Source organism: Sphaerisporangium sp. NPDC049003 (genome assembly GCF_043197795.1).
Taxonomy (GTDB): Bacteria; Actinomycetota; Actinomycetes; order Streptosporangiales; family Streptosporangiaceae; genus Sphaerisporangium.
On sequence record NZ_JBICTU010000027.1, the window covers coordinates 57,227 to 113,243 of the forward strand.

Here is a 56,017-nt window from a genome sequence, read left to right on the forward strand (position 1 = left end):
GGCGCCGTCCTGGAAGGCCCGGTCCTCGACGGTGGTCACCAGCGCGTCGGCCACCTCCTCGTCCGCCGCCCAGACGTCGACGATCTTCCTGTAGGCCGTCATCGGCCGGTGCGCCTCGAAGGCCGCCCCGACGAGGGCGTCACCGGAACGGACCGTGACGAGCGTGCGCACCTGGGCGCCCCCGGCGCGCCGCCATCGGCGCAGGAGCTCCTCGGGCAGGCCGAGGATCCCGTCGGCGACGCGCCCGACGTCACCGGTCACGGGCAGCACATCGACACGTGGTTCAGGCATGGGGGGAAAACCTCCTACTGCGCCGCCGGGATCGAGGCCAGCAGCTGTCGGGTGTATTCGTGTGCGGGGGCTCCCAGCACGGAGCCGACGGGGCCGCTCTCCACGACGCGACCCCGGCGCATCACGTAGACGCGGTCCGCGATCTGCCGGGCCACCGCCAGGTCGTGGGTGATGAACAGCAGGGTCAGCCCCAGCTTCCCGCGCAGGTCCGCGAGCAGGTTGAGCACCTGGGCCTGGACGGACACATCGAGCGCTGACACCGGCTCGTCGCAGACCAGCAGGTCCGCGCGAGGGGCGAGGGCACGCGCGATGGCCACCCGCTGGCGCTCGCCGCCGGACAGCGCCCTCGGTCTGCGGCCGGCGTACGCGGCGGGCAGCCCGACGAGTTCGAGCAGCTCCCCGACCTCGGACCTCGGCCGCCCGGCCGCGGCGAGGGCCTCGGCCAGGGACGTGCCGACGGTCAGTCCCGGATTCAGGGCGGAGTAGGGATCCTGGAAGACGATCTGGACCCGCCCGGCCCCGGTGCCCGCGCCGTGGAAGCCGATCCGGCCGGAGTCCGGCCGTTCCAGGCGTACGACGCACCGGGCGAGGGTGGTCTTGCCCGAACCGGACTCGCCCACCACCGCGACCGATTCGCCCGCCGCGACCTCAAGGTCGACCCGGTCCAGGGCCGGCGCGGCGGCGCCGGGGAAGCGCTTGGTCAGCCCTTGGACGGTGAGCAGCGGCGGCCCGGGGCGCGCCGTGACCGGGTCGTCCCCGGCCGGACGCCCCACGGCCGGGCCGGCCGAGACCGCCCGCGCCGCCGTCTCCGGGCGCACGCACGCGGCCCGATGCCCGGCGGCGACCTCGACTAGGTCCGGCTCCGCCGCGAGGCACGCCTCGGCGGCGAAATCGCACCGGGGCGCGAAGGCACACGAGGCGCCGACGGCCGACGGCCGGGGGACCGAGCCGGGAATCGTCGGCAGGGCCGGGAGCCGGTGCGTGATCGGGGGGTCGCAGGCCGCCAGCCGCGCGGTGTACGGATGCGCGGGGGCGTGCATCACGTCGGCGGTCGGTCCCTCCTCGACCAGCCGACCGGCGTACATGACCATGATCCGGTCGGCCCGGCTGCGCGCGAGCCGCAGGTCGTGTGTGATCAGAATCAGTGCCATGCCGCGGTCGCGCTGGAGTCCGGCGACGATCTCCAGCACCTCGTGCTGGGTGGTGACGTCCAGGGCCGTGGTCGGCTCGTCGGCGATCAGCAGGTCGGGATCGGCGGCGAGCCCGGCGGCGATGGCCACTCGCTGGCGCATGCCGCCGGAGAGCTGGAAGGGGTACTTGCCGGCGACCTCGGCGGACAGCCCCACCTCGGCCAGAAGCCGCGCCACGCGCCCGGCGCGGTTCCCCCGGCCGGGGATCGCCCAGCCGATCTGCTCGCCGCAGCGATGGACCGGGGACAGCGAGGTGAAGGGGTCCTGGAGCAGCAGCGCGATCCTCGACCCCCGGACCTCGCGCCACGGCGTCCCACGGGCGGCCAGGTCGAGCCGCCTGCCGCCCAGCTCCATCCGCCCGCCGGCGTGAACCCCTTCGGGTAGCAGCCCGACCAGCGCCTTCACGGTCATCGACTTGCCCGAGCCGGACTCGCCCACGATGGCGACCGTCTCGCCGGGGGCCACGGCGAGATCGAGACCGGAGACGATGACCCCCGAGCCGGAGGTGACCCGGAGATCGCGGACGGTGAGCATCGGCGCCGTCATCGGGCCACCACCTGTCGTTCGAGCCGCTCGGAGAGCCAGTCCCCGAGGAGGTTCACCGCCGTGGCGGTCAGGATGATCAGCAGCCCGGGGATCACGGCGGCCAGCGGGTTGTCGCCGAGCAGCTCGCGGCCGTCCGCGAGCTGGCGTCCCCAGTCGGGGGCGCCGGGCGGGACGCCGAGGCCGAGGTAGGACAACGACGACAGCGCGACGAGCGCGAACGCGACGTTCAGCAGGAGGTTCGCGATCACGATGGGCAGGATGTTGGGAGCGATGTGCCGGAACATGATCCGGGAGGGCCGGACGCCGAGGACCCGGGCCGACTCGATGTAGGGACGCGGAGCCTGCTCGATGACGGCGCCGCGCACCAGCCGTACGTCCGACGGGGAGAACAGCACGATCAGCACGGCGACGGTGACCCAGTAGCCCCTGCCGATGATGCCGGCGACGACGATGGCCAGGAGCACCGCGGGGAGCGCGAGCAGCAGGTCGGCGTAGCGGCCGGCCAGCAGGTCGACGATCCCGCCCCGGTAGCCCGCGACGGTGCCGAGGAAGAACCCGATCAGCATCGACCCCACAGCGACCACGAGCGGGCCGACCAGCGCGGAACGCGCGCCGGCCAGCGAGAGCTGGAGGATGTCCCTGCCGAGCTGGTCGGTGCCGAACAGGTGTCCCTCGACGCCGCCGGCGACGACCCCGAGGTAGATGTCCTGGTCCAGCGCGTGCGGGGCGATGAGCTCCCTGGCCGCCGCGCAGATCGCGACGAGGGCCAGCAGCGTGGCCGACAGGATCGCGACCACCGGCGGGCGCCGCCTCGGACCGCTCATCGCCGCACCGTCCTCGCCCGTACACGGGGATCTATCAGCAGGTAGGACAGGTCGACCAGGAGCGCCGTCGCCGAGACCACGAGGGCGACGACGAGGGTCAGCGCCTGCACCACGGGGATGTCCTTGAACAGCACCGCCTCCTGCATCAGCGACCCGAGGCCCGGCAGGGCGAAGGTGACCTCGATGAGCACGGTGCCACCGAACAGGTACGCCACCATCAGGCCGAGGCTGGTGACGATCGGGATGGCCGCGTTACGCAGCACGATCCGCAGCACCGCCCGCTCGGACAGGCCGCGGCCGCGGGCGAAGGTCACGTAGTCCTGGCCGAGTTCGCGGATCACGGCGGCCCTGGTCAGCTTGACGACGAAGGCGCCGAGGCCGAGCGCGAGCGCCACCGCGGGGAGGACCAGATGCCAGAGGGCGTCGGCGAACCCGGCGCCTGTTCCGTAGATGGGGAACCAGCCGAGGCCGAGCGCGAACACGTACAGCAGCAGCAGCCCGACCGCGAAACCGGGGGCGCTGACCCCGACGACGGACGCGGCGACCAGCAGCCGGTCGAGCCGGTGGCCCCGCCGGACGGCCGTCGCGATCCCCGTGGGGACGCCCACGAGAACGGACATCAGGAACGCGAGCCCGGCCGTGGCCGCGGTGACGCCCGTCTTGCCGAGCATGAGCGACCCGATGGGGCCCCCGGTACGGATGGAGGTGCCGAAGTCACCGGTGACCGCGTGGGAGAGCCACCGCCAGTACTGCCAAAGGAACGGCTCGTCCAGGTGGTAACGGGCACGGACCTGTGCCAGCGCCTCGGGCGTGACGTTCCGCGTGCCGAGCATGTTGCGGGCGACGTCGCCGGGGGCCAGGTAGAGGAGCGTGAACACGAGCAGGGACAGCGCGAGCAGCAACAACAGTGTCGCGCCGGCCCTGCGCAGCACGAAGGCGAGGACGGGCCGGTTCACTTCGCCGCGTACAGGTGTCCGGGCCATCCGGCGAGCATGGTGTAGGAGGTGTAGTCCTTCACCCCGATGGCGCTGGTGAACGCGACCGCGGCCTGCCCCCACCACAGCGGGAGGTAGGCGAGGTCGGCCGCCTGTGCCGCCTGCGCCTCGATGAGCAGCTTGGCCCGCTTGGCCTGGTCGGCCTCCCGGCCCGCCTCGGCGGTCGTCGCCGCGGCCCGCTTGCCGGCGTACTTGGCCGGGTTGCCGTCGGCGAGGAACCAGCTCGCGAGCTCCCCGGGGTCGCCGGTGGTGTTGAAGTACCACATGAAGCTCAGCGGGGGGAAGGTGTTCAGCTCGGCGAGCCACTGCTCGATCGGCAGCTCCTTGACGTCGAGCGTGATCCCGATCTTCTTCAGGTCGGCGGCGAACGCCAGCGCGGCCGTGCCCAGGTGGGGGCCGGTGTTCGGGTAGGAGAGGGCGGCGGTGAACCCGCCGGGCACCGAGGACTGGGCGAGCTCCTGCCTGGCCTTATCCAGGTCGTACTCGTACTGCGGGATGGCGGCCAGCTCTCTGGCCGCCTGCTCCGGCGTCCACAGGCCGCCGAACTGCTCCGGAGTCGAGAGCGCGGTGGCGACCTGGCCCCGGCCGCGCAGGATCTTCTCGACGACGGCGTCGCGGTTCACGGCGTGGGCGATGGCCTTGCGGACGTGGACGTCGTCGAACGGCTTGGCCGACACGTTGAACGTCAGGCCGGCGTAGGAGCGGTCCGGCGCGTAGACCACCCGCGTGCCGGCCACCGCCTCCCACTGCCGGGACTGGGCCAGGGGCACGTTCAACGACATGTCGGTCTTGTTCGCCTTCCATGCGAGCAGGCGCGTGTTGTCGTCGGCGATGAACTCGAACCGTATTCTGGCGACCTTCGGCCTGGTCCCCCACCAGGTGTCCACGCGCGTGAACTCCACGTGCGAGTCAGGGGCGAAGCTCGTGACCTTGTACGGCCCGGACCCGACGAGCGGCGTCTGGACGCCGCCGATCTGGCCCTTGGCCTTCTCCCAGACGGCCTTCGGCGCGACCCACAGGGCGTCGGCGTTGGACGGCAGCCACGCGAACGACTCGGCGGCGGTCTTGCTGGTCAGGGTGATCTCGCCTTCGCCCGACCTCACAGCCTTGTCGAGCCCCGCCCAGTATCCGGCGGTGCTGGGCGAGACCTTGGCGTCCCTGGCCATCTCGATCGAGGCAAGGACGTCCTCCACCGTGACCGGGCTGCCGTCGTGGAACCGGGCGCCGGCGCGGATCGTGTAGACGTAGGTCGTCGGTGACGTGCGCTCGAAGCTCGACGCGAGGGCCGGGACGATCTTGCCGGACGTGTCGACGCCGACCAGGCCCTCCATGCAGATCCCGGCGACGTAGTAGTTCAGGATGCCGGACTCCTGGCCGGGATAGAGGTTCGACAGCGACCCGGGCAGCGAGACCCGGAGCAGCTCGATGTCCCTGCCGGTGTCGGTCCCGGCGGAGGCGTTCCCGCCTGACCGCGCCGGCGGCGCCGGCGACGCGCCGCACGCCTCCAGAAGAGCCGGGATGGCCAGGCCCATGACGGCCGCCTTCAGCAGACCGCGGCGACTGTGGACGCCACGCTCGACGATTCCCTCCATGCCACACCTTCCCGGCACAGTGATCTGTCTACCAGAACATCCCAAATGGATAGATGCAGTAAACACCATGCAGGTACCCGCCTACTAGGGGCATACCTACTGAAAGAGGGGGAAAAGGGGGGTGAGGTGCGACACAGACCGTGGCCCGCCCCCTGAACGGCCCGGATAACCCGTTGCGGGTGAGGGGCTGTCACCGTCTACGGTGCCCGGCGTGAGCCATGAGATGTTCCTACTTTTTCTGGGCGGTTTGGCGGTATTTGTCGGGGCCGTGGTCCAGGGCGGGGTGGGGTTCGGGCTGGGGCTGGTGGCGGCGCCGATCATCACGGTGCTCGACCCCACCGTGATGCCGGGCGCCATCCAGATCGTCAACGTCACGCTGCCGCTGTTCACCCTGGCCACCGAGTGGCGCATGGTCGACTGGCGCGGTCTCGGCTTCGCGCTGCTCGGCAGGCTGCCGGGCGGCGCCGTCGGCGCGTTCGTCGTCGTCTACGTCAGCACCCAGGCCCTCGGGATCCTCGTCGGCGCGATGGTGCTGGTCGCGGTGGCGGTCACCGCGACGGCGGTCGCGATCCCGAGGAACGGGGCGACGCTGACCGCGGCGGGCTTCGTGTCCGGCGTCACCGGGACGGCGACCGGCATCGGGGGCCCGCCCATGGGGATCGTCTACCAGCACGCCGCGGGGCCGCGCATCCGGGCGACCCTGGCGATGTACTTCTTCCTCGCCGCCGCGCAGTCCCTGGCCATCCTCGCCGCGGTGGGCAAGCTGCCCGGCCGGTCGGCGGTCGCGGGCGCGGCGCTCATCCCTTTCATGGTCGTGGGCTTCGCCGTCTCCGGACCCCTGCGCCGTTTCCTGGACGGCGGGCGCGTACGGGCCGGGATCCTCCTGGTGGCCGCTGCCTCGGCCTTCGTGCTGATCACGCAGAGCCTGGCCGGTTAATCTTGCGTTTCCTGATTGTTACCGGCGGCAACAAACTTTGACCGCCGGAGGTCTGGCGCGCGGGCTCACAGAGGAATACGTTGCCGCAAACAACATTCAAAGAAACGGCCAAGCCGAGACCCGGTCGAAGCCGTTGCCTCCCCCCGGCCAGAGCTCGGCCGGGCACCCCCAACAGACCCCCACGCCACCCCACGAAGTGGCCATTCATGCAGAAAGGACCCGGTGCACCTATGCGCAAGGGGATCCTCGGCCTGACAGCCGCCGCGGCGGCGCTCTCTCTCGGTCTCACCGCCTGCGGGGGCGACAGCGGCGACACGAGCACGGCCCAGAACACCGGCGGCGCCTCGTCGGCCGCCGCCAAGCCGGGCAAGATCGGTGTCATCCTTCCCGACAGCAAGTCGTCGGCCCGCTGGGAGACCGCGGACCGCAAGTACCTCGAAGAGGCGTTCAAGGCCGCCAACGTGGCCTATGACATCCAGAACGCCCAGGGCGACAAGACCGCGTTCCAGACCATCGCCGACCAGATGATCACCAACGGCGCCACGGTCCTGGTGATCGTGAACCTGGACAGCGGCACCGGCAAGGCCGTCCTGGACAAGGCCAAGTCGCAGGGCGTGGCCACGATCGACTACGACCGCCTGACACTGGGAGGCAGCGCCTCCTACTACGTGAGCTTCGACAACACCAAGGTCGGCACCCTGCAGGGCGAGGGCCTCGTCAAGTGCCTGACCGACAAGAAGGCCGACAAGCCGCTGATCGCCGAGCTGAACGGCTCACCGACCGACAACAACGCGACGCTGTTCAAGGCCGGATACGACGGCGTGCTCAAGCCGAAGTACGACTCGGGTGACTACAAGAAGGGCCCGGACCAGTCGGTGCCGGACTGGGACAACACCCAGGCGGGCACGATCTTCGAGCAGATGCTGACCGCCGAGCCCAAGATCGCGGGCGTTCTCGCGGCCAACGACGGTCTCGGCAACGCCGCGATCGCCGTCCTGAAGAAGCAGAAGCTCAACGGGAAGGTCCCGGTCACCGGCCAGGACGCGACCGTCCAGGGCCTGCAGAACATCCTCGCCGGCGACCAGTGCATGACGGTCTACAAGGCGGTCAAGAAGGAGGCCGACGCCACGGCCGAGCTCGCGATCTCCCTGGCCAAGGGTGAGAAGCCGACCGTCAGCGGATCGGTGAAGGACACCGAGACCGGCCGCGACGTCCCCTCGGTCCTGCTGGACCCGCAGGCGATCTTCGCCGACAACGTCAAGGACGTCGTCGCCGACGGATACGTCAGCAAGGACGAGCTGTGCACCGGCGACTTCGCCGACAAGTGCACCGAGGCCGGAATCCAGTAGCGAGGTCCGGTAAGGCATCGTGCCCCCGGGGAGGCCTCCCGAAGAGGCCTCCCCGGGGGGCCGCGCGAGCCGTGCCGTCAGTCTCTGAGGAGCAACGTGTCATCCCAACCCGTCCTGGAGATCCGCGGGCTCGACAAGAGCTTCGGTCCCGTGCAGGTCCTGCACAACGTCGCCTTCTCCGCGTACGCGGGGGAGGTCACCGCACTGGTCGGCGACAACGGCGCCGGAAAGTCCACCCTCGTCAAGTGCCTCGGCGGCATCCACCCGATCGACGCGGGCGAGTACGTCTTCGACGGCAAGCCCGTCCAGGTGAGCAGCCCTCGCGAGGCCGCCGAGCTGGGCATCGAGATCGTCTACCAGGACCTGGCGCTCTGCGACAACCTCGACATCGTCCAGAACATGTTCCTGGGCAGGGAGAAGAAGAGCGGCCTGGTCCTGGACGAGGCGACGATGGAGGAGATGGCGGCGACGACCCTCGACAGCCTCTCCGTCCGCACCGTCAAGTCGATCCGCCAGCTCGTCTCCAGCCTGTCGGGCGGGCAGCGGCAGACCGTGGCCATCGCCAAGGCCGTGCTCTGGAACAGCAAGGTGGTGATCCTCGATGAGCCCACCGCGGCTCTCGGCGTCGCCCAGACCGCCCAGGTTCTGGAGCTGGTGCGCCGGCTGGCCGACAACGGCCTCGCGGTGGTGCTGATCTCTCACAACATGAACGACGTCTTCGCCGTGTCGGACCGGATCGCGACCCTTTACCTCGGGAGGATGGCCGCGCAGGTCAAGGCGGCGGACGTCACCCACTCCCAGGTCGTCGAGCTCATCACCTCCGGGCGTAGCGGAGAGCTTGGCCTTCAGAACGTCAACGGAGTCACGGCATGAGTGCGACGACGGTCCGCAAGGGGGCGGCCGCGGAGGCCCCCAGCATCGGCAGCAACGTCCGCGGCTACGCGGAGAGGGTGCGCGGGGGTGACATGGGCGCTCTCCCGGCGGTGTTCGGGCTGGTCGTGCTGTGTACCGTCTTCGCGATCCTGCGGCCCGCGTTCCTCACCGCGATCAACTTCGCCAACCTCTTCACCCAGGGCGCCGCCGTCACGGTGATCGCCATGGGGCTGGTCTTCGTCCTGCTGCTCGGTGAGATCGACCTGTCCGCCGGGTACGCCAGCGGCGTGTGCGCGGCGGTACTCGCCACCACCTTGGCCAACCATGGCCAGCCGTGGTACGTCGCCGTCATCGCGGCGATCGTCACCGGCGTGGTGATCGGGGTCGCTCTCGGCGCGCTGGTCGCCAAGCTCGGCATCCCGTCGTTCGTGGTCACGCTGGCCGCGTTCCTGGCCTTCCAGGGGCTGGTGCTGATCCTGGTGAACGACGGTACCAACATCGCGGTCCGCGACCAGACGGTCCTCTCGATCGAGAACCAGAACCTCCCCCCCGCCCTCGGCTGGGGCTTCTACATCGCCTGCGTGGCCGTTTACGCCGCCGTCCAGCTCATACGGGCGCGACGCCGTGCGGGCAGGGGGCTGACGGTGGATCCCGCGACGGTCATCGCCTTCCGCGTCGGCGCGCTCGCGCTGGTCGGCGGGCTCGCCGTCTACGCCCTGAACGTCGAGCGAAGCCGCAACGCGCTCATCGTGTCCCTCAAGGGCGTGCCGATCGTCGTCCCGATCGTCGTGGCACTGCTGGTCTTCTGGACCTTCGTGCTGCGCCGGACCGCCTTCGGCCGGCACATCTACGCGGTGGGCGGCAACGCCGAGGCCGCGCGCCGGGCCGGCATCAACGTGGACCGGATCCGTATCAGCGCCTTTGTCATCTGTTCCAGCATGGCGGCCATCGGCGGGATCATCGCCGCCTCGCGCGACAACTCGGTGGACCCCAACACCGGTGGCAGCAACGTTCTCCTGTTCGCCGTAGGAGCGGCCGTGATCGGCGGGACGAGCCTGTTCGGCGGCAAGGGCAGGGTGATCGACGCGGTCCTCGGCGGAGCCGTGGTCGCGGTCATCAACAACGGCATGGGCCTGATGGGCTACAGCTCCAGCGTGAAGTACATCGTCACCGGGTCGGTCCTGCTGCTGGCCGCCGGGGTCGACGCCCTGTCCCGCAAGCGGGCCGCCGCCTCCGGCCTGAGGTGAGGTCCGTGCCGATCCGGGCCCGCCGTCGCGGCGGGCCGCACCCCAGATCTGATCGCACGAGGAACCAGAGGACCACGGATGATGCGCGCGGGCCCCTCACAGGAGGAGATCCGGCGCCACAACCTCGGCGTCCTCCTGCGCCACGTCCATCTGAGCGGGCCCACGTCCCGATCTGAGCTCACCACCAAGATGGGGCTCAACCGCAGCACCATCATGGCGCTCACCGCCGACCTGACCGCGGCGGGCCTCGTGCGCGAGGAGCTCCCGACGGAGACCGGCCGGGCCGGGCGCCCGTCGCTGGTGGTCCGGCCCGAGCCCCGCGTGTACGTCCTGGCGTTCGACATCGGCGTCGACAGGCTGGTCGCCGCCCGGGTCGGGCTGGGCGGCGTCATCCTCGACCGGCGCGAGGCCATCCGCGAGCGCGGGCCGTTCGTCATGGACGACGTCGTCGGGCGCCTCGCGTCCTTCACCGGGCAGATGCTGAAGAAGACCCGCTCCGACTCGGTCTGCGTCGGAGCGGGGGTGGCTTTCAGCGGTGGCGTGCGCAGCTCCGACGGCGTCGTCAGGTTCAGCCCCAACATGGGGGTCCAGGACGTCCCTCTCGGCGAGGAGCTGGAGGCCAGGCTGGCGCTGGGCATCCCCGTCGCGGTGGGCAACGACGCCAACCTCGGCGCGCTGGCCGAGCAGGCGCGCGGGGTGGGCGTGGGCTGCCGCGATCTCATCTACCTGCATGGGGACGTCGGCATCGGGGGCGGCATCATCGCGGCGGGTCAGCTTCTGGGCGGCCAGGGCGGCTACGGCGGCGAGGTCGGCCACATGGTCGTCAACGCAGGCGGCCGTCCCTGCGGCTGCGGGTCGCGCGGGTGCCTGGAGGCCGAGGTGGGGGAGCGGGCGCTGCTGGAGGCGGCGGGCCGCTTCGGCGCCGACATCGGCCGTGACGCCGTACGGGCCGTCGTGGACGCCGCCGACCGCGGCGACATCGTCGCCCAGGACGCGCTCGCCCGGGTGGGCGACTGGCTGGGCCTCGGCGTCGCCAACCTGGTGAACATCCTCAACCCCGAGATCGTCGTCTTCGGGGGCATGCTCAGGGAGATCTACCTGGGTTCGGCGGCCCAGGTGCGCAGCCGGATCACCACCGACGTCCTGCACGCCTCCCGCGAGAGCCTGCGGCTGCGCACCCCCGCCCTCGGCGACGACACCACCCTGGTGGGGGCGGCCGAGCTGGCCTTCGCCCAGGTGCTCGCCGACCCCCTGGAAGCCCTGGCCCGCGTCGGCCCCTAGCCGGCGGCGACGCGCCGTCCCGGGCGGTCAGCCCTGGGGGGCGCTCGCGACCATCGTGGAGCCGGCGATCCAGGTGTTGCAGGCGGAGGGGCCGGCGGCCTTGAAGCCGCGGTTCAGCCAGTTGGCGATGGTGCGCCCCTTGCCGTGGTCGCGGACCTTGCCGATCTCGTCGCCGCTCTCGCGGGTGGCGTCGAGCAGGTACTCCCAGTCGTCGGTGGTCCGGTCCAGGGAGTCCCAGACGCTGCCGATGAACGCTCCCGCGAAGCACTCCGCCTGGAGTTCGAGCCGCCGCAGCTGCTCGTCGGACTCGGTCTTGCTCCGGTGGGGCAGGTTGCCGAACCCGTGTTCGATGCCCGAGATGTTCTGCACGTGGTGGCCGTACTCGTGGGCGATGACGTCCATCAGGAACAGGTCCTCGGCCTGCCGGGTGAGGTACTTGTCGAGGAGGACCACGATCCGTCGGTACGACGGGCAGTAGATGCCCTGGGCGTTCGAGGGCCACTTCTGGCCGCACACGCGCCGCGGCCGGGAGATGAACTGCAGGCGCGGCTTGGAGAACGGGATACGGGCCTTCTTCAGCTGGGCGGCCCACGACTCGTTGAGGCACGCGAAGAGCGGCATGACGTACCTCTTGGCCGAGGCCGCGCTGCCGGGCGTGACGGGCTTCTCCGGGCACTCGGACGTGGGGAGCCTGCCGGAGGCGTAGAGGGCGTTCCCGGTCAGCGCGGCCGTGTTCCTGATCGGGTAGCCGGCCGCCGACGCCGGGGCGGCGTGTGCCGTCCCCACGAAGAGAGGACTCGCCAGCACCCCGGCGGACAGCGCGATGGAGATCCTTCGAATGATCACAGCACGGCAGGCTAGCCGCTATATCCACTCAAGGACCGATAAATGGGCTTACCGGACCTGGTGGCGTGCGGGCGTTCTAGGCGACCATCGCCGAGGAGGCGATCCAGGTGTTGCAGGCGGAGGGGGAGACGGCCTTGTAGCCGCGGCTCAGCCAGTTGGCGATGTTGCGCCCCTTGCCGTGGTCGCGGACGTCGCCGGTCTCGTCTCCGCTCTGCAGGTCGTCGTCGAGCAGGGCCTTCCAGTCCTCGGCCGTACGGTGCAGCGAGGGCCAGACGCTGCCGATGAACACCCCGGCCAGGCACTCGGCCTGCAGTTCGTGCCGGCGCGTCTGCTCGTAGAACTCGGCCTTGCCGTTGTTGGGCAGCCGGTCGTAGGCGCGCCACAGGCCCGCCGTGTTCTGCACGTGGTGGCCGTACTCGTGGGCGATCACGTCCATGAGGAACAGGTCCTCCGGGTCCTCGACGACGGCGCTGTCGAGCATGACGACGATGTGGCGGCTCGCGTTGCAGTAGATCGCCTGGACGTTCTTGGCCCACTTCCTGCCGCAGATCTTCTGGGGCTTGGTGATGAAGCTCACACGCGGCTTGGCGAACGGCAGGCGTGCCTTGGCGAACTGGGCCGCCCACGCGGCGTCCAGGCACTTCACGAGGGGCACCAGGTAGGCCTTCACCGAGGCCACGCTCCCCGCCTGGACCGCCGGTTCCGGGCAGGGAGCGGCGGGAAGGCGGCCCGAGGCGTACAGGGGGCTCTTGGTGAGGGTGTCCGCGTTCCTGATCGGGAAGCGCGCCGTGGCCGCGTTGGCCGTACCGCCCAGCAGTGAGCTGGCGATCACGACACAAAGGAGGGCAAGTGAGGACGTTCGCATGGTCCCGTGAGGGTACGCGAGCCGCCTACTTGGCGTAAAACCGATCTAATGTGGACAAGCTATGGAGGTTTCGAGAGGTTGGCCCAAGAGAGTCCAGAGAGTGAGACTCTTAGGCGAGCCCGGAGCGCCGCTGGGACGGGGCTCCCGGGCAAATAGACTCGGGCGTGGTCGACAACAGGCGGAGGGGATGATTCCGTGAGCGAGCGGAGCCAGCGAACCAACGGTTCGGGCGCAGGGCGGGCCGGCCTGCTGGAGTCCGTGAAGGGTCCGGGAGATCTCAAGCGCTTGGAGGCCGACGAGCTGCCGGCCCTCGCCGCCGAGTTGCGTGAACTCCTGATCTCCACCACCTCCCGCGTCGGAGGCCACCTCGGCCCGAACCTCGGGGTCGTCGAGCTGACCATCGCGCTGCACCGGGTCTTCGACTCGCCGTCCGACCGCATCCTGTGGGACACCGGCCACCAGGCGTACGTCCACAAGATGCTCACCGGGCGCGCGGGCGACTTCGTCAGGCTCCGCCAGGAGGGCGGCCTGTCGGGCTACCCGAGCCAGGCCGAGTCCGGCCACGACGTCATCGAGAACTCCCACGCCTCCACCGCCCTGTCCTACGCCGACGGGCTGGCCAAGGCTTACAAGCTGCGCGGCGAGACCGGCCGCACCGTCGTCGCGGTGATCGGCGACGGCGCGCTCACCGGCGGCATGGCCTGGGAGGCGCTCAACAACATCGCAGGCCACGCCAAGGACCCCGACCTCCCGCTCGTGATCGTCGTCAACGACAACGGCAGGTCCTACTCCCCGACGATCGGCGGCCTCGCCTCCCACCTGGCGTCGCTGCGCATGACGCAGAACTACGAGCACGTGCTGGAGTTCGTCAAGCAGAACCTCGGCCGGGTGCCCGTCGTCGGCAACCCGCTGTACGAGACGCTGCACGGCGTCAAGAAGGGCATCAAGGACGTCCTCGCGCCGCAGGTGATGTTCGAGGACCTCGGGCTGAAGTACGTCGGCCCGATCGACGGCCACGACGAGCAGGCCGTCGAGGCGGCGCTGCGCAAGGCCCGCGACTTCCGCGGGCCGGTCATCGTGCACGTCCTCACCACCAAGGGGTACGGCTACTCGCCCGCAGAGAACCACGACGAAGACTGCTTCCACTCGCCGCAGCCGTTCGACCCGCTGACCGGCGAGGAGCAGCCCAAGCCCCACAGCTGGACCAACGTGTTCAGCCAGGAGCTCGTGCGGCTCGGTGCCGAGCGCGACGACATCGTGGCGATCACCGCCGCCATGCTCCACCCCACCGGCCTCGCCGCGTTCGCCGAGGCCTACCCCGACCGCACCTACGACGTCGGCATCGCCGAGCAGCACGCCCTGACCAGCGCGGCGGGGCTCGCGCTCGGCGGCCTGCACCCGGTGGTCGCCCTCTACGCCACCTTCCTCAACCGCGCCTTCGACCAGTTGCTGATGGACGTCGCGCTGCACCGCCTGCCGGTCACGGTCGTGCTCGACCGCGCGGGCGTCACGGGCGACGACGGGGCCAGCCACAACGGCATGTGGGACCTGTCGATCCTCCAGGTGATCCCGGGGCTCTCGATCGCCGTGCCCCGCGACGCCGCGCGGCTGCGCGAGCTGCTCGCCGAGGCGGTCGAGGTCGGCGACGGCCCGACCGTGGTCCGGTTCCCCAAGGGTGCGGTCGGCGCCGAGATCGAGGCGGTGGGCAGGCTCGGCGAGATGGACGTCCTGCGGCAGGGGGGTGAGGAGGCCGACGTGCTGCTGGTGGCCGCAGGCCCGATGGCCCAGGCCGGGCTGGACGCCGCCACGCTGCTGGACGCGCAGGGCATCTCGGCGACCGTGGTCGACCCCCGCTGGGTCAAGCCTCTTCCCGAGACCCTGGTGGCCGCCGCGGCGGCGCACCGGCTCGTCGCGGTGGTCGAGGACAACGGCCGCGTCGGCGCGGTGGGCGACGCGGTGGCCCGCCTGCTGAGGGACGCGGGCGTCGACGTCCCGGTGCGCACCTTCGGCATCCCGCAGCGGTTCCTCGACCACGCCAAGCGGGCCAAGATCCTCACGGACATCGGCCTCACCGGCCAGGATCTCGCGCGCGAGATCACCGAGGCGGTCGCCAGGCGCTCGCCGATGCTGGAGGGCGACCCCGCGCGCTGACACGCCGCTCCGCGGGGCCGGTCCGGCCCCGCGGAGGTCCCCCTTGATCCCCCGATTCGCCTGGTCATTCCCCTCACGTTCCGGCCGGCCGAAAGCCGGTCGGGTTCGCCTCCCCGGGCACAGAGAGGAATGTTTGTCCGGTCGGGGGGTACGCATGACCCGCGCTTTCGCGGAAGGCGTCCTGCGCGATCAAAGACGATCAGGGGGCGTGCCCATGTCTGTTTTCCGTACCAAGACGGTCGAGCGCTCGATCGAGGACACCGAGTCGCCCGAGCACCGGCTCCGCCGCAACCTGAGCGCCCTCGACCTGACCGTGTTCGGTGTGGGCGTGATCGTCGGCACGGGCATCTTCGTCCTCACGGGCCAGGTGGCCAGGGACACCTCCGGCCCGGCCGTCGCCATCTCGTTCGTCGTCGCGGGCGTCGTCTGCGCGCTCGCCGCCCTGTGCTACGCCGAGTTCGCCTCGACCGTGCCGGTGGCCGGCTCCGCGTACACGTTCTCGTACGCCACCATCGGCGAGTTCCCCGCGTGGATCGTCGGGTGGGACCTGATGCTGGAGCTGGCCCTCGGCGGCGCGGTCGTCGCGGTCGGATGGTCCGGCTACTTCGCCGAGCTCCTGGCCACTCTGGGCATCCACCTGCCCGCCACGCTCGCAGGCGAGCACGCCGCCTTCAACGTCCCCGCCGTCGTGATCGTGCTCGCGCTCACGGCCGTGCTGGTGGCCGGCATCAAGCTGTCCGCGCGGTTCAACCTGGTCGTGGTCACGATCAAGGTGGCCGTCGTGCTGCTGGTCATCGTGGCGGGGCTGTTCTTCGTGAGGAGCTCCAACTACAGCCCGTTCATCCCGCCGTCCCAGCCCATCCCGGCGGCGGACGGCCTCAAGGCGCCGCTGATCCAGGTGCTGTTCGGCGTCTCCCCGGCGGCCTACGGCGTGCTCGGCGTCTTCTCGGGCGCGGCCATCGTCTTCTTCGCCTTCATCGGCTTCGACGTGGTGGCCACCGCCGCGGAGGAGACCAAGAAGCCGCAGCGCGACCTGCCCATCGGCATCATCGCGTCCCTGGTGATCTGCACGGTCCTGTACGTCGCGGTGTCGCTGGTCGTCGTCGGCATGCAGCCGTACTACCGGCTCAGCCGGTCGGCGCCGCTGGCGGGCGCGTTCCGCGTCGTGGGCCAGGACTGGCTGGCCACGATCATCAGCGTCGGCGCCCTGGCCGGGCTCACGACCGTCGTGATGATCCTGATGCTCGGCCAGAGCCGCATCTTCTTCGCCATGAGCCGCGACAACCTGCTTCCCCGGGGGCTGGCCGCCGTCCATCCCCGTTTCGGCACCCCGTACCGCATCACGATCATCATCGGCGTGGCGACGGCGCTGCTGGCCGGGCTCATCCCGCTGTCGGCCCTGGCCGAGCTGGTCAACATCGGGACGCTGTTCGCGTTCATCCTGGTCTCCGCCGGTGTCGTCATCCTGCGCAGGACCCGGCCCGACCTGCCCCGCGCCTTCCGTACGCCGCTGGTCCCGCTGGTGCCGATCCTGTCGGTGCTGGCCTGCCTCTACCTCATGCTGAACCTCCCCGTCGAGACGTGGCTGAGGTTCGTGATCTGGATGGCGATCGGGGTCGTGCTCTACTTCGTGTACGGCATGCGGCACAGCCGGGTCGGCGACCGGCCCCCGGTCGCCGTGCGGTGACCCTTTCGCAGGACCACGACGCCTCCGAACGATAGACCCGTGCGCGGGCGCCGGAGACCGCTGGACAATGAGAAGGGAGCCGGGCGGGGCACGGGAGGAAGACCATGGTCACGCTGGAAGACGTCGCCAGGGACGCGGGGGTGTCGCTGGCGACCGCCTCGCGGGTGCTCAACGGCAGCAGCCGCCAGGTGGGAGCGGCCATGCGGGCACGGGTCGAGTCCTCGGCGGCCAGGCTCGGCTACCGCGTGGACGCGGCCGCGCAGACCCTGGCGCGGGGCGCGAGCAACGTCGTCGGCCTGGTGATCCAGGACCTGACCGACCCCTACTTCGCGGCCATCGCCGACGGGGCCATCCGCGCCGCCGACCTGCACGACATGGTGGTGACGCTCGGCACCACCTACCGCGACCCCCGGCGCGAGATCGCCCTGGTCGCCACGCTGAACGCCCAGCGGGCCCGTGCGGTGCTGATCGCCGGGTCGCGCGTCGTGGACGACGCCATGATCCGGCGCCTGCGCGCCGAGCTCGACTTCTACCGCGCCTCGGGGGGCCGGGTCGCCATCATCGGGCAGGACCTGCTCGGCACCGACACCGTGGCGCCCCTGAACCACGAGGGGGCGCGCAAGCTCGCGGTCGCGCTCGCGGGCCAGGGGCACCGCCGGTTCGCCGTGCTCGCGGGGCCGACGAACCTCTACACCGCCATCGACCGGGCGGCCGGCTTCGCCGAGGGGCTCCGCGAGCTCGGCCTGCCCGCGCCGATCGTGGTTCACGGCGGGTTCGACAGGGACGGCGGGTACGCCTCCGCCGTGGAGCTGGTCCGCATGGAGACCGGCGCCACCTGCGTGTTCGCGGTCAACGACGTGATGGCGGTCGGGGCGCTGGCCGCCTTCAGGGCGCAGGGGGTCGACGTGCCGGGCGATCTGTCGATGGCGGGGTTCGACGACATCGCCTCGCTGCGCGACCTCGCCCCGGCGCTGACGACGGTACGGCTGCCGCTCGCGCGCATGGGGTCGCTCGCGCTCGACCTCGCGCTCACACGGGAGGACGTCCCGAGACGGACGCCCGTCGAGGGCGAGGTCGTCCTCCGCGAGAGCGTGCGAAAGCTGACCGACGCCTGACGCGTCCGCGTACGAGCCGGCGGACGCCTCACCGCGTCCGCGTACGAGCCGGCGGACGCGGGCCGGCCCGCGGCGAACGCCTGACCGCGAGGGTGTGAGGGAACCTTACTTCGTAAAGGCGGTCACTCTTTGGGCTCGTCCTTGGCGGCCAGACGGGTCAAGGCCGCCGACAGGGGACGCGCCGTCAGGGCGATCTGCCACTCGCGGGCGCCCAGCTCGCGCAGGCGCGCCTCCACCGCCCCCTCGTCGAGGTCGGCGGGAGGCTCCCAGGTGAGCCGCCGGATGGCCTCCGGCTGGAGCAGGTTCTCCGTGGGCATGTGATGGGTCTCGGCCAGCGCCGCCACCGCCGCCCTGGCGCCCGCCAGCCGCTTGGCGGCGGCCGGATCGCGGTCGGCCCAGCGGTTGGCCGGCGGGGGACCGTCCCCCGGGCCGCTCGGCTGGGGGAGCTGCGGCTCCGACAGCACGCGTGCCCGCCCGATGGCGTTGAGCCAGTCGCGCAGGTGGCGCCGGGCGCTGCGCCCGGTGAACGGGGCTATGTCGGTCAGGGCCTTGGTCGTGCGCGGCTGCTCCAGCGCGGCGGTCACGATCGCCGAGTCCGGCAGCACCCGCCCGGGTGCCAGGTCGGCCTCGCGCGCCAGCTCGTCGCGCAACGTCCACAGCTCACGGACCACTGCGAGGCCGCGCAGGGAGCGCACTCGGTGGATGCCGGAGGTGCGCCGCCAGGGGTCGGTGCGCGGCGGCGCCGGGGGAGCGGCCAGGATCGACGCGAACTCCTCCTGCGCCCATGCCAGCTTCCCCTCGGCGGCCAGCTCGTCGTGGAGCATGTCGCGCAGCTCGATGAGCACCTCGACGTCGAGCGCGGCGTAGCGCAGCCAGTCCTCGGGGAGCGGCCGGTGGGACCAGTCGGCCGCCGAGTGGCCCTTCTCCAGGCGCAGCCCGAGGACGTTCTCGACCATCGTGCCGAGGCCGACGCGCTCGTAGCCGAGGAGCCGTCCGGCCAGCTCGGTGTCGAACAGCTTGCGGGGGGTGAAGCCGATCTCCGCCAGGCAGGCGAGATCCTGCGTGGCGGCGTGCAGGACGATCTCGGCGTCGGCCAGCGCCGCGTCCAGCTCGGACAGATCGGGGCAGGAGATGGGGTCGATGAGCGCGCTGCCGGCGCCGGCGCGGCGGAGCTGCACGAGGTACGCCCGGCCGCTGTAGCGGTAGCCGGACGCGCGCTCGGCGTCGACGGCGACCGGGCCGGTGCCCTTGGCGAACGCGCGTACGGCCGCCGCGAGCGCGGCGGGGTCCTCGATGACCGGCGGGATGCCCTCGCGGGGCTCCAGAAGCGGGACTATCTCGGATGCGGGGATGATTTCGTCGTCGGTCACGTCCTGAAGGACTCCGGGTCTTCGCGACGCGCGGACCGTTGCGGGAGGGCCGCGACGTCGGGTGGCAGGGGTGGGATGCCCGCGGCGAGGCACATCAGGTCACACCAGGCGGCGACGTGCGCCGAGAGGTCCTCCTCCAGGGGGGACCACGACGCGCGCAGCTCCAGCTCGGTGGTGACCGGGTCGTCGGCCTTGTTGCCGAACCCCTCGGAAACGGCGCGGGTGACCGTGCCGCCCGCGGCGGCGTAGCGGGCATGGCGTGAGTCGAGGGCCTCGGTCAGCCAGCTCCACGCCACCGGCCCGAGCATCGGGTCGGAGGTGATCTCCGGCTCCATGTCGGCGCGGACGTAGGCGACCAACCGGAAGGGACCGTCCCATCCGCGCTGGCCGTCGGGGTCGAACAACATGATCAGCCGGCCTACCGCGAGCTCGTCGTCGTCGCGGTAGACGGATGCTCCGACCGCGCCGGAGTAGGGGGCGAGCCGCTGGGGGGCGGGGATGTCCTCCAGCTCGATCTCGGGCCTGACCTCGGCGGGACGCAGGCTTTCCAGGGCCCGCCGGAATGCGGCAGGCGCCGGTGGCGCGTCACCGATGGTCATGATGGCAGCGTAGGCCGGAGTGGGCGATGCCGGAAGCGGGGGGGTATGCGCCGGATGCACGGGTGGTGATCAAGCCGCGATCACCGGGCCGTCGCCGCGCTTCACGGAATCCCGGTCGCGGCCGTCGTCGTGCCCGTAGAGGCGGCGTCGCCGCTCGTATCCCCGTTCGCCGGCAATGAGCGCACAACGCACAGTGCGGTGCTCGGTGGAACTCCACATCGCGGTCATCGCGAGCCTTTCGTCGGGTCCCGGGATCGAGAGTACGGACGGACAGGAGTGCGCGTCGCCGGGCCGGCGCTTCCCACCCGCGCGCCTTTGTCCGTGAACTCGATGACTGGTCCGACGTTGACACGTCACGGCGACATTTCCCCGCAACGCGCTCGGCGTGTCCCGAAAGTGGTCACGGAATCAGCGCCGCGCGGTGTTTTGACGAACATTTGAGCCAGCCGCGACATGATCACGGACCTCACGTGAGACGTACCTTACCCGCGCTTGGGATTGCCTTGACGCGGCAGGCGGCCGTTCGGGCCCGAACCGGCCTACCGAACCAGACATAGTGTACGGTTCGCGGCTTCATTAGCATGACGGGACATCAGCCCGGTAAGTATCTTTTTCGCGGCAAGCTTTGGTATCAGGCCCCGGCGCCGGTCCCGGGACGACAGGGCACGCACGCGGTGCGTGGACCGGCCCCTCGCCGTGGCACCCTGGATAGGTGAATCCCGAGACCGCCGAGTCCCCGTTCGTCCGTGCCTGCCGGCGACTTCCCGTGCCCCACACGCCCGTCTGGTACATGCGCCAGGCCGGGCGCTCGCTGCCCGAATACCGCGCGGTGCGCGCCGACGTGCCGATGCTCACCGCGTGCGCGACGCCGGACCTCATCGTGGAGATCACGATGCAGCCCGTGCGGCGGTACGGGGTGGACGCGGCGATCTTCTTCAGCGACATCGTGGTGCCGCTCAAGGCCATCGGGATCGACCTCGACATCAAGCCCGGCGTCGGCCCCGTCGTCGCCGCCCCGATCAGGGACACCGCCGCGGTCGGCACCCTGCGCGCCCTCGACGCCGGCGACGTGCCGTATGTCACCGAGGCCATCCACGCGCTGACCAAGGAGCTCGGCCCCACGCCGCTCATCGGGTTCGCCGGCGCCCCCTTCACGCTGGCGTCCTACCTGATCGAGGGCGGGCCGTCCAAGAACCACGACCACACCAAGGCCATGATGTACGGCGAGCCCGCGCTGTGGGACACGCTGATGAGCCGTCTCACCGACATCACCCTGGCCTACCTGCGGTTGCAGATCGACGCGGGCGCCTCGGCGGTCCAGCTGTTCGACTCCTGGGTCGGCGCCGTCGCCCCCGGCGACTACCGCGAGTTCGTCCTCCCGTACACCAGCCGCATCTTCGCCGGCCTGGCCGACCTCGACGTGCCGCGCATCCACTTCGGCGTCGGCACCGGCGAGCTGCTCGGGCTGCTCGGCGAGGCCGGCGCCGACGTGGTGGGCGTCGACTGGCGGGTGCCGCTCGACGAGGCCGCGCGCCGCGTCGGCCCCGGCAAGGCGCTCCAGGGCAACCTGGACCCGGCGGTCCTGTTCGCGCCCTGGGACGTCGTGGAGGCCCGCGCCCGCGACATCGTCACCCGTGGACGGGCGGTGGAGGGCCATGTGTTCAACCTCGGCCACGGGGTGCTGCCCACGACCGATCCCGGCCAGCTCGCCCGCCTCACCGACTTCGTTCACGAGGTGTCCGTCCGCTGATCACCGCTCCGGGGGCCCCTCAGGAGTGTCACGAGCGTCTGGGGCGTCCTGCTGGGGGCTCTCACCCTCCTCGGGCGCGACGGGCGTCCAGGGGGCGTAAGGCTTCTCAGGGACGTCCGGCTTCTCTGGGACGTCCGGCTTCCCAGGGGCGTCCGGCTTCCCGGGGACGTCCGGTCTATCGGGGGCGTCCGGTGCGGGTCGTCGCGCGGTGGCGTGGCGCTGGAGGGACGGCACGCGCCGCCGTACGGCCACGTAGGCGATCCAGAGCACGCCGAGCACCACCAGCCAGGGCAGGAGCGCGCCGAAGACCGTCAGGGCGATCCTCGTCGTGGTCGCCAGGGCGTGCCAGCCCGCCTTGAGGCCGCTGAGGAAGTTCGGCGGCGCCGGCTTGGGGGGCGTGGGCGCGGGGCGGGTGACGTGGACGAGGTTGAGGGTCAGCGTGCCGAGGGCCGTCTGGGCCGCCAGGGTCCTCTGCCGGGCCTGTAGCGACTCCAGATCGGCCTCGCGGGTGGAGATCTCCCGCTCGACCTCCAGCACCTGGGCGATGGTCTTCGCCCTGGACATGAACTTTCGGACCTGGTCGAGCGCCGACTTGGACGACTTGACCCGGCTGTCCACGTCGGCGATCTGCTGGCTGACGTCCTCGGTGCCGAGGCTCAGCGACTCCCGGACGCCCAGGTCCTTGCCCAGTTGGTCGACCACGGCGGGATACCGGTCCGGGGGGATCTTGAAGACGATGGCCGACCTGCCCTCGCGCCCGTACGAGGTCGACCGCTCGCTGTCGACGCGCCCGCCCGCCGCGGTGACGATCTGCTTGGCCTTGTCGGCCGCGACGGTCACGTCCTTGACGCGGACCGCCATCTCGCCGGTGTAGACGATCGCCCGGTCCGCCTGCTTGACCTCGACCTTGGACGAGGACGCGGAGTCCCCCGAGCCCTGGCCCGCGGCCCCGCTCCCGCCCGCCCGCGTGTCGGCCTGTGCGGGCATTTCCGCCGGCCGCCGCGCGGCAGGATCGGCCGGAGCGGTCCCCGAGCTCGACTGGTCCCCGGACCCCCCGCAGGCGGAGACGGCGAGGACGACTGCCGCCAGGGTCACCATCAGGGACGGGCGGCTCCGTAGGATTCTCATGCCCTTGTTGACGAAACCGGCGAGCACCCGGTTTGAGCGGGCCGCGTCACAATGGCGTCACGTTCTCCGCCCGCCGCCCCGGAGCCGCGCCGTGACCAGCGCACGAGGTGCTCGCGGGCGGGTAACGTCTGGAGACATGGAAGGGACTCGGCGGCACGTCGTGGTCGTGGGCGGGGGCATCGCCGGGCTGGCGGCGGCGTGGCATCTCCGCCAGGAGGACGAGAGCCTCTCGGTGACGGTGCTCGACGGCGCCTCGCGCATCGGCGGCAAGCTGCTCGCCTCCGAGGTCGCGGGCATGCGGGTGGACGAGGGCGCTGAGGCCATGCTGGCCCGCCGCCCCGAGGGCAAGGAGCTCGCCCGCATGGTCGGGCTCGGCGATGAGCTGGTCCACCCCGGCCCCACGGGCGCCTCGGTCTGGACGCGGGGCGAGCTGCGCGCCATGCCCAGGGGCCACGTCATGGGCGTGCCCTCCGACGTCGTCCAGCTCGGCCGCTCGGGCATTCTGTCGCCCGCGGGCCTCGCCCGGGTGCCGCTCGACCAGATCCTGCCCGCGACGCTGGTGAGCTCCGATGTCTCCGTCGCGGCGTACATCCGGGCGCGCATGGGCGGGGAGGTCGTCGACCGGCTGGTGGAGCCGCTGCTCGGCGGCGTCTACGCCGGGCGCGCGGAGTTCCTGTCGCTGGACGCGACCATGCCCCGCGTCGCGACGATCGCGCGCACCGAGCGCTCGCTGCTCCGGGCCGCCCGCGCGATCAGCGACGAGGCGCCGAAGGACGCGGGCCCGGTCTTCACCACCCTGAAGCGCGGCATGGGCAGCCTGCCGGAGGCGGTCGCGGCGGCGTCCGGCGCCCACATCAGGACCGGCGTCATGGTGCGTGAGCTCCGGCGCACCCGCACCGGCTGGCGGCTGGTGGCCGGGCCCACGAGAGAGCCCGAGACGATCGAGGCCGACGCGGTGATCGTCGCGGTGCCCGCGCCGGCGGCGGGCAGGCTGCTCGGCGACGAGGTGCCCAAGGCCGCCGCGGAGCTGGCCCGCATCGAGTACGCCAGCATGGCGATCGTCACCCTGGCCTACCCGCGCGGGGCGTTCCCCGAGCAACCTGCGGGCAGCGGCTACCTGGTGCCCCCGATCGAGGGACGGGCGGTCAAGGCCGTGACGTTCAGCACGGTCAAGTGGCCCCATCTGGCCGAGAGCGACCCCGGCCTGCTGGTGCTGCGCTGCTCGATCGGGCGCCTGGGCGAGGAGTTCGTCCTCCAGCGCGACGACAACGAGCTGGTGGCGCTCGCCATGGCCGAGATGGCCGAGATCATGGGGGCGCGCGGGCTTCCCCTGTCGACCCGGGTGAGCCGCTGGGGCGGCGCCCTGCCGCAGTACGACGTGGGCCATCTCGACCGGGTCGCGCGCGTCCGCGCGGCGGTCGCCGTGCAGCCGGGCCTCGCGGTCTGCGGGGCCGCCTACGACGGGCTGGGCATCCCGGCCTGCGTCGCGACCGCCCGCACGGCCGCGGCGGGGGTCCTGGCGTACCTGCGGGAGCGGCACGGGGGAGAATGGCGTGAGGACCAGCGAGCGGCCGGCACCCGCTGAGAGCCCCGCTGGCGTCAGGCGATTGAAGCTGTCGATGGAAGGCGAGTGCGATCAGTGACGGAGAGCAGTGCGCGGCCCAAGGCGCGCGATCTCAACCAGGTCATCCGCTACACCATGTGGTCGGTCTTCCGGGTGCGCGAGCCGCTGCCGGGTGACCGCCAGCAGGTCGCCCACGAGGTCGAGGCCGTGTTGTCGCAGGCCGCCGAGAAGGACGTCGTGACGAGGGGCTCCTACGAGGTGGCGGGCTTCCGGGCCGACGCCGACTACATGTTCTGGTGGCACGCCTCCACGCCCGAGGATCTTCAGGAGGTCTACGGCCGCTTCCGGCGCACCTCTCTTGGACGGGCGAGCGAGCCGGTGTGGTCGGTGATGGCGCTGCACCGCCCCGCCGAGTTCAACAAGTCGCACATCCCGGCGTTCCTCGCCGAGGAGGAGGCGCGGGGCTTCGTCTGCGTCTATCCGTTCGTGCGTTCCCTGGAGTGGTACCTCCTTGAGGACTCCGAGCGCCGGGCCATGCTGGCCGAGCACGGCAAGATGGCCCGTGACTACCCCGACGTGCGCGCCAACACGGTGGCGTCGTTCGCGCTGAACGACTTCGAGTGGATCCTGGCCTTCGAGGCCGACGAGCTCCACCGCATCGTCGATCTGATGCGGCACCTGCGCGCCTCCGAGGCCCGCAGGCACACCCGTCTTGAGGTCCCGTTCTACACCGGCACCCGCAAGCCGCTGGAGGAACTGGTGGCCGCCCTGCCATAAGCGGTCATTTCCCTACAAGGCCCGGTAGAGCAGGACATGCATCACTCTTGCCCCAAATGCCCCATGCCTATCATCGTGGGAACAACCCACACGAGTCCGCGATCTTTGGCATACTCAGGGGGATATCCCATGTCGACGTGAGGCAAAGGGTGAACAGGGGCAAGAGTCTGGCACGTTCCAGGCGAGGGGGGCACCGGCGGCGCAAGGCGCGCCGGACACGGGTTCTGGAGGTCTTCGCCGGGCTGGCCGCCATCGTGGTGGCGGCCGTGGCGATCGGCGGGGTGTTCGTACGGCCCGGCGGCGGCGCGTCCGCGTCCGGTGTCCCCACGCCCGCGCCGAGCGTCGCGGGCGTGCCCTCGGCGACGCCGGACACGGCCGGGAAGGGCTCCGGCGTCGAGGCGGCGAGCACGGGCGCCAAGAAGGCGCGTGGGGCGGCGAAGACGGCCTCGGGCCCGTCGAAGCACACCGACGCCAAGGCCATGAGCTACTTCAAGAAGCGGTGGGTGGGCGACAAGGCCGTCAAGCGGATCACCGACATACGGACCATCGGGAAGTACCTGCGGATCTACACCAACCTGCCGGAGTCCGCCCACAACTCCAGGTCCGCGATCGACCTGTGCAAGCGGGGCCTCGAATACCTCGTCCAGGAGGTCGGCGACGAGCACCCGGTCGTGTTCGTCCAGGCGGAGTTCGGCCAGAACGGCAACCCGGTGCTCGCCAACATCCTCGGCGGAGGCGACGACTCCTGCCGGCTCACGCATCCAGCCCCGAACTAAGGGACTCCGGGCCAGGGGGCTCCGGATCGGGGAGGTCAGGGACGGGGAGGCTCTGGGCCGGGGGGTCCGGGACGGTGAGGCTCTGGGCCGGGAGGTCCGGGACGGGGAGGCTCCGGCTCGGAGCCTCCGGCCGTCGCACCCGCACCCGGGTCCTGCCGCAGACCTCGCATCGCTGCGTGACCACCAGGCCGATGGCCTCGATGGTCTCCCACCTGTGGCGTAGGTGCACGCGGACCCTTCTCTTTCTTCATCGCATCCAGGCGCAGATGCGACTCCACACAATTTCCTGCCGACGCCACTGCTGAATCGGCATTGAACTGAAGTGACTCTTCACGCCTTAGCGGATTTCGTGATCAATCGGCTGCCCGGCATCGTTGGATTCAGCTGCGCGGAGCGATATGGGGTGGGAACGATTTCCTTGGCCTGCGAAGAGCGGCTTAAGTTGAGTAAGCCCTAGAACGGCCTGACCGGAGTGCACTCCAGCTGGATCTCGGCCAGCATGTCCTTCGAGCGGGATTCGTTCTTGAAGAAGACGGAGATCTGCTGCCGGTATTGCTTCAGCGGGTAGGGCGGGGTCCCCGACCACGTGTAGTAGCCGGTTATCACCGCGGTCGTGTACCACGGGTGGGTGTCGGGGCACTTGAGGAACAGGTTGGCGCCAGCCTGCGGTTCCAGGATCGCGCTGGTCCTGATGGTGACGGTCGCTGGTGGCTGGACGGCGGCCGAGGCCGGAAGCGCCGGGACAAGAAGCCCACCGGCCAGGGCGGCGGCGACCGCCGCACCGGTGATTCCGCGTGTTCTCATGATTTTCTCCTTCACTTCCTTGCCCGAAGGCGGGGATCTCCAGGAGAAGTGTCCTTTCGCGATCTTGAGAGCGACTTGAGGTCCACTTGGACGGCGGTCGAAAAGGGGGAGCGGGAGTGCCCGGCAGCAGAAGCGTTCCACCGGTTGTACCGATGTTTCGGAATAAGCCTGACCAGCTCACATTGGGAGCAGCGACAAGCGACGCCCTTCCGGCGCGGGCGGAATTCGATGACCCCCGTGTCCGGCTGGAAGAAGCCCGCAGAGACCCCATGGATCCGATCGCGGCCGAAGTCTGAGCGATTGACCGCAATTTCCGGTACATCCTGCTTGTGAATCACTTGGCGCGGTTGGGTGCCGCCAGGAGGCGAAGTCGGAGCAGGAGAGACACCGCGCGCCGCGGCGAGCCGGGAACTCCGCGAAGAGACATGGGCGGGACGGAACCTGCCGGCTCACGCGGCCGCAGGACCCGCAGGCGTTCTCCTACCCCGGCCTTGGTACGCGCATGCGCCGGCCGTGACTTGGCGTATGCCGTCAATCACGGTCGCGAGCCGCTCGCCGGGCGGCCCGCGACCTCATGCGCGGACGCTACTCGCTCGGCACGAGCCGCAGCGAGACGGAGTTGATGCAGTAGCGGTCGTCGGTCGGGGTCGGGTAGCCCTCCCCGTGGAAGACGTGCCCGAGGTGTGAGTCGCATCGGGCGCAGCGGACCTCGACGCGGGTCATGCCGAGGGAGTGATCCTCGATGAGGGTCACGGCCTCGGACTCCGACGGCTCGAAGAACGACGGCCAACCGCAGTGCGAGTCGAACTTCGTGTCGGAACGGAACAGCTCGGCTCCGCAGGCACGGCAGGAGTAGACCCCTGTCGTCTTGGTGTCGACGTACTCTCCGGTGAACGGACGCTCGGTGCCCGCCTGGCGGAGCACCCGGAACTCCTCGGGGGACAGCTGGACACGCCAGTCGGCGTCACTCTTGACCACCTTCTCCATGCCTCCAGCCTATGCGCGGGCGGAGCGGAGGCGTTCCCCGGATCCGGGACGTGAGGACCTTGTCAGATGCCCGGGGAAATCGGTCCGGCGATTTTTCGGGCCGAGCATCCTTTCGGAATGCTTTCAGCGTCTTTAGTAGCGGAGGGTTGATCACCTCCAGCTGAGGGAGGATCGCCGGTCCATCCCCGCCTCAGGCGGCGTCCGCGTCCACGCGGCGCGCCGTCATACGGTCGGGGGAGGCCGCCGGACGGGTGGCACGTCAGCGCCGGGTCCGGTGATCGTGGCGGGCGATCGTCGAGGTCCGTCCCGTTCGAGCGCCCGGTCCGCCACCGAGGTACTCCGGGACGGACCGTCCCCTCCCGGTTTCTGTCACCGTCGCGGGGTACGGTCGGAGGCATGGCGTCGCCATTCATCGAGCTCAACGTCGGGGACCGTGTCATCAAGGTCACCAACCCCGACAAGATCTATTTCTCCGACATCGGGGCGACCAAGCGCGAGCTGGTCGAGTACTACGTGTCGGTCGGCGAGGGGGCGCTGCGCGCGCTCAGAGACCGGCCCACCTACCTCAAGCGGCATCCCGACGGGGTGCAGTCCGAGGCGATCTACCAGAAGCGCATCCCGACCCGGCGCCCCGACTGGCTGGAGACCGTCACCATCCGGTTCCCGAGCGGCCGCAGCGCCGACGCCCTGCGCGTCACCGAGGTCGCCGCCATCGCCTACTGCGCCAACCTCGGCACGATCGACTTCCACCCGTGGCCCACCCGCGCCGACGACGTGGAGCATCCCGACGAGCTGCGCATCGACCTCGACCCCCAGCCCGGCACCGGCTTCGACGACGCCAGGGAGACCGCGTTCGCCGTGCTGGAGGTCCTCGACGAGCTGGGCATGCGCGGCTTCCCCAAGACGTCGGGCACCCGGGGCATCCACATCAACGTGCGCATCGAGCGCCGGTGGTCGTTCACCGAGGTGCGGCAGAGCGCCATCGGCCTCGCCCGCGAGGTGGAGCGCCGCCGCCCCGACCTGACCACCACGGCCTGGTGGAAGGAGGAGCGCGGTGAGAAGGTCTTCATCGACTACAACCAGAACGCCCGCGACCGCACCATCGCCAGCGCCTACTCCGTGCGCGCCCGGCCCTACGCCCCGGTGTCCACGCCGGTGACCTGGGAGGAGCTGGCCGACGTCGACCCCCGCGACTTCGACATCCGCACCGTCCCGCCGAGATTCGCCGAGCTGGGCGACGTGCACAAGGAGATCGACGACCGCGCGTTCTCCATCGAGCCGCTGCTCGCGTGGTACGCCAAGGACGAGCGCGGCGACATGCCCTATCCGCCCAACTACCCGAAGATGCCCGGCGAACCCAAGCGCGTGCAGCCCAGCAAGGCGAAGCCCTAGGGATCTTCTAGGCGAACAGCACCTCCGCCAGCTTCCGGTAGTCGTCAAGGGGGTCGGTTCCCGGGTCGGTCAGGAGCTGGATGTTGACGTGGTCGGCGCCCGCGGCGAGATGCTCGTCGACGCGGCGCTTGACCGTCGCCGGGTCGCCGTAGACGACCAGGGCGTCGATCAGGCGGTCGCTGCCCTCGCCCGCGAGGTCGTCGTCGCCGAAGCCCAGCCTGCGCCAGTTGGAGGTGTAGTTGCTCAGGCCCAGATACATCCGTACGGCCTGCCTGGCGATCGAGCGCGCGTGGTCCACATCCTCGGTCAGCACGACCTTCTGCTCCGGGGCCAGCAGCGCGCCCGCGCCGAGGATCTCGCGGGCCTGCCTGGTGTGCTCGGGCGTGGTCAGGTACGGATGGGCGCCGGCGGTCCGCTCGGCCGAGAGCCGGAGCACCTTGGGGCCGAGCGCGGCCAGCGCCCGGCTCTCGACCGGCACCCCGGCCGCGTCGAGCCCGTCGAGGTAGCGCTCAAGGGCGGCCAAGGGCTTGGTGTACTCCGTCACCGCCTCGGGGTGCCCGGCTCCGACACCGAGCAGGAAGCGGCCCGGGTGCCTGGCCTCGATGCGCTGGAAGGAGGCGCCCACGGTCCGCGGGTCGTCCTTCCAGATGTTGACGATCCCGGTGGCGACGGCCACCGTGGTGGTCGCGTCGAGGAGCTCCTCGACGATCCGCAGGTCGCCGTCCGGCGATCCGCCCACCCAGAGCGCGCCGTAGCCGAGCTGCTCCAGCGCCAGCGCCAGCTTCGGGGTGAACGGGGGCCTTCCCTGCCAGACACCGACTTCACCGAGTGCGGGTCTCGTCATCATCTCGTCCTTTCGATGGTCCTGGTCCGGTCCCTGCGCCGCGGGGGTCGTGCCGAGGCCCGGAAGACGACGCCGGGCGAATCCCCACAACAGCGATAGGGATCAACACCCGGGGGACTCGAATTATTCGGCCTCGCGCGGCGTGGTGCCCGCTCCCACGTCGGCGTGCCGCGACATGGTCGCGGCGGCCCGGCGCACGGCCCCCACCGGGACGCTGGGGACCAGCTTGTCCAGGAATGCGTACCGGCGGGCGAGCGAGGCGATGTAGGCCCCGCTGGTGCCGGCGGCGGCCCGCACGTCGTGCCACCAGTCGGCGATGTCGCCCCAGCCGGGCGCGGCCAGGGACCCGCCGAACTGCTGCACCGCGAGCGCCGAGCACACCCCGGCGAACGCCAGACGGTCTGCCAGCGGCCAGCCCGAGAGCGTGCCGAGCACCAGGCCCGCCCCGAAGACGTCGCCGGCCCCGGTCGGGTCGAGCGCGGTCACCCGCAGCGCCGGGACGTACGCCTCCTCGCCGGTCGTGGAGTCGATGGCCATCGCGCCGTTGGCGCCGTCGGTGACCACGGCCAGCGGGACACGGTCGGCGATCTGGTACAGGGCCTCGCGCGGCGTCTCCGTGCCGGTGTACGCCATGGCCTCCACGGCGTTCGGCATGAAGGCGTGGCAGACGGCGAGCTGGTCGAGAAGGGTGGGGGACCAGGTCTCGGAGGGGTCCCACCCGACGTCGGCGAAGATGAGCGCGCCGTCCTTGTGCGCGAGATCGGCCCACGTGCCGGTGCCCCCGCTGCCCAGCGGCTCCTCCACCGACAACGGCACGATCACCGCGCTGGAGCGGGGCGGGCGGCCGATCATCTCGGTCGCGGCCATGGGCGGGGGGTGCCCGTGGGTGACCATGCTGCGGTCGCGGTTCACGGCCATCGAGACGGTCACCGGGGAGTGCCACCGCTGGAACCTGCGCGACCTGGACAGGTCGACCGACTCCTGCTCCGACAGGATGCGCCAGTTGAAGTCGGCGTAGTCGTCGTCGCCGAACGCGGCGGCCATGGAGGTGCGCAGGCCGAGGCGGCTGGAGGCGATGGCCAGGTTCGCGATACCGCCGGGGCACGACCCCATGCCGTCGGCCCAGACCTCGGTGCCGGCGGCCGGCATCGCCTGGAGCCCCGTGAAGACGATGTCGAGGAAGACGGTGCCCGCCGTGAACACGTCGAACTCTGGCCCGTCTGGGCAGCGTTGATCGGCTAGTGGGTCATACGCCTGGACAGACACGGAGTGAGTCCTCCTCGACTGAGCGAAGATGTGCGCACTCTTGCACGTTTCGACCACCCAGATCAAGAGTTGACGGGCAATGATGCTCATTTTTGCTTAGTAGCGCGCAAGAATGACTGATACGATCCTGGCGTGCTCCAGCACGTCCGGCATGCCGAGATCATGGCGCGTGTCCGCCTCGCGGGCGCCACGAGCGTGCGCGACCTGGCGGCCCAGCTCGGCGTCAGCCCCTCGACCATCCGCCGCGACCTGGAGATCCTCGACCGCGACGGCACGCTCACGCGCGTACGCGGTGGAGCGCTCGCCGGCGGGGGAGCGGGTGGTGGAGTCTCCGCAGGCGGGGGAGCGCCCGGCGGCCTCGTCGCCGGCGCCGGTGACGACCTTGCGTCCGGGCGGCCCGAGAGTCCCGGTGAGCGCGACAAGGACGCCGTGGCCGCCCGCGCCGCCCGGCTGGTCCGCGACGGGGATGTCGTGCTGCTCGACGTCGGCAGCACCACCGTGAGGCTGGCCCGCCACCTGAGCGGCCGCCGCGTCACCGTGGTCACCTCCAGCCTGGCCGTCGTCGACGTGCTGCGCGGCGACTCCGCCGTGGAGCTGCTGCTGCTCGGCGGCATGCTGCGCCGCGCCCCCCACTCCTCGCTCGTGGGGGTGCTGACCGAGGAGGCGCTGCGCCAGGTGTCCGCCGACCGCGTCTTCCTGAGCGCGAGCGGCGTGCGCCCCGATGGGCAGGTGACCGACTCCACGATCGCCGAGGTCCCGCTGAAGCGGGCCATGATGGTGGCCGCCGGGCAGGTCGTCCTCCTGGTCGACCGGCACAAGTTCCCCGGCAACGGGGCGCTGCGGGTGTGCGGCCCCGAGGAGCTCGACGTGGTCGTGACGAACGAGGGCGCCGACGAGCCGACCGTCCGCACCCTCACCGGGGCGGGCGCGCAGGTGCTGCTGACATGAAGGAGCAGGTATGAGGCTGGCCATCCTCGGCGGCGGCGGTTTCCGCGTCCCGCTGGTGTACGGCGCGCTGCTGCGCGACACCGGCAGGCCGAGGGTCGAGGAGGTCGTGCTGTACGACGTCTCCGAGGAGCGTCTGGCCGCCGTGGGCCACGTGCTCGCCCAGCTCGCGGCCGGGTGCGACGACCCGCCGCGCGTGCGTGCCACCACCGACCTCGACGACGCGCTGCGCGACGCCACGTTCGTGTTCTCGGCGATCAGGGTGGGCGGGCTCGAAGGCCGCACCGCCGATGAGCGGGTCGCCCTCGACCTCGGCATCCTGGGTCAGGAGACGATCGGGGCGGGGGGCATCGCCTTCGGCCTGCGCACCATCCCGGTGGCCATGCGCGTGGCCGAGCGTGTCGCCGCCGTCGCGCCCCGGGCGTGGGTCATCAACTTCACCAACCCCGCCGGCATGATCACCGAGGCCATGCAGCGGGTTCTGGGCGACCGCGTGGTGGGCATCTGCGACTCTCCGCTCGGGCTGATCCGCAGGGCCGCCCGGTCGCTCGGCCTCGACCCCGCCCGCACCGCCCCCGACTACGTCGGGCTCAACCACCTCGGATGGCTGCGCGGGCTGTCGTACGGGGGGCGTGACGTGCTTCCCGACCTGCTCGCCGACGACACGGCGCTCAAGCTGGTGGAGGAGGCACGGCTGTTCGGCCCCGAGTGGGTGCGGTCGCTGGGCGCGCTGCCGAACGAGTACCTGTACTACTACTACTTCACCCGGGAGGCCGTGGCCGCGATCGGCGGCGCGGCCCAGACCCGGGGGGAGTCCCTGCTCCAGCAGCAGTCACGGTTCTACTCGGCGGTCCGGCGGGAGCCCGAGCACGCCCTGGCCGAGTGGCAGCGCGCCCGCAGGGAGCGCGACGCCTCCTACATGGCCGAGACCCGCGACACCACCCAGGCCGGTGAGCGTGACGCGGCCGACCTCTCGGCCGGCGGGTACGAGGGCATCGCGCTCGCGCTGATGACCACCATCGCCCGGGGCGGGAGCACGACCATGATCCTCAACGTGCGCAACGGCTCGGCGGTCGCCGGGATGCCGCCCGAGGCCGTCGTGGAGGTCCCCTGCGTCGTGGACGCGGGCGGGGTGCGACCGCTCGCGACCAGGCCGCTGGCCGGCCAGTTCCTCGGGCTCGTCCAGCAGGTCAAGGCCGTCGAGCAGCTCACCATCGAGGCGGCGGTGACCGGCTCGGCGGGCGTGGCGCTGCGGGCGTTCGCCTCGCACCCGCTGGTCGACTCGGTCTCGGTGGCCCGCCAACTGCTCGACGGCTACCGCGCCCGCGTCCCCGAGCTCGCGTCGGTCCTGCACCCGGCCCCCGGCCCCGTACGGTAGCCCCGCCGCCGGGATCGTCAGGTCTGGATGATCGCGGCCTTCTCCCGGGTGTACGCGAGGACGGAGTCGTGGCCGTAGCCGCTGTCCTTGACGCCGCCGAACGGGAGGCCGGGAGGCATCTGGCGGAAGGTGTTGACCCACACCGTGCCGCTCTGCAGGTCGCGGACGAACCGGTGGGCACGCCCGAGGTCGCGGGTCCACACCCCGGCGGCCAGGCCGTACGAGGAGTCGTTGGAGATCGCCAGCGCCTCCTCGTCGGTGTCGAAGGGGATGGCCACCGCGACCGGGCCGAAGATCTCCTCCTGGCACACGCGGAGCGAGTTGTCGGTGGTGGTGTAGAGCGTCGGGGCCACCCAGTAGCCGCCGGGCATCGACGGGACCACCGAGGCGCCGGTCGTGCCGCCGAACACCAGCTCCGCGCCCTCCTTCTCGGCGATCTCCAGGTACCCGGTGACCCGCTCGTACTGGCCCGCCGACACGATCGGGCCCATCGTCGTCGCGAGATCGAGCGGGTCGGCCAGCGTGAGGCCTCCCGCGACGGCGGCGACGCGCTCGATCATCTCGTCCCAGACGGGACGCTGGATCAGGATGCGCGAGCCCGCGACGCAGACCTGCCCGGCGTTGCCCGTGTAGACGGAGTTGACCGTGACGCCCTGGGCTGCGGCGTCCAGGTCCGCGTCCGCGAAGACGATGTTGGGGGACTTGCCGCCCAGCTCGAAGGTGAGCGGTTTCAGTGAGTCGGCGCTGGCCCGCGTGATGGCCTGGCCCGTCTGGGTGGAGCCGGTGAGGCTGATCTTGCCGACCCCCCGGTGCCGTACCAGCGCGTCGCCGACCTCCTCGCCGAGCCCGCTGACGATGTTCAGCACCCCCGGAGGCAGCACGTCGGCCAGGAGCTCGCCGAGCCGCAGCACCGACGCGCACGCCTGCTCGGCGGGCTTGACGATCACGGTGTTGCCGGCGGCCAGCGCGTACGCGGCCTTCGCCGAGAACGTCGAGATGGGGGAGTTCCACGGGATGATCCCCAGGACCACGCCGTACGGCTCGCGCCGCGTGAGCCCCAGCGTGTCGGGCCCGAGGATGACCGTGTCGCCCTTGACCGCGTCGAGGACGTCCCCGGCGGCGATCCGCCACAGGTACTCGGCGACCTCGCGCAGGAAGCCGGCGCGCCCGAGAGCGGGCATCCCGGACCAGCCGGGGAACGCCTTCCTCGCGGCGGTGACGGCGGCGTCCGCGTCGGTCCGGCCGCTCGCCGGGATCCGTGCCCAGACCTCGCCGGTCGCCGGGTTGACCGAGTCCAGTGTGCGGCCGTCCGCGGCGGGCACCAGCGCGCCTCCGATCAGGTTGCGGTATTCCGTGATGCTGCCTGCCATCCTCAACTCCCGCGTCGGCCGTACCGGACCTGACCAAGCGTACGCTTGCTCAACTAAATCCGGGAAGCGGTGCGATTCGGCCGCCGGCCGGGCGCCGACCGGCCTGACATATCACGGTTTGTGATCAAGATTGGTTACTGCTGCGGAATGACGGGTTTTGCCGATTATTTTGGAGTTCCAGTCGTCCCATTTCCGACAGGAGAACCCCGTGACCGACAGCTCGTTCCCGCCCGGCGAGCCGCCAAAGATCGACACCACGGTCTCCCACTCGCCCCGGATCTGGAACTACTGGCTCGGAGGCAAGGACAACTACCAGGTCGACCGCGAGGTCGGCGACCAGTTCCGCGAGGTCTTCCCCGACATCGTGGAGATCGCTCGCAGCTCGCGGGGGTTCCTGTCGCGCGCGGTGACCTATCTGGCCGCCGAGGCGGGGGTCCGCCAGTTCCTGGACATCGGCACCGGGCTCCCGACCCTGGACAACACCCACGAGGTCGCCCAGCGGATCGCCCCGGAGTCCCGAATCGTCTACGTGGACAACGACCCGGTGGTGCTGACGCACGCACGCGCCCTGCTCGTCAGCGCGCCGGAAGGCGTCACCCAGTACATCGACGCCGACCTGCGTGACCCCGAGACGATCCTGGAAGTGGCGGGCCGCACCACCCTGGACTTCGACAGGCCGGTGGCCCTGATGCTTCTGAACATCCTCGGTCACGTCTCCGACATCGAGGAGGCGCGTTCCATCGTCAAGCGGCTGACCGACGCCCTGCCGTCCGGCAGCTACCTGGCGATCGCCGACGGCACCAACGTCGTGCGAGGGCCGGAGTTCGAGGCCGCGATCGCCATCTGGAACGCCAGCGGCTCGGTCCCCTACAACCTGCGCTCCCCGGAGCAGATCAGCGGCTTCTTCGACGGCCTGGAGCTCGTCGAGCCCGGCGTGGTCTCCTGCCCCAACTGGCGGCCGGACGACCACGAGAGCCAGTTCGCCCGCGAGGTGGACGAGTTCTGCGGGCTCGGGCGAAAGCCCTGACAGCCGCATCCCTGACGGCCGCGTGGGCTGACGGCCGCGTGCGCTGACCGTGACCGGCTTCGTGCGCTGACCGGCTTGGTGCGCTGACCGGCTTCGTGCGCTGATCGGCGGCGTGCGCTGATCGGCCGCGTGCGCTTGATCGGCCGCGTGCGCGGACGGGACGGCCCGCGCCTGGAAGGCACGTACCGCCCCGTCCGCCGGGCACCGCTCAGTGCGGGCCGGTCCGCTTCGTCACCCCGTGGCCCGGGGCGTGCCCGGCCGGCCGCGCGCCGCTACGACTCGTCGACCGGTGTCTCCTCGCCAGTCGTCGTCGAGGTGTAGACGCCCCACATCGTGGCGGACGACGGCTCGGTGTAGGCCTTGCAGACGAGTGATGTCTCGATGGAGGACTGCTGCTCCTCTATGTCGGGGAGGGCGCTCTGGCACGACGCCAGGGACTCGTACCCGCCCTTGATCAGCTCATCGGAAGGAGCGGCCGCGAGGGCCGCCGACGCGAGTGTCGCGGGTACGGCGAGCGCGCCGCTCAGGGCGAGTGCCGCGAAGACGTTTCTCCTCATGGAGATCGACCTCCTCTCGTGCCGCCGAAGGTGGCGGCCACATGAGAGCGTGACCCGGCCGGCGTCACCGGAGCATGACGCGTGCGTGACGGGAGGGCGGGCTCCTGCGGTTCGCCAGGCCGCATGCTGACCCAATAAAACGGGACATATCGCCATCTACCGGGTACATAGTCGGAGGAGAGACGGCGACGGGAGGGCTGCTTACCAGACGACTCGCTTTCCACACGGGAGGCAGCAGAACTTATGGAGAGCGGCGACCGGCCCGTCCTGCGGGTCGACCTTCTGGGGGGCTTCCGGCTGCTGGCCGGGCGCGAGCAGGTGACCATCTCGGGCGGCTCCGAGCGTCTTCTGTCGTTCGTCGCCCTGTGCGGGCAGGCCGTACCCCGGACCCTGATGGCGGGCACGCTGTGGCCTGACCGGCCCGAGCGGCGGGCGTACGCGAGCCTCCGGTCGGCGCTGGCGCGTCTCGAAGGGGTCGGACGTCAGGTCCTCGACATCGGCGCGACCGAGGTACGCCTCAGGCCGGTCGCCGGGGTCGACGTGGACGAGGCCCGATCGCTGGCCAGGCGCATCCTCGACCCCTGCGCGCCCACGCTCGAACAGGACCTCAGCGCGGCGACCGTGGAGAAGTTGTCGGTCGACCTGCTGCCCGGTTGGTACGACGACTGGGTGGTCCACGAGGCAGACGAGTGGCACCAGCTACGGCTGCACGCCCTGGAAGCCCTGGCCGAGGACTTCATCAGGGCCGGCAGGTTCGCCGACGCGGTGGCCGCCGCCGGGGTGGCCGTACGGGCGGAGCCGCTGCGCGAGAGCGCCCACGCCGCGCTGATCCGCGCCCACCTCGCGGAAGGCAACCAGGCCGAGGCCCTTCGCGACTACGAGCGGTACGAGCACCTCCTGGACTCCGAGCTGGGCCTGCGCCCGACACCGCTCGTCGGCGAGCTCGTCGCCGGCCTCCGCACAGCCGCACGCTGAGACCACCCCGCTTCCACGGCCCCGCCGTCCTACGTCAGGCCGTCCTTCCTTCGTCGGGCCGTCCTTCGTCACGTCGCTGTCACGGCATACCGGACACCATGTGCTTCGACGGCAACGGGGTCACCTGGACCGTCGCGATCACCTCGGGTGGCCCGGACAAGCGAAGGAGTCGGTCATGGCAGGCAAGCGATCTGTGATCCTGGTCGCTCCGGCGGTCCTCGCGCTCGCGCTCGGACCCACGGGAGCCTCACAGGCCTCGGTCGTCGCCCGTTCCGTTGCGGGAGAGCCCGCCGCGTCCGGTACGGCCCCGGGGGTGCCCGTGCCGCGCGACCGGGGCGACTACGCCAAGGGCTTCGGAGAGGGGTACGCGGCGGGCAGAGCGGAGTGCGACGGCCGGCCCAAGCCGAAGACCCGAGGACGGGGGCTGCCGGCGAGCCCCGACTACGAGCGCGGATACGCCACGGGCTACGACGAGGGCTACACGAGCTGCGAGAAGGCGGCCGGCGAGACTCCTCGGAAAGAGCCTCCGGGCCTCCACACGCCCGTGACGCCCCCCGAGCCTCCGGACCTTCGTGAGGCACCGCCGCCCCCGGAATCTCCGGGTCTTCGTGAGCCGCCGCCCCCGGAGTCCCCGGGTCTTCGTGAGCCGCCGCCCGCCCCGGAGTCTCCGGGCCTCAGGACGCCTCCTCCGAACCGGCCCGCGCAGGGTGGCCCGCCGTTGAGCCATGCGGCCGTCCACCGGTGAGATCCCTCGAATCCCACGGGTGCGCGGGGACGGTGTCATTCCCCCGTCACGCCCATGTCACGGCGGGGTGGCGGGGCGCCGGACAGCATGTGGTGCGAACCCAGGACGGCCACCTCGACGGACGACGACAGCCGGGTGGCCGGGACACGGAAGGAGCCGATCATGGTAGGTAAGCGACGTCTGGCGCTGCTCGGTCCGGCGCTCATCTCGCTCTCACTCTGGTCCACCGGAGCCGCGCAGGCATCGGCCGCGCCTCGCCCGCCGGCGATCGCCGGTGCCTGGCAGGGTACGGCCGCGGTGGCCGCGCCCGGCTCCCGCGTCCTGCCAGGGGACGACGGCGACCGTGGCAGGTCGGAGAAGCGGAGCAGATCCGAGATGCGGAGCGACCGCGACGGCGACCGCGGCAGGTCGGAGAAGCGCAGCAGATCCGAGATGCGAAGTGACCGCGACGGCGACCGCGGCAGGTCGGAGAAGCGCAGCAGATCCGAGATGCGGAGCGACCGCGACCGTGATCGGGAGAGGTCGGAGAAGCGGAGCAGGGAACGTGAAAGGTCGGAGATGCGGGGCCGCGAGCGCGAGAGGTCCGAGATGCGCAGCGATCGTGACCGTGGCAGGTCCGAGAAGCGGAGCACCGAGCGCGAGAGGTCCGAGATGCGCAGCGACCGTGACCGCGGCAGGTCCGAGAAGCGGAGCACCGTGCGCGAGAGGTCGGGGCGCGGCGGCTACTAGCCGGAGAGCGTGAGGAAAGCTGACCGGTGTCACAGCCGGGTCAGGCGGGGACATGGGCCGGGCTCGCCCATGTCCCTTCATTTCCGGGCTCAAGGCGTGCTCAGCGGTTCCCCGGCTCAGGGCGTGCTCAGCGGGTTCCCCCGGCTCAAGGCGTGCTCAGCGGGCGAGGATGTCGTCCAGGTTGTAGCCGACCGGGTGTTCGAGCTGCTCGTAGTCGCACGACTCGGGCGTGCGGTCGGTGCGCCAGCGGCGGAACTGGGCGGTGTGCCGGAACCGGTTGCCTTCCATGTGGTCGTAGGCGACCTCCACCACCAGCTTCGGGCTGAGCGGGACGAACGAGAGGTTCTTGCCGGCGCTCCAGCGCGAGATCGCGCCCGGCATGCGCTGGGTGGTGCTCTCGTCCTGCGACATCCAGGAGCTCCAGGGGTGGTCGCCGAGGTCGGTCAGCAGATACGGCCTCAGCTCGTCGATCAGCTCGGCCCGGCGCTTCATCGGGAACGACGCCGCCACCCCCACGTGGTGCAGCACGCCCGCCGAGTCGTACAGCCCGAGCAGCAGCGACCCGACCACCGGGCCGGACTTGTGCTCGCGGTACCCCGCCACGACGCAGTCGGCCGTGCGCTCGTGCTTGACCTTGAACATCGTGCGCCGGTCGGGCTCGTACGGCTGGGTGGTGCGCTTGACCACGATGCCGTCGAGCCCTGCCCCCTCGAACATCTCGAACCACTCGCCCGCCCGCTCGTCGCTGTCGGTGACGGGCGTCAGCCGCACACGGTCACCGGCGGCCGCCAGGGCGTCGACCAGACGCGCGCGGCGCTCTCCGAACGGGGTCTCCAGCAGGCTCTCGTCGCCGATCGACAGCAGGTCGAAGGCGACGAACGACGCGGGGGTCTGCTCCGCCAGGAGCCTCACCCGCGAGGCCGCCGGGTGGATGCGCTGCTGGAGGGCGTCGAAGTCGAGGATCTGGCCGCGCCGCAGCACGATCTCCCCGTCGACCACGCAGCGCTCGGGCAGCTCTCGCTTGACCGCCTCGATCAGCTCGGGGAAGTAGCGGTTGAACGGGCGCTCGTTGCGGCTGCCCAGGTAGACCTCGTCGCCGTCGCGGAACACGATGCAGCGGAAGCCGTCCCACTTGGGCTCGTAGAGCAGGGTGCCGTCCTGGGACGGCAGCTCCTTGACGGCCTTGGCCAGCATCGGCGCCACGGGTGGAGCCACCGGAAGACTCATCTCGGGGGGAAGGTTCGGCTGCGCGGGAAGGTTCATGCCGGCTCCCGGGTGTACTTGCAGAAGAGGAAGCCGTCTTCCTCCAGGACGTGTGACAGGCTCAGCCGGATGTTGGAGGCAGGGCCGTTGAGGATGCGCGCCGCGTCTCCGCCCGCCAGCAGCGGGCTGATCGTCAGGCAGAGCTCGTCCACCAGCCCGGCCGCCGCGAGCTGCGCGTTGACGCGCGGGCCGCCCTCGCAGAGCACCATGCCGAGCCCGCGCTCGCGCAACGCTTCCACGGCCAGGGAGAGATCGACCCGCTCGTCTCCCGCGACGATCACCTCGCCGTGCCTGGCGGCCTCGTCGCGCCGGTCCTTGGGCGCGCGCTCGGTCGTGATCACGATCGTCCTGGCGTAAGGCTCCGTGTCGGTGAACAGCGGGCCGGCCAGGTCGAGGTCGAGCCGCCGCGTGATGACGGCGATGGGCGGGACGAGCGGCCGTCCCCGGCGCAGCTCCGTCCACGAGGCGCGCGGGCGGGCCGGGCGGTACCCCTCGGTACGTACGGTCGCGGCGCCGGCCACCACCACGTCGGCCAGGCCGCGCAGCACTCCGAAGACGCGGCGGTCGCCCTTGCCGGACAGGCCCTCGGACAGGCCCTTCAGCCAGGCGCCGCCGTCGACTCCCGCGACCATGTTGAGGCGCAGCCACTCGCCTCGGGGGTACGCGTAGGCCTCGGCGAGGTCGACGTCGTCCGCTGAGCTGGGAAGGATGCGTCGCACGCTCTCTACCTTGGCACAGGTCAGGCACCCGGTACGTGAGCGGGATCCGCCATCCTCGAAGTAACGCTTCGGCATATTAGCGACATGTGAGTCATAGGACGCGTAGCGTTACGCGGCCCTCCGGAGATGTAGGTGGGGAGGAACGTCTCCGGAGAGATCGGGAGGGCATTGGGTGCGGGTGGTCACTGTCGCGGTGTGGCTCGTCACCATCGGGTTCGGGATCTACCTGCTGTGCCTCTGGCTGGCGGGTGGCCGGCAGAAGACCAAGGTCACCCGCTACCCGAGCTTGCTGATCATCCTGCACCCGGCGCTCGGGGTCACCTCGCTCGCCGCCTGGGCGGCCTTCGTCCTCACCGCCCGCACCGGCTACATCTGGCTGTCGCTGGGGCTGCTCTGCCTCGCCACCCTGCTCGGCTTCGTGATGTTCACCCGCTGGCTGGGGGCCGGCAGGCACGCCCGCGGCGCCGACCAGGGCTTCCCCTTCCTCGCCGTGATCCTCCATGGCCTCGCCGGAATCCTCACCTTCATCCTCATCCTCCTGGCCGCGACGACGACGTAGCCCCATCGCCGTACGCGTCATCCTGGGCGCGCCGCCACAGATGGCCAGGGAGCCGCGAACCGGGTCATGTGGGCTGCCGGGGTCGGGGGAAGCGGAGGCTCGCGGGGGCGTCGCGGGGCTCGTAGTCCACCTCGAACCACAGTGTGCGCCCCGCCTCGTCGTCGTGTACGGCCCAGCGGGCGGAGATCAGGTCGACGAGCATGAGGCCTCGCCCACCCTCGGCCAGGAGCTCTCCGCAGAGGCGGGGGGCCGTCCGGCTCCCGGCGTCGACCACGTCGACGTGTACGAACGCGTAGCAGTCGGCGAGTGCGAGCGTGACCTTCCCGCCGCCTCGTGAGTCCGAGTGGATCACCGAATTCGTGACTACCCCCGAGACCAGCAGCGTCACGTCGTCCAGCGCAGGATGCCCGTCACCGAGCTTCCCCCTGACGAACTACCGCGCCCGGGAAACCGACTCAGGAGCCCCGACCAGATCGACCACCCCCAACAGGGTGCCGGTCGTCGAGTGCTCGCGGTGAGAAGGGATTGTTGTCTCTGGCTCAGTCACAGATTGGCCTCCAGAATGCGGTTCAGGGTCCATACGGCGTTGTGGCGCTCGTAGCGCGCCCTCTGCCTTGCCCCCCATCACATCGCTCCGTATGCATGCACTGACAGTGCGCTCAGGGGAGACTGGGGGAGGCAAGCGGTCCACGTCCCCCGAGGAGTACGCGATGGCGACGTTCCGGCCTGGGCCGTACGGCTACGCGCTGAGCGACGCGACAAGCTGTGGACACAGCGAGAAATGGCCAGGCAACTGGCCGATGCCGCCGACGAGCACACCCGCGCGCGCATGCCCGGGCGCGATTCCCTGGTACGCATGATCAAATTCTGGGAGGCTGGCAGACATCGACCAAAGGACCCTTACCGGGTGCTGTACTGCCGCGCCTTCGGACTGAGCGAGGCCGACCTGTTCGGCGTGGTGGAAATGCCGCTTCCAGCTCTGGTGTTGCCGTCACTCGCGCCGGACTCCGATCTGTATGAGCGAATCACGAGAGCCATCGGCGAACGACAACGGGTGGACTCGGAAACGATCGACTGGCTGGAGCGCTGCCTTTCCCAACATCGCCAGGCAGAGGACACCCTTGGAAGCCGGCCCGTGCTCCCCGTGGTACGCGCGCAACTATCGGCCGTCTCCGATCTCGCTCGCGGCGCATCCGGTGCGCTCGGGGATCGGATGGTCGGCATGGCCGCTCAGTACGCCCAGTTCATGGCCTGGCTGTGTCAAGACTCCGGAGACCTGGCGGCGGCACTCGCATGGTACGACCGCTCTCACGGGTGGGCGTTGGAATCGGGAGACGCAGCCCTGGCGGCCACCACCCTGAACATGAGGGCGCATCTCTCCTGGAGTGTCGGAGACGCCCAGCGGTGCGTGCGGCTTGCCGACGCGTCCCGCTGGCACGACGGACGGACGACGCTCGGGGTGCAGGGCATGGCGGCGCAAATGGCCGCCCGGGGGCTCGCACAGATGAAGGATGCGCCAGGAGCGCGGACCCTGCTCGGAGAGGCCGAGGAATCGATCAAGCGTGCGGCCGAACAGCCTGAGGACGAGCCTCCGTGGATGTATTTCTACGACGACGGCTGGTTCACCATGCAGCGCGGCATGGCCGAGCTCGAACTCGGCGAGGGTGCCCGCTCCGCGGCCTTGGAGGCAACAGCATGGGATTCATCTACCAGTGCGCTGCGGGAACTGCTTATCAGAGGATGCGTGGTCGCGCTTGGCGCGCTCGTGGAGACCAGGTCCGAGCATGGAGAGATCGCAGTCTACGATCACGCGGCGGGGTGCTCCAGCTTGGCGAGAAGGTACGGCAGGCGCTCGGCTTGGGGGGATATGGCCCCCTCCGGTCAGGCTGTAGCCCTCAGCCACGGGGCAAGCACTGCGTCGGATGGGACTCGCCAGTTGGCACTGATCCAACGATCAGTGCCAACTGGCCGGATAGCTCGGTAGCCTAAGGCGATGCTCACCAAGCTGGAAGTTCAAGGTTTCAAGAACCTACTAGATGTATCTGTAGAATTTGGCCCATTCACCTGCATTGCGGGTGCAAATGGGATCGGTAAGTCTAATCTCTTTGACGCGATTGAATTTCTTTCATATTTGGCTAACGAGCCACTTGCTGAGGCTGCTCAACGTGTTCGAAGCTCATCCGGATCAAAGGGGGGGGATCCTAGAGACCTGTTTTGGGATGGCTATAGGGATCATCAGCGGGAGATATCAATCGCTGCCGAAATGATTGTTCAACGTAATGTGGAGGATGATCTTGGAGATACGGCCAGGGCTACTACCACATTTTTGCGCTATGAGCTAACCCTTGGTTATTCCCTTCCAGAAGGGGAGGGAAGTGTTGGGAAGTTGACCTTGGAGCGGGAAGTTCTAAAGCACATTAACAAAGGAGAGGCTTCTAGGCATCTCCGTTTTCCCCATAGTGCCAAGAACTTTCGCAATGCGGTTCTTCGAGGGCAAAGAAGCGGCGGACCCTTCCTGTCCACGGAGCATCGTGATATAGGGACCATTATTAATGTTCACGGGGATGGAGGCAGTTTTGGGCGGCCACAGCCCCGTTCGGCTGCCAGGGCGGGTCGTACAGTCCTTAGTACAGTGACAACCAACGATTATCCCACTATTCTTGCTGCCCGCCGAGAAATGCAAAGTTGGCGACGTCTAGCATTGGAGCCCTCGGCGCTTCGCGCCCCTGATAGCTTCTCTGCGCCTCGAACAATGCGCACCGACGGGCGCTATCTCGCGGCTGCGCTTTTCCGAATCGCCTCGGAGAGTTCAAAATATTCATTTGAGTCATCGATCGACGCTGAAGCAATCTATGCGGAAGTAGCAGATAGGCTATCGGATTTAACTGGTGTGCGCGTGGAGAGTCTCCGTGTCGAACCTGATCAGGTGCGCGAAGTGTTCACTCTGTTTCTTCGTGAGCGGGGCGGGCTTCGACTACCCGCGAGAGCGCTGTCGGAGGGAACACTAAGATTTCTAGCCCTCTGCGTCCTACTCGAGGATCCGACGGTGACGGGTCTGATATGCATGGAGGAACCTGAGAATGGTATTCATCCGGCAAACCTTCCTGCTATGGTCAAACTCGTTCAAGACCTAGCGGTCAATCCGAAGGAAGCTCCTGATCAAGATAACCCTTTCAGGCAGATTATTATAAACACCCATTCTCCGTGGGTTGTACAACTGTGCAATCCAAACGATTTGCTCTTGGCTGACGTGCAGCCGCGTAAGACAGCTGATGGAAAAGTCGCGAGTTCACTATTGCTCCTGCCGTTCGAGGATTCTTGGCGAGCGGCGTCCGGCGGCGTTACCTTCTCGCGAGCAGACGTAACCTCTTACCTAGCGGCACCTTCCGGCGCACAGTTGACCCTTCCGGCGGAAATGATCTAATGACCGGCAAGCCATTGTCTGGACTCTTTATAGCGGAAGGAACTTCCGACCTCCCGCTATCTGACATCGTAGAATTCCTGTTCGCGGAACGCGGCCAGAGTTTGAGGCTGAGCAAACCGGACTTCGATGCTCTGAAGAAGGTTCGGAAGGATGTAGAGTCTAAGCTAATAGCAGGTGCTCAACTGACGGGCAAACCATTCGATTTGGCAGTTATACATCGGGATGCGGACAATGCTGGTTGGCAGGCCAGGCTCAGCGAGGTCCAAAGCGCAGTCCTCTCGTCTGGGGTGCCCTGTGAGTTGATACCGGTCATTCCGATCAGAATGACTGAAGCGTGGCTCCTGCTTGATGAATCTGAAATACGTAAGGTCGCCGGAAATCCCAATGGTCGAGAGAATCTTGGACTGCCCAAGATTCGTGAGGTCGAGGGAATCGCCGACCCAAAGGGACTGCTTCGTGACTGCTTGATGAAGGCCGCCAGCGTCAGAGGAAGAAAACGCCAGACCGCAGCGACCCGCTTCCCGCAACACAGGAGGCAACTTCTAGAGCGTCTGGACTTACAAGGGCCTGTCGCCCAACTATCGAGTTGGAAGAAGCTCGTCTCGGATATCAATCGATTCGTAGATTCGCTATCCGCCTAGGGTGTTCTCCTGGGCGCGTTTCCCGTTTCTTCCGAATGCAGGTCAAATGCCTCGAAGGATATGTACAAGGAAGTCGGGACGTTGCTGGGCGAGGCAGTCGAGGCGTTCGGGCAATGCTCGTCGCTGTTCCGGGTGCAGTATCTGGCTGACAAGTCCAAACGGCCATGCGCGCGTCTGAGCTTTCCTGGCCGCCGATCGGATGCACAAATTGGCCCGAGCACTTCTGGGCGTCACCTCGGGAAGAGTGAACAACCGCGTGAGCGAGATCCTCAATATGTCGCGAACGAATGCCGCCCCGGAGATACGGCAGGCTCGTGAACACCTGCGCGCGATGATCTCCCCCGCACCGCCGCCGAGCACGTGAAGGCCCCGTTTGGGGGTGTATGGGTTGGTGGGCAGGGGGCCCACCCGGATGGGTGACGGGTGGGCGTTTGCGGGTCTGTGAGGGTTCGTACGAGCCGTCAGCCTCGTGCTGTTGAGCGGAGGATCTGCATGGAGCGGTTGGTGACGGTGACGGGTTTGCCGGGTTCCAGGGTCTCGGCGGGGGGACGGTAGTCGTAGGGGCCCTCGTCGTTGGTGTCGAGGACGGGCTGCCAGCCCGGGCCGAACTCGTGACCCGGCAGGGTGAAGGTGATGTTCTCGTGGTGGCCGTTCACCAGCAGCAGGAACGAGTCGTCGCTGATGCGCTGCCCTCGGGGGCCGGGCTCGCTGATCGCCTCGCCGTTGAGGAACACGGCCATCGCCTTGCCGAAGCCGCTGTGCCAGTCGCCCGAGGTCATCTCCTTGCCGGACGGCGTGAGCCACACGATGTCGCGGACGTCGCCCTCCAGCATGCGCCCGAGGAAGAAGCGGCGGCGCCGGAAGACCGGGTGCTTCCTGCGGAACCTGGACAGGCCGCGGACGAAGCCGAGCAGGTCGGACTCGGACCGGACCAGTGACCAGTCGACCCAGGAGATCTCGTTGTCCTGGCAGTAGGCGTTGTTGTTGCCGTGCTGCGTACGGCCCAGCTCGTCGCCGTGGAGCAGCATCGGCACGCCCTGGGACACGAACAGGGTGGTCAGGAAGTTGCGACGCTGCCGGCGGCGCAGCGTCACGATCGCCGGGTCCTCGACCGGCCCCTCGGCGCCGCAGTTCCACGAGCGGTTGTCGTCGGTGCCGTCGCGGTTGTTCTCGGCGTTCGCCTCGTTGTGCTTGTGGTCGTACGAGACGAGGTCGGTCAGCGTGAAACCGTCGTGGCAGGTGACGAAGTTGATCGATGCGACCGGCCGGCGCCCGCTGGTGGCGTACAGGTCGGAGGAGCCCGTCAGGCGGGAGGCGAACTCGGGCAGCACCGATGGGCTGCCCTTCCAGAAGTCGCGGACGCTGTCACGGTACTTGCCGTTCCACTCGGTCCACAACGGCGGGAAGTTGCCCACCTGGTAGCCGCCGGGGCCGACGTCCCAGGGCTCGGCGATCAGCTTGACCTGCGAGATCACCGGGTCCTGCTGGATCAGGTCGAAGAACGAGGAGAGCCGGTCGACGTCGTGCAGCTCACGCGCGAGGGCGGCGGCCAGGTCGAACCGGAACCCGTCGACGTGCATCTCCATGACCCAGTAGCGCAGCGAGTCCATGATGAGCTGGAGCGCGTGGGGCGAACGGACGTTCAGGGAGTTGCCGCAGCCGGTGTAGTCGAGCATGAGGCGGCGGTCGGTGTCGAGCAGCCGGTAGTAGGACGCGTTGTCGATGCCCCGGTAGGCCAGCATGGGCCCCATGTGGTCGCCCTCGGCGGTGTGGTTGTAGACCACGTCGAGGATGACCTCGATGCCCGCCGCGTGAAGGCTCTTGACCATCGACTTGAACTCCGGCACCTGCCCGCCGCGCTGTCCCGCGCTCGAATAGGCGTTGTGCGGGGCCAGGAAGGAGATCGTGTTGTAGCCCCAGTAGTTGGTGAGCCCACGGGCGACCATCGCGTGCTCGGGCACGAACTGGTGCACCGGCATGAGCTCCACCGCCGTGACGCCCAGGCTGAGCAGGTGCTCGATCACCGAAGGGTGCGCGAGCCCCGCGTAGGTGCCGCGCTGCTCCTCCGGCACGTCCGGGTGGCACATGGTGAGCCCGCGCACGTGCGCCTCGTAGATCACGGTCTCGTGGTACGGCGTGCGGGGCGGGCGGTCGTTGCCCCAGTCGAAGAACGGGTTGACCACCACGTTCTTCGGCATGTGCGGCGCGCTGTCGTCGGTGTTGCGCTGCCCGGGGTCGGTGAACTGGTAGGAGAACAGCGACCGGTCCCAGCGCACGTCCCCCTCGACCGCCTTGGCGTAGGGGTCGAGCAGCAGCTTGCCGGGGTCGCAGTGGTGGCCCCTGGCGGGGTCGTACGGCCCGTGCACGCGGTAGCCGTACCGCTGGCCGGGCATGACGCCGGGGAGGTAGCCGTGCCAGACGAAACCGTCGACCTCGGGGAGATCGATGCGGGCCTCGTCGCCTGAGTCGTCGAAAAGGCAGAGCTCGACCCGCTCGGCGACCTCGGAGAAGATTGCGAAGCTCGTACCGGCTCCATCCCAGGTGGCGCCCAAGGGATACGGCTCTCCAGGCCAGACCTCACGCATGTAGCCTCATTGTGGTCGTGGGAACGGTCAGCGGTTGCAGCTTGATCGCGTCGTGTCTCCTGTCGTGACCCGGTGCCCCGTCAGCTCCTCTCTGGTCAGGGCTCCGTTGCCGCGTCCCTGGATGCTTACGTCCCGGCTCTACTGTCGATATTAGGGCCGCCGGTCTGATTTACCAGATCTTTCGGCACGCTAGGGGTACTGATCGCATAGACCCCGCCTCGCACCCGGCAGCGGGGCAATAAGCTACACGAAACCGATAAATTAGTATATAACACGCAAACAACGAGTAAACCGGGTAAGTCAGGCGTCGTGAACACAAAACGGCCCCCGTGTGACGTAGCACACGGGGGCCGGGACGGCTCGTCAGCCGATCAGCTCGGCGTTCAGCGTGATCGTGGTGCCCGACAGAGCCTTGCTGACCGGGCAGTTGGCCTTGGCGGTCTCGGCGGCGGTCTGGAAGTCCTCCGCGGAGATGCCGGCCACCTGCGCCCGTACGGACAGGACGATGCCCGTGATGCCCTCGCCCGGCTGGAAGGTCACGTCGGCCTTCGTCTCGACCTGCTGCGGCGGCGTGCCCGCCTGGGCGAGCCCGTGCGAGAGGGCCATCGAGAAGCATGAGGAGTGGGCCGCAGCGATGAGCTCCTCGGGGCTCGTCTTGCCGTTGGCCTGCTCGGCGCGCGAGGGCCACGAGACGTCGAACGTCCCGACCCCCGAGGTGTCGAGCGAGACCGTGCCCGAGCCGTCGAGCAGCGCGCCCTTCCACTGGGTCGTCGCGGTACGTGTCGTCGCCATTGCGATCATCCCTTCGATATCGAGATCCTTGCCAAGCCGAACCTACACGCGCGGCCGGTGCCCGCGGTGCTCGGCACCGCACCCCGCCGAGCCCATCACCCCGCCCGGCCACGTCCCGCTCCTACACCGCCCCCGAGATCATCCCGCCCCGCTCCCCAGACAGACCGGCGGCGAAGCCTTCGCCCACGCGCTCACCCAGCAGTCCTTCTACGAAACCATCACCACCGGACGCGGCCCCACCACCTGGGAGACCACCGTCACCGCCCGCATGCCCTACGCCAACTTGACCTGATGGTCCTATCGGCGGCAGCCCCCATCCTGATCATCCGGCGCATTCCCGAACCGACCGGCCGCATCCTGTTCCTGCTGTGACCCGCTGGTGTGACAGGTCGTTGTGACCGACTGTCCTGTCTCATGACTTACAAGTCGTTCTCCAGTACCGATCTCTAGCATCATCGGCGACCCTCGTGCCCGAAGGGGCGAAGCGGACGAAGACCGGTACGGCCCAGGCGCGTGAGCGACAAGGAGAAGAGAGATCGTGATGGAGTCCGAGGCAGGCCAGGCGATCGCCGTCACGCGGATCACCAAGTGGTTGGAGGACGGATGGACCTACCTCGACCTGTCCGGTCTCCGGCTGAGCACGGTGCCCGAGCCACTCGCCCAGTGCACCGCCCTCGAAGGGCTCGGCCTGAGCGGCAATCAGTTGACCGCGCTGCCAGAGTCCCTGGGGAACCTCACCGACCTCACCCGCCTGTTCCTGCGCGGCAATCAGTTGACCGCGCTGCCCGAGTCCTTGAGGAAGTTCCCCGATGCCGCCGGGTTCGGCCCCGACGGTCGCCAACCGATCGCGGTCCCGCACTTCCTACGCACGGGCCGTAGGCGTGGCGGTCTCCTCGGAGGCGCAGGCGGTGCTCAGGACGAGCAGGACGGCGGCGGGCAGGACGAGGCGGCTGAGTGTCGTGCGGCTGAGTATCACGCGGCTGTGTCTCATGCGGCTCCCCCCTCGGGCTTCGTGGGCGGCGCGGTGCGCTTCGGGAGGTGGCCGGCGCGGACGAGGCACCCGAGGGTGTCGCAGATGACGCGGGTCGCGATGAGCGCGGTGATCTCGGCGTTGTCGTACGGCGGGGCGCACTCGACGACCTCGATGCCGGCGAGCGGCCGGGCGTCGGCGATGAGCTGGATGAACTTCAGGACCTCGCGGGGGAGGAAGCCGCCGGGCTCGGGCCAGCCCGTGCCGGGCACGAACGCAGCGTCCAGGCAGTCGACGTCGAACGACAGCCAGACGGCCTCCGCGCCGTCCCAGGCGACCTCAAGGGCGCGCTCCGCGGCGGCCTCGATGCCCATCTCGACGCAGTCGGTGACCGTCATGATGGTCGTGCCGCGATCCCTGCCGACCTTCACCCCTGGACGGGGCGCCTGCCAGCCGCCGATGCCGATCTGCACGAGGTTCTTCGCCGGCACGTTGGGGATGTCGGTCGCGTGGAACCACGGCGTGGTGTGCATCCGCTCGTCGAGGTCGGTCTCCTGCGTGTCGACATGCCGATCGAAGTGAATGATGCCGACATTTCCGGAAACGTGCTCAGCGATGCCGCGTACGGTCGGATAGCCGATCGAATGGTCGCCACCCAGCACCACCGGGAAGGCCCCGCTGGCGTAGACGTGCGACACCGCCTTGCTGATCTGGTCGAACGTCTTCTCGATGTTCGCCGGGATGGTGAAGACGTCCCCGAGGTCGGCGATCGTGATCGACTCCCGCAGGTCCACGCCCAGCTCGAAGCTGTACGGCCCGTACAGCGCCGAGATCTTGCGGATGCCCTGCGGGCCGAACCGCGTCCCGGAGCGGTAGGTGGTGCCGCCGTCGAACGGGGCGCCGAGCACCGCCACGTCGTACTCGCCGCAGCGCCGCACGTCCTCGACGTACGGGGCCTTGAGGAAGGTGTTGATCCCGGCGAAGTGGGGGAGCTCTCCCCGCGAGAAGGTCGGGATGGTCCGGTCGACGATCGAGTCCGCGCCCGGCAGGCCGTACTCAAGACCGCGCTCGATCTCACGCTGGTGCATGGTCGTGGGAAGCCCGGCCTCGCGTTCGACGGCGTAGCGTGCCTCGGGTCCGTAATTGTCGTGAAGGTGACCCACGGCACTCCCTTTTGAGAACGCCTCACTCAGGAGGCAGCCGACATGACTGTCTCCCGGGTTTTTGTCCCGCCGTGGAACGGCCTAGGCCGCCTGCACCTCTTGGACCAGCCCCTCCCGGGGCGGGAGGGCGGAACCCTAGGTGCGCCTCACCGCGAGCCGGTGAGTCCCCTTCATGACAATGCCAGGCTGTTTCCTCCCCGTTTCCCGGCCGTAGCGGCTCGGTGACGTACTACGCACACAAGGCCCCGAAGTGCGGTCCCGCGCTCAGCGCAGCAGTCGGCAGCACGCCCTCGCCGGTCTCACCCCGGTCGCCTTGTCGGTGGCCCGGCCTCGGGACCACGCTCGCCCATCCCGTACAGCCTCCTGGCACCGCGTACGTCCCGCGGCACCCCGGCTCGTGACGAGGGTGCCGCGGCCGCGAGTCCGGCGCGTCGCGCGCCGTCATCGGGTCAGGAGGCGCTGCAGGAAAGGGCGGGAGTGGCCGCCGTGCCGTTGGCGGTGAATCCGAACGTGGTGGTGCCGTTGGTCGCGATCGAGCCGTTGTAGGACTCGTTGCGGACGGTCACGTTGGCTCCGGAGCCGGAGCGGACGCCGTTCCACAGGCTGCTGATCGTCTGCCCGCCGGGCCAGGTCCAGTCGACCGTCCAGCCACTGATGGCGCTGTTGCCGGCGCGGACGGTGACGGTGGACTGGAAGCCGCCGGACCAGGAGTTCACCGTCTCGATCGTGGCCGCGCATCCACCGGGTACGGGCGTCGGCGTCGGCGTGGGGGTGGGCGTCGGGCTGGGGGAGGGGGTGCTCCCGAACTGAGAGAAGAACTTCCACACCTCTCCCTTGGTCCAGGTCGTTATGCCGCTCTCCGTGTAGGTCCCGTCCACGGGACCGGGCATGTGACCGTTGTCGAACGCGGCCCAGACCACCGGGTATCCAGACCGGCACCCCGAGTAGGCGGTGACGATGTGCGTCCGGCTGCCCGTACTCGGCTCCGGCGGGTTCTGCGGGGTGCAGCCGTTGTTCCGGACGAACGTGTCACGCAGCGACCGTCCCTGAGAGATGTTGAGCACGGTGTCCCCGATGCCGTGCAGCCCCATGTACGCGATGGGCTGAGTGCCGCCGCCGCATCCGCTGAGCTGCGCGCCGGAGAAGACCGCGACCGCACGGAAGACCGTCGCCCGCGAGCACGCGAGCGAGTAGCTCATACCGCCGCCGTAGCTGAAACCCGTGGCGAAGCGCTGCGAGGTGTCGACACAGAGGTCTGTCTCGATCCGCTTGATCATGTCGTCGACGAACACGACGTCCTCGCCGTTGGCGTTGGCCCAGCCGTTGTTGAAGCCCTGGGGCGCGACGAAAATCGCACCGTTGTTCGAAAGTTGTCGCAGTCCGTAGAAGGACCAGGGGTACCCGCTGGTCCCGCCCGAGTCGACCTCGGTGGCGGTGCCGCCCAGCCAGTGGAACCCGAAGATCAGCCGGTAGGGGGTGTTGTTGTTGTAGTTGTCCGGAATCCTCAGGATGAAAGAGCGGTTCTTACCGCTGGTCTGAATCGACTGCGTACCGCTCCTCAGCGTCGGGGTCTTGCCGCATCCGGCGGTCGCCGCAAGGGCGCCTGCCCCCGTGGACGCCGTGGGTGCGCCAAGGTCGCTGCTCATTGCCGCACGACCTGTGGCCAGAACGAGGAGTGCCGCGAGCGCGATTGCTCCAAAGGTGGATCTGTGCCTCATCATTACGCAACTCCATTTGAGCTTTGGATTTCGGCATGTCTGGATATTGGACTCTTTGGTTCTCCTACGTCAGAGGTGGAACCCACGATCTGTTAGCGATAACATTCTGTGCGGTGTGGAGTGCTCCTCTCTTCTGGCTGGCTGGAGGTGATGGTGCGGCGGAGCAAGGAAGTGAAATGCGCTGAACCTTCGCGGAGGCGGCATGGCCACCCCCGCGAAAGGTGTGCGTAATGTCAACTACGGGACCACTTCTGGTTTGTCCCGCCATTGCAGGTCCACAGGACGATGGGGGTGCCGTTGGCGGTGCCGGCGCCGTTGGCGTCGAGGCACAGGCCCGACTGGACGTTGGTCACCGTGCCGTCGGCGTTGAGGTTCCATTGCTGGTTGGCCCCGTTGTCGCAGTCCCAGATGACGGCCCTGGTGCCGGGGCTGGTGCCGCCGCCCTCGGCGTCCAGGCACTTGCCGCCGTACACCTGGAGCTGTTTGGCGGAGGTGAGGTTCCACTGCTGGTTGGCGCCGCCGTTGCAGTCCCACAGGGCCACCTGGGTGCCGTTGGTCTGCGACTGGTTGGGCACGTCGACGCAGCGGCTGGAGGCCTGCCCGCGTAGCACGCCGCCGGTGCCGCCACCCTGGCCTGGGATGATCGTGAGGTTGTCGAACTGGGCGGTCTCGGTCGTGCCGGTGCCGACGCCGACCTGGCCCGCGCCGTAGGAGCCGTCGGTGACCGAGCCGACCTGGGTTCCGTCGATCGAGGCCGTGATGGTGCCGCCGGAGAACCCGAGCGCGAGGGTGTGCCAGCGGCCGGTGCCGAGCGCGGCGACCGTGCCGCTGCGCAGTGTCGTGAGGGCGGCATCGGTGGTGTTGCGCTGGATCTGCCAGGCGCCGGTTTCGGTGACCCGCAGATAGTAGGCGTTCAGCCCGGCAGGGCCGAAGCTGCGCTGGGTGCCTGCCCGGCCGACCAACTGGACATAGCCGCTCTGCTCCAGCAGCACATCGGTGGAGACCGTGTAGGTGTTCCAGCTCAGGTCGCCGAGGAGTGCGTAAGGATCGGAGCCACCGGTCCACAGGATCGGCTGACGCGGGGCCATCTGGCGTACGCACCGGCCGGTCCGCCCGCCGCCGCAGGCGACGACCTCGAAGGAGCCCTGCTGGTCCATGAGGTACTTCGCCTCCCGGCCCACGGCGTAGGAGTCGAAGTTGTCGGAGTACGGCAGTGCGAGCGAGCCGCGGGCGGGGCTGGTGGCGGTGCCCTTGCCCTGGCCGGTGGTGGTGGTGATCGAGTACACGTAGCCAGGCTGGACCGTCAGCGAGAACGCGCCACCCGAGGGGGTGAGGTCGGCGGTGTGGACCAGGTAGTCGGAGAAGTTGCCGGAGTTGACGTTGCTCGCCCAGACGTGCACCTGCCCGGTGGACAGGCCGCCGGTGGTGGAGAAGTTCAGCGTCTGGGCGACGGTGGCGTCCATCGTCTCGATGATCGTGCTGTAGTCCGAGGTGGTGGGGGACTTCAGCGACACATAGCTGCCGTTGTTGCGGTTGCCGCCGATGTAGCCGGAAGAGGTGTCCAGGTACTTCCAGCCCGGCGCGGTGAACTGGGAGGTGTGAGCCATCACCCAGGCGTTCTTGCCGATGGAGTAGTACCCCGACCACGGCTGCGGCGCGACGGCCACACCCATCGTGGCGAACGGGAGGTTCGGGGTGATCGCCGCGATGACCGGCCAGTTGATGTAGGCGGTCATCTTGCCGTCGATGTAGTCCCGGTTGATGCCCCTCGCGAGCGCCTTGCCGCCGTCGTTGTAGTCGTCAGAGCCGTTCTCGCTCGCCCACAATGTCTTGCCGGAGTTGATGGCGGTCGTCGAGCTTGGGCACTGCGACTGGGCGCCGCGGTAGCCGCACACGTAGTGGCCGCCGAAGACGTCGACGGCGTTCCGGAAGGCGGTGTTGTTCGCCGCGTCGTCGGCCACGCCGAAGCCCCAGTCGTCCGAGGCGACGATCTTCACGTTGCCGAACCCGCGGGAGTCCAGCGCCGTGTTCAGGTTGACGTACCAGTTGAGATCGCGGCCTTTCTCGTTCCACCCGCCCAGGTAGTCGATGGTCAGCCCGTGGCTGTTCTTGGCGCAGCTCAGCCAGTCGACCAGGTAGTTGATGGTGTCCTGCGACCAGAAGTTGCCGTTGCCCAGCCATCCCGGCGCACCCCAGGACAGACCCACCAGCTTGATGCCGGGGTTGCGCGCCTTGGCCTGCTCCATCAGCCACCACTCGTAACCCCGGTTGCAGTCGAGGTCACCGGAGGTGTGCCGGTGGCTCGGCTCGGCACCGCTCGTGGAGTTCGTGTCCCCGCCGATCTCCACCTTGAGGATCTGCATCGCCGCGCCGTACCCCGGCTTGAACAGATAATCGAGGATCTGAGCCCGCTGCGGCTCGGGGTAGTCGATCAGCAGGCGGCTGTTGCCCCCGCCACCGCTGATGGCGCCCACACCATCGAACGTCCGGCCGGCGGAACCGCCGTTGATCGTGATCCCTACGGCCGCCTGTGAGGACGGCACGCCGACCAGGGACATCACGGCCGCCAGCAGTGCGGCCACGACAAGCGCGGTCACGCGTGCCCGGTTGTCTCTTCCCCGGCTCATGGGTCCCTCCATTTGGTCATGGGGCTGGATTGGATAGATCGCGATGAGCGAACACATCCGAGTAGTGCGAGCGGCCCTGGGAGGTCCGCCGCGGGTGGCGGCACGGACGGCGGGGACGTGGCCGCAGGCCGGTGGCGTGCCTGGGGCCGTCACCGCCGGCAACCGAGCCTCGGAGTGGTCGCCGAATCCCGCTGTGAGACTCGGTCTCCCTCAACTGATGTGAGCGCTAACAATCAGTAGTCTCGGCGTTTACCTCTCTTCGTCGACTGATTGGAGGTGGTGTGCAGCGGAGCAAATACGACGCTCCACTGCCTTGTCAAGGGACGGTCTTTCCGTCCCTGCCGTGCCTTGTGTGTCGAAGGCACGCTCGTTTGCTCTTACCAGGGTCGGGGCGCACTCCTGACAGGGTCTGTTCGTGATGAAACATTCATCGACCGGCGATGGCGATATTGCCTCATCGGGGCCGATGGGGCCACTTCGGCAGGCTGAAGAATCGGGCGGAGGGGAGCAGGAGACTTGACGGTTCTCGTTGCTTCGTATTTGCTCCGCCACACAACCACTCGGCCCGGCCCACGCGGAGGGGAGCGTTCGATCCATCAATTTAATGTTAGCGCTAACAATTCATCCATCCCCCTGGCCGGCCGCGCGACCCCCGGAGACCACGGGTGGAGTACGACATGAACGGTGGACGTGGCTATGTGGGGGGTCTGGGGCGTCGTTCCGGGCCGGCAGGCCCGCTTCCCGACAGCACATCGACGGAGCCGACTTCACCCGCTCAGCCCGG

At 69.5% G+C, this 56,017-nt stretch carries 51 protein-coding genes, 1 pseudogene and 1 riboswitch (1 of these 53 only partly in view); of the genes and pseudogenes, 26 read left to right on the forward strand and 26 right to left on the reverse strand.

Annotated elements, in window-relative coordinates; genetic code table 11:
• The 5 genes in view from ACGFIV_RS27665 to ACGFIV_RS27685 are tightly spaced (at most 14 nt apart) and all read right to left on the reverse strand, a layout consistent with a single transcriptional unit that may run on beyond the window.
• Positions 1-291, reverse strand: the beginning of a protein-coding gene (locus ACGFIV_RS27665) for a peptidase C39 family protein (RefSeq protein ID WP_358560288.1). The gene continues 777 nt to the left of window position 1, outside the view; 291 of the gene's 1,068 nt are visible here — the first part of the coding sequence; it begins with the start codon at positions 289-291; the stop codon falls past the left edge of the window.
• Positions 292-305: 14 nt separating this feature from the next.
• Entirely contained in the window at positions 306-2,027 is a 1,722-nt protein-coding gene (locus tag ACGFIV_RS27670; protein ID WP_392838128.1) for a dipeptide ABC transporter ATP-binding protein, read from the reverse strand.
• The gene (locus tag ACGFIV_RS27675; RefSeq protein WP_392838129.1) at positions 2,024-2,851 is read right to left on the reverse strand and encodes an ABC transporter permease; all 828 of its coding nucleotides are present in this window, start codon (positions 2,849-2,851) and stop codon (positions 2,024-2,026) included. The genes ACGFIV_RS27670 and ACGFIV_RS27675 overlap by 4 nt, the downstream gene beginning before the upstream one ends.
• Positions 2,848-3,834 carry an ABC transporter permease gene (locus tag ACGFIV_RS27680; RefSeq protein WP_358552464.1) on the reverse strand — a complete coding sequence of 329 codons (987 nt, stop codon included), beginning with the start codon at positions 3,832-3,834 and terminating at the stop codon, positions 2,848-2,850. The genes ACGFIV_RS27675 and ACGFIV_RS27680 overlap by 4 nt, the downstream gene beginning before the upstream one ends.
• On the reverse strand, positions 3,804-5,438 hold the full coding sequence (locus ACGFIV_RS27685) for an ABC transporter substrate-binding protein (RefSeq protein WP_392838130.1): 1,635 nt from the start codon (positions 5,436-5,438) through the stop codon (positions 3,804-3,806). The genes ACGFIV_RS27680 and ACGFIV_RS27685 overlap by 31 nt, the downstream gene beginning before the upstream one ends.
• A 247-nt stretch (positions 5,439-5,685) precedes the next feature.
• Here ACGFIV_RS27685 and ACGFIV_RS27690 point away from each other — a divergent pair, with 247 nt between their 5' ends.
• The 5 genes from ACGFIV_RS27690 (at position 5,686) to ACGFIV_RS27710 (ending at position 11,125) form a co-directional block, all read left to right on the forward strand.
• Complete coding sequence (locus ACGFIV_RS27690; RefSeq protein ID WP_392838131.1) at positions 5,686-6,375, forward strand: TSUP family transporter; 690 nt, start codon at positions 5,686-5,688, stop codon at positions 6,373-6,375.
• Positions 6,376-6,605: 230 nt separating this feature from the next.
• Positions 6,606-7,724, forward strand: a complete 1,119-nt coding sequence (locus tag ACGFIV_RS27695; protein ID WP_358552470.1) for a substrate-binding domain-containing protein — start codon at positions 6,606-6,608, stop codon at positions 7,722-7,724.
• 96 nt (positions 7,725-7,820) lie between these two features.
• Positions 7,821-8,597: an ATP-binding cassette domain-containing protein gene (locus ACGFIV_RS27700; protein WP_358552472.1), complete on the forward strand. Its 777-nt coding sequence runs from the start codon at positions 7,821-7,823 to the stop codon at positions 8,595-8,597.
• Positions 8,594-9,844, forward strand: a complete 1,251-nt coding sequence (locus tag ACGFIV_RS27705; RefSeq protein ID WP_358552474.1) for an ABC transporter permease — start codon at positions 8,594-8,596, stop codon at positions 9,842-9,844. Before ACGFIV_RS27700 ends, ACGFIV_RS27705 begins: the two co-directional genes overlap by 4 nt.
• 78 nt (positions 9,845-9,922) lie before the next feature.
• Positions 9,923-11,125 carry an ROK family transcriptional regulator gene (locus ACGFIV_RS27710; RefSeq protein ID WP_358552476.1) on the forward strand — a complete coding sequence of 401 codons (1,203 nt, stop codon included), beginning with the start codon at positions 9,923-9,925 and terminating at the stop codon, positions 11,123-11,125.
• A 27-nt stretch (positions 11,126-11,152) separates the two neighbouring features.
• On the opposite strand, the gene ACGFIV_RS27715 is transcribed toward ACGFIV_RS27710, so the two are convergent.
• A complete protein-coding gene (locus tag ACGFIV_RS27715) occupies positions 11,153-11,971 on the reverse strand; it encodes a neutral zinc metallopeptidase (protein ID WP_358552478.1) in 819 nt (272 codons plus the stop codon).
• Between the two features lie 76 nt (positions 11,972-12,047).
• Positions 12,048-12,803, reverse strand: a complete 756-nt coding sequence (locus ACGFIV_RS27720; protein WP_358552480.1) for a neutral zinc metallopeptidase — start codon at positions 12,801-12,803, stop codon at positions 12,048-12,050.
• 279 nt (positions 12,804-13,082) lie between these two features.
• Here ACGFIV_RS27720 and dxs point away from each other — a divergent pair, with 279 nt between their 5' ends.
• The 3 genes from dxs (at position 13,083) to ACGFIV_RS27735 (ending at position 17,789) form a co-directional block, all read left to right on the forward strand.
• Positions 13,083-14,987, forward strand: coding sequence for a 1-deoxy-D-xylulose-5-phosphate synthase (gene dxs, locus ACGFIV_RS27725; protein ID WP_358552522.1), 1,905 nt, complete (start codon positions 13,083-13,085; stop codon positions 14,985-14,987).
• A 214-nt stretch (positions 14,988-15,201) separates the two neighbouring features.
• Positions 15,202-16,674, forward strand: a complete 1,473-nt coding sequence (locus ACGFIV_RS27730) for an amino acid permease (protein ID WP_358552482.1) — start codon at positions 15,202-15,204, stop codon at positions 16,672-16,674.
• Between the two features lie 104 nt (positions 16,675-16,778).
• Complete coding sequence (locus tag ACGFIV_RS27735) at positions 16,779-17,789, forward strand: LacI family DNA-binding transcriptional regulator (RefSeq protein WP_358552484.1); 1,011 nt, start codon at positions 16,779-16,781, stop codon at positions 17,787-17,789.
• Positions 17,790-17,911: 122 nt separating this feature from the next.
• On the opposite strand, the gene ACGFIV_RS27740 is transcribed toward ACGFIV_RS27735, so the two are convergent.
• Positions 17,912-19,159, reverse strand: coding sequence for an HRDC domain-containing protein (locus ACGFIV_RS27740; protein ID WP_358552486.1), 1,248 nt, complete (start codon positions 19,157-19,159; stop codon positions 17,912-17,914).
• Positions 19,156-19,758 (reverse strand): DUF3000 domain-containing protein, encoded by a 603-nt coding sequence (locus tag ACGFIV_RS27745; RefSeq protein ID WP_358552488.1) that lies wholly within the window; start codon positions 19,756-19,758, stop codon positions 19,156-19,158. Before ACGFIV_RS27745 ends, ACGFIV_RS27740 begins: the two co-directional genes overlap by 4 nt.
• Before the next feature lie 712 nt (positions 19,759-20,470).
• On the opposite strand from ACGFIV_RS27745, the gene hemE reads away from it, so the two are divergent.
• Positions 20,471-21,508, forward strand: a complete 1,038-nt coding sequence (gene hemE / locus ACGFIV_RS27750) for a uroporphyrinogen decarboxylase (protein ID WP_392838132.1) — start codon at positions 20,471-20,473, stop codon at positions 21,506-21,508.
• Here hemE and ACGFIV_RS27755 read toward each other — a convergent pair whose 3' ends face one another.
• Positions 21,509-22,636: a DUF4349 domain-containing protein gene (locus ACGFIV_RS27755; protein WP_392838133.1), complete on the reverse strand. Its 1,128-nt coding sequence runs from the start codon at positions 22,634-22,636 to the stop codon at positions 21,509-21,511.
• A gap of 136 nt (positions 22,637-22,772) precedes the next feature.
• On the opposite strand from ACGFIV_RS27755, the gene hemG reads away from it, so the two are divergent.
• From hemG to ACGFIV_RS27770, 3 genes are all read left to right on the forward strand, one after another.
• A complete protein-coding gene (hemG, locus tag ACGFIV_RS27760; protein ID WP_358552494.1) occupies positions 22,773-24,221 on the forward strand; it encodes a protoporphyrinogen oxidase in 1,449 nt (482 codons plus the stop codon).
• A 114-nt stretch (positions 24,222-24,335) separates the two neighbouring features.
• Positions 24,336-24,977 carry a hydrogen peroxide-dependent heme synthase gene (hemQ, locus tag ACGFIV_RS27765; RefSeq protein WP_392838149.1) on the forward strand — a complete coding sequence of 214 codons (642 nt, stop codon included), beginning with the start codon at positions 24,336-24,338 and terminating at the stop codon, positions 24,975-24,977.
• Between the two features lie 137 nt (positions 24,978-25,114).
• Positions 25,115-25,753 (forward strand): hypothetical protein, encoded by a 639-nt coding sequence (locus ACGFIV_RS27770; RefSeq protein WP_392838134.1) that lies wholly within the window; start codon positions 25,115-25,117, stop codon positions 25,751-25,753.
• A gap of 453 nt (positions 25,754-26,206) precedes the next feature.
• On the opposite strand, the gene ACGFIV_RS27775 is transcribed toward ACGFIV_RS27770, so the two are convergent.
• Positions 26,207-26,557: a hypothetical protein gene (locus ACGFIV_RS27775; protein ID WP_358552500.1), complete on the reverse strand. Its 351-nt coding sequence runs from the start codon at positions 26,555-26,557 to the stop codon at positions 26,207-26,209.
• Between the two features lie 333 nt (positions 26,558-26,890).
• Here ACGFIV_RS27775 and ACGFIV_RS27780 point away from each other — a divergent pair, with 333 nt between their 5' ends.
• Complete coding sequence (locus ACGFIV_RS27780) at positions 26,891-27,244, forward strand: NUDIX domain-containing protein (protein WP_358552524.1); 354 nt, start codon at positions 26,891-26,893, stop codon at positions 27,242-27,244.
• On the opposite strand, the gene msrB is transcribed toward ACGFIV_RS27780, so the two are convergent.
• Positions 27,143-27,544, reverse strand: coding sequence for a peptide-methionine (R)-S-oxide reductase MsrB (msrB, locus tag ACGFIV_RS27785; RefSeq protein ID WP_358552502.1), 402 nt, complete (start codon positions 27,542-27,544; stop codon positions 27,143-27,145). The two genes, ACGFIV_RS27780 and msrB, sit on opposite strands and share 102 nt — an antisense overlap.
• Before the next feature lie 396 nt (positions 27,545-27,940).
• On the opposite strand from msrB, the gene ligD reads away from it, so the two are divergent.
• The gene (gene ligD / locus ACGFIV_RS27790) at positions 27,941-28,936 is read left to right on the forward strand and encodes a non-homologous end-joining DNA ligase (protein ID WP_358552504.1); all 996 of its coding nucleotides are present in this window, start codon (positions 27,941-27,943) and stop codon (positions 28,934-28,936) included.
• Between the two features lie 7 nt (positions 28,937-28,943).
• On the opposite strand, the gene ACGFIV_RS27795 is transcribed toward ligD, so the two are convergent.
• Together ACGFIV_RS27795 and ACGFIV_RS27800 are read right to left on the reverse strand one after the other, a co-directional pair.
• Positions 28,944-29,780, reverse strand: coding sequence for an LLM class F420-dependent oxidoreductase (locus ACGFIV_RS27795; protein WP_392838135.1), 837 nt, complete (start codon positions 29,778-29,780; stop codon positions 28,944-28,946).
• A gap of 123 nt (positions 29,781-29,903) precedes the next feature.
• Complete coding sequence (locus ACGFIV_RS27800) at positions 29,904-31,046, reverse strand: PfkB family carbohydrate kinase (RefSeq protein WP_358552508.1); 1,143 nt, start codon at positions 31,044-31,046, stop codon at positions 29,904-29,906.
• 132 nt (positions 31,047-31,178) lie between these two features.
• Here ACGFIV_RS27800 and ACGFIV_RS27805 point away from each other — a divergent pair, with 132 nt between their 5' ends.
• Positions 31,179-31,994, forward strand: a complete 816-nt coding sequence (locus tag ACGFIV_RS27805) for a DeoR/GlpR family DNA-binding transcription regulator (RefSeq protein WP_358552510.1) — start codon at positions 31,179-31,181, stop codon at positions 31,992-31,994.
• A 10-nt stretch (positions 31,995-32,004) separates the two neighbouring features.
• Positions 32,005-33,369, forward strand: coding sequence for a 6-phospho-beta-glucosidase (locus tag ACGFIV_RS27810; protein ID WP_358552512.1), 1,365 nt, complete (start codon positions 32,005-32,007; stop codon positions 33,367-33,369).
• A 17-nt stretch (positions 33,370-33,386) separates the two neighbouring features.
• On the opposite strand, the gene ACGFIV_RS27815 is transcribed toward ACGFIV_RS27810, so the two are convergent.
• Positions 33,387-34,739: an aldehyde dehydrogenase family protein gene (locus ACGFIV_RS27815; RefSeq protein ID WP_392838136.1), complete on the reverse strand. Its 1,353-nt coding sequence runs from the start codon at positions 34,737-34,739 to the stop codon at positions 33,387-33,389.
• Positions 34,740-34,947: 208 nt separating this feature from the next.
• Between ACGFIV_RS27815 and ACGFIV_RS27820 the strand changes: the two genes are divergently transcribed.
• On the forward strand, positions 34,948-35,766 hold the full coding sequence (locus ACGFIV_RS27820) for an SAM-dependent methyltransferase (RefSeq protein ID WP_392838137.1): 819 nt from the start codon (positions 34,948-34,950) through the stop codon (positions 35,764-35,766).
• Positions 35,767-36,038: 272 nt separating this feature from the next.
• Here the strand turns inward: ACGFIV_RS27820 and ACGFIV_RS27825 are convergent, their stop codons facing one another.
• The gene (locus tag ACGFIV_RS27825; RefSeq protein ID WP_358552518.1) at positions 36,039-36,323 is read right to left on the reverse strand and encodes a hypothetical protein; all 285 of its coding nucleotides are present in this window, start codon (positions 36,321-36,323) and stop codon (positions 36,039-36,041) included.
• A gap of 243 nt (positions 36,324-36,566) precedes the next feature.
• Between ACGFIV_RS27825 and ACGFIV_RS27830 the strand changes: the two genes are divergently transcribed.
• Together ACGFIV_RS27830 and ACGFIV_RS27835 are read left to right on the forward strand one after the other, a co-directional pair.
• Positions 36,567-37,298, forward strand: coding sequence for a BTAD domain-containing putative transcriptional regulator (locus ACGFIV_RS27830; RefSeq protein ID WP_358552520.1), 732 nt, complete (start codon positions 36,567-36,569; stop codon positions 37,296-37,298).
• Between the two features lie 175 nt (positions 37,299-37,473).
• Positions 37,474-38,043 (forward strand): hypothetical protein, encoded by a 570-nt coding sequence (locus tag ACGFIV_RS27835; RefSeq protein WP_392838138.1) that lies wholly within the window; start codon positions 37,474-37,476, stop codon positions 38,041-38,043.
• Positions 38,044-38,078: 35 nt separating this feature from the next.
• On the opposite strand, the gene ACGFIV_RS27840 is transcribed toward ACGFIV_RS27835, so the two are convergent.
• Positions 38,079-38,207: a hypothetical protein gene (locus ACGFIV_RS27840; RefSeq protein ID WP_392838139.1), complete on the reverse strand. Its 129-nt coding sequence runs from the start codon at positions 38,205-38,207 to the stop codon at positions 38,079-38,081.
• Here ACGFIV_RS27840 and ACGFIV_RS27845 point away from each other — a divergent pair.
• Entirely contained in the window at positions 38,206-38,772 is a 567-nt protein-coding gene (locus ACGFIV_RS27845; RefSeq protein WP_392838140.1) for a hypothetical protein, read from the forward strand. The two genes, ACGFIV_RS27840 and ACGFIV_RS27845, sit on opposite strands and share 2 nt — an antisense overlap.
• Positions 38,773-38,928: 156 nt before the next feature.
• Here ACGFIV_RS27845 and ACGFIV_RS27850 read toward each other — a convergent pair whose 3' ends face one another.
• Both ACGFIV_RS27850 and ACGFIV_RS27855 read right to left on the reverse strand, forming a co-directional pair.
• Positions 38,929-39,999 carry an ATP-dependent DNA ligase gene (locus tag ACGFIV_RS27850; protein ID WP_358554057.1) on the reverse strand — a complete coding sequence of 357 codons (1,071 nt, stop codon included), beginning with the start codon at positions 39,997-39,999 and terminating at the stop codon, positions 38,929-38,931.
• 32 nt (positions 40,000-40,031) lie between these two features.
• Positions 40,032-40,754 (reverse strand): pyrimidine reductase family protein, encoded by a 723-nt coding sequence (locus tag ACGFIV_RS27855; protein WP_358553994.1) that lies wholly within the window; start codon positions 40,752-40,754, stop codon positions 40,032-40,034.
• Between the two features lie 172 nt (positions 40,755-40,926).
• Here ACGFIV_RS27855 and ACGFIV_RS27860 point away from each other — a divergent pair, with 172 nt between their 5' ends.
• Positions 40,927-41,313: a hypothetical protein gene (locus ACGFIV_RS27860; protein WP_358553997.1), complete on the forward strand. Its 387-nt coding sequence runs from the start codon at positions 40,927-40,929 to the stop codon at positions 41,311-41,313.
• 64 nt (positions 41,314-41,377) lie between these two features.
• Here the strand turns inward: ACGFIV_RS27860 and ACGFIV_RS27865 are convergent, their stop codons facing one another.
• Entirely contained in the window at positions 41,378-41,701 is a 324-nt protein-coding gene (locus ACGFIV_RS27865; RefSeq protein ID WP_392838141.1) for an ATP-binding protein, read from the reverse strand.
• A 393-nt stretch (positions 41,702-42,094) separates the two neighbouring features.
• On the opposite strand from ACGFIV_RS27865, the gene ACGFIV_RS27870 reads away from it, so the two are divergent.
• Genes ACGFIV_RS27870 through ACGFIV_RS27880 form a run of 3 tightly spaced genes read left to right on the forward strand, consistent with a single transcriptional unit; the run spans position 42,095 to position 45,378 of the window.
• Positions 42,095-43,297, forward strand: a complete 1,203-nt coding sequence (locus ACGFIV_RS27870; RefSeq protein WP_392838142.1) for an XRE family transcriptional regulator — start codon at positions 42,095-42,097, stop codon at positions 43,295-43,297.
• Positions 43,298-43,306: 9 nt separating this feature from the next.
• Positions 43,307-44,737: an AAA family ATPase gene (locus tag ACGFIV_RS27875; RefSeq protein WP_358554006.1), complete on the forward strand. Its 1,431-nt coding sequence runs from the start codon at positions 43,307-43,309 to the stop codon at positions 44,735-44,737.
• On the forward strand, positions 44,737-45,378 hold the full coding sequence (locus ACGFIV_RS27880; protein WP_358554009.1) for a hypothetical protein: 642 nt from the start codon (positions 44,737-44,739) through the stop codon (positions 45,376-45,378). The genes ACGFIV_RS27875 and ACGFIV_RS27880 overlap by 1 nt, the downstream gene beginning before the upstream one ends.
• 461 nt (positions 45,379-45,839) lie before the next feature.
• Here ACGFIV_RS27880 and glgX read toward each other — a convergent pair whose 3' ends face one another.
• Positions 45,840-47,963 carry a glycogen debranching protein GlgX gene (glgX, locus tag ACGFIV_RS27885; RefSeq protein WP_358554012.1) on the reverse strand — a complete coding sequence of 708 codons (2,124 nt, stop codon included), beginning with the start codon at positions 47,961-47,963 and terminating at the stop codon, positions 45,840-45,842.
• Between the two features lie 363 nt (positions 47,964-48,326).
• A complete protein-coding gene (locus tag ACGFIV_RS27890; protein WP_358554015.1) occupies positions 48,327-48,755 on the reverse strand; it encodes an OsmC family protein in 429 nt (142 codons plus the stop codon).
• Between the two features lie 28 nt (positions 48,756-48,783).
• On the opposite strand from ACGFIV_RS27890, the gene ACGFIV_RS27895 reads away from it, so the two are divergent.
• Complete coding sequence (locus tag ACGFIV_RS27895) at positions 48,784-49,047, forward strand: hypothetical protein (protein ID WP_392838143.1); 264 nt, start codon at positions 48,784-48,786, stop codon at positions 49,045-49,047.
• Positions 49,048-49,296: 249 nt separating this feature from the next.
• Positions 49,297-49,530, forward strand: a pseudogene (locus tag ACGFIV_RS27900) (hypothetical protein); the annotation flags it as partial.
• 87 nt (positions 49,531-49,617) lie between these two features.
• Here ACGFIV_RS27900 and ACGFIV_RS27905 read toward each other — a convergent pair.
• From ACGFIV_RS27905 to ACGFIV_RS27920, 4 genes are all read right to left on the reverse strand, one after another.
• The gene (locus ACGFIV_RS27905; RefSeq protein ID WP_392838144.1) at positions 49,618-49,746 is read right to left on the reverse strand and encodes a hypothetical protein; all 129 of its coding nucleotides are present in this window, start codon (positions 49,744-49,746) and stop codon (positions 49,618-49,620) included.
• On the reverse strand, positions 49,743-50,888 hold the full coding sequence (locus ACGFIV_RS27910) for an agmatinase family protein (protein WP_392838145.1): 1,146 nt from the start codon (positions 50,886-50,888) through the stop codon (positions 49,743-49,745). Before ACGFIV_RS27910 ends, ACGFIV_RS27905 begins: the two co-directional genes overlap by 4 nt.
• 48 nt (positions 50,889-50,936) lie before the next feature.
• A riboswitch (guanidine-I (ykkC/yxkD leader) is annotated at positions 50,937-51,038 on the reverse strand.
• Positions 51,039-51,337: 299 nt separating this feature from the next.
• The gene (locus ACGFIV_RS27915) at positions 51,338-52,534 is read right to left on the reverse strand and encodes a cellulose binding domain-containing protein (RefSeq protein ID WP_358554023.1); all 1,197 of its coding nucleotides are present in this window, start codon (positions 52,532-52,534) and stop codon (positions 51,338-51,340) included.
• A gap of 305 nt (positions 52,535-52,839) precedes the next feature.
• Entirely contained in the window at positions 52,840-55,233 is a 2,394-nt protein-coding gene (locus ACGFIV_RS27920; protein WP_392838146.1) for an RICIN domain-containing protein, read from the reverse strand.
• Between the last annotated feature and the right edge of the window lie 784 nt (positions 55,234-56,017).

Bases quoted from the DNA above. Each gene is read 5' to 3' on its own strand.
- ACGFIV_RS27670 (WP_392838128.1), bottom strand. From the start codon at position 2,027: ATGACGGCGCCGATGCTCACCGTCCGCGATCTCCGGGTCACCTCCGGC.
- msrB (WP_358552502.1), bottom strand. From the start codon at position 27,544: ATGGAGAAGGTGGTCAAGAGTGACGCCGACTGGCGTGTCCAGCTGTCC.
- ACGFIV_RS27695 (WP_358552470.1), top strand. From the start codon at position 6,606: ATGCGCAAGGGGATCCTCGGCCTGACAGCCGCCGCGGCGGCGCTCTCT.
- ACGFIV_RS27810 (WP_358552512.1), top strand. From the start codon at position 32,005: ATGAGGCTGGCCATCCTCGGCGGCGGCGGTTTCCGCGTCCCGCTGGTG.
- ACGFIV_RS27835 (WP_392838138.1), top strand. From the start codon at position 37,474: ATGGCAGGCAAGCGATCTGTGATCCTGGTCGCTCCGGCGGTCCTCGCG.
- ACGFIV_RS27675 (WP_392838129.1), bottom strand. From the start codon at position 2,851: ATGAGCGGTCCGAGGCGGCGCCCGCCGGTGGTCGCGATCCTGTCGGCC.
- hemG (WP_358552494.1), top strand. From the start codon at position 22,773: ATGGAAGGGACTCGGCGGCACGTCGTGGTCGTGGGCGGGGGCATCGCC.
- ACGFIV_RS27775 (WP_358552500.1), bottom strand. From the start codon at position 26,557: ATGAGAACACGCGGAATCACCGGTGCGGCGGTCGCCGCCGCCCTGGCC.
- ACGFIV_RS27870 (WP_392838142.1), top strand. From the start codon at position 42,095: ATGGCCAGGCAACTGGCCGATGCCGCCGACGAGCACACCCGCGCGCGC.
- ACGFIV_RS27705 (WP_358552474.1), top strand. From the start codon at position 8,594: ATGAGTGCGACGACGGTCCGCAAGGGGGCGGCCGCGGAGGCCCCCAGC.
- hemQ (WP_392838149.1), top strand. From the start codon at position 24,336: ATGTGGTCGGTCTTCCGGGTGCGCGAGCCGCTGCCGGGTGACCGCCAG.
- ACGFIV_RS27815 (WP_392838136.1), bottom strand. From the start codon at position 34,739: ATGGCAGGCAGCATCACGGAATACCGCAACCTGATCGGAGGCGCGCTG.
- ACGFIV_RS27915 (WP_358554023.1), bottom strand. From the start codon at position 52,534: ATGAGCAGCGACCTTGGCGCACCCACGGCGTCCACGGGGGCAGGCGCC.
- ACGFIV_RS27845 (WP_392838140.1), top strand. From the start codon at position 38,206: ATGGTAGGTAAGCGACGTCTGGCGCTGCTCGGTCCGGCGCTCATCTCG.
- ACGFIV_RS27755 (WP_392838133.1), bottom strand. From the start codon at position 22,636: ATGAGAATCCTACGGAGCCGCCCGTCCCTGATGGTGACCCTGGCGGCA.
- ACGFIV_RS27850 (WP_358554057.1), bottom strand. From the start codon at position 39,999: ATGAGTCTTCCGGTGGCTCCACCCGTGGCGCCGATGCTGGCCAAGGCC.
- ACGFIV_RS27920 (WP_392838146.1), bottom strand. From the start codon at position 55,233: ATGAGCCGGGGAAGAGACAACCGGGCACGCGTGACCGCGCTTGTCGTG.
- ACGFIV_RS27830 (WP_358552520.1), top strand. From the start codon at position 36,567: ATGGAGAGCGGCGACCGGCCCGTCCTGCGGGTCGACCTTCTGGGGGGC.
- ACGFIV_RS27875 (WP_358554006.1), top strand. From the start codon at position 43,307: ATGCTCACCAAGCTGGAAGTTCAAGGTTTCAAGAACCTACTAGATGTA.
- ACGFIV_RS27735 (WP_358552484.1), top strand. From the start codon at position 16,779: ATGGTCACGCTGGAAGACGTCGCCAGGGACGCGGGGGTGTCGCTGGCG.
- ACGFIV_RS27745 (WP_358552488.1), bottom strand. From the start codon at position 19,758: ATGACCATCGGTGACGCGCCACCGGCGCCTGCCGCATTCCGGCGGGCC.
- ACGFIV_RS27880 (WP_358554009.1), top strand. From the start codon at position 44,737: ATGACCGGCAAGCCATTGTCTGGACTCTTTATAGCGGAAGGAACTTCC.
- ACGFIV_RS27795 (WP_392838135.1), bottom strand. From the start codon at position 29,780: ATGACGAGACCCGCACTCGGTGAAGTCGGTGTCTGGCAGGGAAGGCCC.
- ACGFIV_RS27905 (WP_392838144.1), bottom strand. From the start codon at position 49,746: ATGAGACACAGCCGCGTGATACTCAGCCGCACGACACTCAGCCGCCTC.
- ACGFIV_RS27890 (WP_358554015.1), bottom strand. From the start codon at position 48,755: ATGGCGACGACACGTACCGCGACGACCCAGTGGAAGGGCGCGCTGCTC.
- ACGFIV_RS27840 (WP_392838139.1), bottom strand. From the start codon at position 38,207: ATGATCGGCTCCTTCCGTGTCCCGGCCACCCGGCTGTCGTCGTCCGTC.
- glgX (WP_358554012.1), bottom strand. From the start codon at position 47,963: ATGCGTGAGGTCTGGCCTGGAGAGCCGTATCCCTTGGGCGCCACCTGG.
- ACGFIV_RS27680 (WP_358552464.1), bottom strand. From the start codon at position 3,834: ATGGCCCGGACACCTGTACGCGGCGAAGTGAACCGGCCCGTCCTCGCC.
- ligD (WP_358552504.1), top strand. From the start codon at position 27,941: ATGGCGTCGCCATTCATCGAGCTCAACGTCGGGGACCGTGTCATCAAG.
- ACGFIV_RS27730 (WP_358552482.1), top strand. From the start codon at position 15,202: ATGTCTGTTTTCCGTACCAAGACGGTCGAGCGCTCGATCGAGGACACC.
- ACGFIV_RS27685 (WP_392838130.1), bottom strand. From the start codon at position 5,438: ATGGAGGGAATCGTCGAGCGTGGCGTCCACAGTCGCCGCGGTCTGCTG.
- ACGFIV_RS27825 (WP_358552518.1), bottom strand. From the start codon at position 36,323: ATGAGGAGAAACGTCTTCGCGGCACTCGCCCTGAGCGGCGCGCTCGCC.
- ACGFIV_RS27710 (WP_358552476.1), top strand. From the start codon at position 9,923: ATGATGCGCGCGGGCCCCTCACAGGAGGAGATCCGGCGCCACAACCTC.